This is a genomic window from Citrobacter sp. Cf087 (genome assembly GCF_030334285.1).
In the GTDB taxonomy this organism is placed as follows: Bacteria; Pseudomonadota; Gammaproteobacteria; order Enterobacterales; family Enterobacteriaceae; genus Citrobacter; species Citrobacter freundii.
The window spans coordinates 1-57,671 of sequence record NZ_JAOWED010000028.1; the positions used below are offsets into that span (position 1 = coordinate 1).

A 57,671-nucleotide genomic window follows, 5' to 3' on the forward strand; every position below is an offset into this window, starting at 1 on the left:
CTCAGAAGTGAAACGCCGTAGCGCCGATGGTAGTGTGGGGTCTCCCCATGCGAGAGTAGGGAACTGCCAGGCATCAAATTTAGTGTGCTGATATGGCTCAGTTGGTAGAGCGCACCCTTGGTAAGGGTGAGGTCCCCAGTTCGACTCTGGGTATCAGCACCAGTTTTTCGGTTAAAGTTCGGCACTTAGAAAAGAATTTGTCTGGCGGCTGTAGCGCGGTGGTCCCACCTGACCCCATGCCGAACTCAGAAGTGAAACGCCGTAGCGCCGATGGTAGTGTGGGGTCTCCCCATGCGAGAGTAGGGAACTGCCAGACATCAAATAAAAGCAAAAGGCCATCCGAAAGGATGGCCTTTTGCTTTTATACGCGGAAATAAGCCGGAACTGTATCCGGCATATGGCTTTAATGAATAACCTGCGATAAAAACGCACGAGTGCGTTCAGATTTGGGGTGAGCAAAAAACTCATCCGGTGGTGCCTGTTCCACAATCTCGCCAAGATCCATAAAGATCACCCGGTCAGCTACTGTGCGGGCAAAGCCCATTTCATGGGTTACACATAGCATGGTCATGCCCGATTGTGCCAGACCTATCATGGTATCCAGCACTTCTTTTACCATTTCAGGATCCAACGCTGATGTGGGTTCATCAAATAACATGATTTTGGGTTTCATACACAGCGAGCGTGCAATGGCCACGCGCTGTTGTTGTCCACCAGAGATTTGCCCGGGATATTTATGCGCATGTTCGGCAATGCGGACCCGCTCGAGGTAGTGCATTGCCAGTACTTCAGCCTCTTTTTTCGGCATCTTTTGCACCCAGATAGGCGCCAGTGTGCAGTTTTGTAGGACAGTTAAATGAGGAAAGAGATTAAAGTGCTGAAAGACCATGCCAACTTCTTGTCGGACGCGTTCAATATTGCGGATGTCTTCATTGAGTTCAATCCCATCCACCACAATGCGTCCTTGCTGATGCTCTTCCAGATGGTTAATACAGCGGATAGTTGTCGATTTACCCGAACCGGAAGGCCCGCATAATACGATGCGCTCTCCCTGTTTTACCTTCAGGTTGATGTTTTTCAGGACGTGAAACTGTCCGTACCATTTGTTGACGTTTTCCAGCGTAATCATCGCGTCGGTAGACGGCATTAATAATTGGCTCATAAATTCCTCAGTGCGGTGTACGCCCGGTGTTAAAACGTTTTTCCAGATGTTGGCTGTAACGCGACATACTGAAACAGAAGATCCAGTAAATCAGTGCAGCGAAAACATATCCTTCTGTCGACATACCCAGCCACGCAGGGTCCACAGTTGCTTGCTGCACGCTACTGAAGAGATCAAACAGACCGATGATAATGACCAGACTGGTATCCTTGAACAGGGCGATAATCGTGTTAACCAGGCCAGGGATAACCAGCTTGAGGGCTTGCGGAAGAATGACCAGCCCCTGAGTTTTCCAGTATCCTAACGCCAGTGATTCAGCGGCTTCATACTGACCTTTTGGTAGGGCTTGTAATCCTCCGCGAACCACTTCTGCTACATAGGCCGACTGGAAAAGAATAACGCCGACCAGGGCCCGGATAAGCTTGTCGATACTGGTTCCTTCGGACATAAACAGAGGAAGCATGACCGAGGACATAAACAGAACGGTAATCAACGGCACACCGCGCCAGAACTCAATGAAAATGACGGATAAAACCCGCACGACTGGCATATGGGAACGACGTCCCAGCGCCAGTAAAATGCCCCATGGAAGCGCGCCTGCAATCCCCACGGATGCGATAATTAGCGTCAGTGTTAATCCACCCCACTGCCGGGTTTCTACGCGCTCCAGCCCGAAAAAACCCCCGTACATCAGCCACCAAACCACCACTGGATAAACGACGGCCCAGACGGCGATATAGCGGCCACGATGCGGGATTGTTTTCAAGAACATGGGAACGATAGACAGCAAACCAATTATCAGGGCCAGATTTACACGCCAGCGCTGATCGTGGGGATAAAGTCCATACATGAATTGCCCAAAGCGTTCATGAATGAACACCCAGCAGGCTCCGGCTTTGGTGCAGTCTGCTCGGGTTGAACCTACCCAGTTGGCCTGAAAGAATACCCAGTTCAACAGTGGCGGAAGAAATGACCAAATCAGCCATATGCATAGTAGGGTGAGCAGGCTATTTGACCAACTGGAGAACAGGTTTTTACGCACCCAGAGTAGGCTGCGGTTTGCCGGATTACTGCGCTGGCGTGAGGGGTGAGACAGCAGGGCTTTTGTCATCATGGCTCCTTAGCGCTCAATCAGTGCAATACGGCGGTTATAAATATTCATCAGCAAAGAAATACTCAGACTAATGATCAGGTATACCGACATGGTGATGGCGATCGTTTCAATGGCTTGCCCTGTTTGATTGAGTACCGTGCCGGCAAACAGTGACACCATGTCCGGATAGCCAATGGCGGCCGCAAGAGAAGAGTTCTTGACGATATTCAGGTACTGGCTGGTCAGTGGGGGAATGATGACGCGTAGCGCCTGTGGGATGATTACCTGGCGTAGCGTCACCGGATTTGGCAGACCCAGCGAGCGTGCGGCTTCATGTTGGCCATAAGGAACGGCCTGAATTCCCGCTCGAATAATTTCTGCAATAAATGCCGAGGTGTACACCGAAAGCGCCAGAGTCAGTGCAGCCAGTTCGGGAATAAGCACCATACCGCCACGGAAGTTAAAACCACGAAGCGCGGGAATATCCCAGTGAAGCGCAGCGCCAAACATCCACTGTGAAATCACCGGTAAAAGTACGATCAACGCCAGAGCCGTGGGCCAGGTCCGACGTAGCTGGCCGGTTTTGGTCTGATGCATTCTGTTGAAGCGAAATAATCCGATGGTGACGACGATAGCGATAACGACAGCGGTGCAAAAGGCAAAAAAACCTTCTCCCATTTGTGGGGCCGGTATATAGAGCCCCCGGTTACTCAGGAACATCAAATCCAGTGCGTTAACAGCCTGGCGTGGGCCGGGCAGGTTACGTAATACAGCGAAATACCAGAAGAAGATCTGCAGCAGCGGCGGTATATTGCGGAACGTTTCGATGTAGATCGTCGAGAGTTTTCGCAATAACCAGTTATCTGACAGGCGTGCCAGTCCGAGAAAGAAACCGAGAATTGATGCGAAAACAATACACAATGCAGAAACTAATAGCGTATTGAGCAGGCCGACCACAAAGACACGACCATATGTATCGCCTTGCTCGTAATCAATCAGATGCTGGACAATACCAAATCCGGCACTGCGATCGAGAAAAGAAAACCCCGAGGTAATACCGCTATTGTTCAGGTTATTTATCGTGTTATGAATGAGATAGACCGCAATGCTGATAACCGCAATGACGGCGAGTATTTGAAATAACCAGGCGCGGACCGCAGGGTTAGAAAAGGATAACGATCCTTTTACGGTTGAGCGGCGATGGAACATAAGAAAACCTCAGTAACTATGACTCTGGGCTGAGCGCCGCAGTTGCGGCGCCCGTTACATCACTACGCATTAGCGCACCGGTGGCGCATATTGGATGCCACCGTTATTCCAGAGGTTGTTCTGTCCACGTTTGATCTTCAGCGGACTTTCCGATCCAACGTTACGTTCAAAGATCTCCGAATAGTTACCAACCTGCTTGATAATGTTGTAGGCCCATTTGTTATCAAGTTTCAGATCCTTGCCATAATCCCCTTCTTTACCCAACAGGTGAGCCATATCCGGAGTTGCTGGATTAGCTGCTTTTTCATCGACGTTTTTCGAGTTAACACCCATTTCTTCCGCATTCAACATGGCGAACAGCGTCCAGCGAACAATGGAGAACCACTCATCGTCCCCACGACGTACGACAGGTCCCAGCGGTTCTTTAGAAATAACTTCTGGCAGGACGATCCACTCCGCAGGATTGCTCAGCTTGATGCGTAGGGCATACAACTGAGACTGGTCGGAAGCCAGCGTATCGCAACGTCCAGATTCCAGAGCTTTGGCTGATTCATCCGAGCGGTCAAAGGTGACGGGGGTGTACTTCATATTGTTGGCTTTAAAGTAGTCGGCCACGTTCAGTTCGGTATCGGTTCCCGCCTGAATACAGACCGTTGCGCCATCCAGCTCTTTAGCGCTCTTCAGACCTGCTTTATTGTGGGTAAGAAAACCAATGCCGTCATAATACGTTACGCCAGTGAAGGACATACCCATACCGGCATCACGAGAGGAGGTCCACGTGGTATTACGAGAGAGCATGTCGACTTCACCAGACTGTAATGCAGTAAAGCGTTCCTTGGCGGTGAGCGGGGTATATTTTACTTTGCTATCATCGCCAAATACGGCGGAGGCAACGCCACGACATACATCAACATCAATACCCGAGAACTTGCCGCTTGCATCGGCGTAAGAAAAGCCAGGCAAGCCGTCGCTGATCCCACATTGCACAAACCCTTTTTTCTTTACGGCATCAAGTGTTGCGCCGGCATGCGCCTGATTTGCAACAGCAAGCAGCACGCCGGCCGCAGCCAGGCTGGCGATTATCATCTTTTTCATAGAGCATCCTGTGTGGAGGAATTATTGTTATGGAAACGTTCTGAAAACGTCTTTTACCTGTCTGTGGCTTTGGCCATACTCTTTTAAGCAAAGGTAGTGCCAGTTTTTTGCGCCTGATTATTCGACGCAATATGCAGAGTGTAGACAGGAAAAAATAAATGCAGCGCCCTGAAGTGGTGCAAAATTGAAACGTAAGCCACATTTCAGCGCAAAAAATTTAAAAATCAGACAGGACGCGTGATAACGATTTCTGGCGTTAATATTAATGGCGTGAGAATAATGAAAAGAAACTGTGGTGTAACGAAAAACAGAAAAAATGCTAATTTTAAATCGTGGATGTGTGAGGGAAATCTATAATAATTTTATTATATGTCAGTCGCTATTAAGCAACGTTTTGTCTTATATGTAGATTTTATGCTTAGTGCTCAAAGCGCGGTAATAACCGCGCTTTTGAGATGATTTATTTGGTCAGGGCGACAATCCCAAGTGTCAGTCCGGCAACGGCTGCAGCACCACCGGCGATGGCTCCGGCTGTTTCCCAGTTATCCTGGGTAGTGCCTTTCATACAGGTATTGGTATGAACCAGGCGCCCCTGATCGTCGTATACAGGTACGCAAGGAGAATCGTGTGCACAGCCAGCCAGGAATGCGGTAAGCAATGCAACGGATATTAATCTTTTCATGGTGTTACCTCAAAATAAGCGTTTCGCTAATTAAGCAAAGACAAACGCTAAGCCATCTGCGAACTCGGTGATTATTTTACCACTTCTTAAAAAAGGACTGACATGAGGAATAATCTCAATTCATGTGGATTGTAAAAATAATGGATAAAAAGAAAGGTCGTAGGCGAGTTTAGAGGGATAGTTTAAATGAAATAAATGGCTATCTTACTAATAAATAAAGAGGAGCATCGTAGGTAAAAAAGGCGTCCGTAGACGCCTTTATTTTACAAATTAATCGTTGTGCCGACTAAAACGCCGTCTCACGACAACAAAGAAGACGGGGACGAAGAAGATAGCCAACAATGTTGCGGTCAGCATTCCTCCCATAACACCTGTACCGACCGCATTCTGTGCACCACTACCTGCTCCGTGACTGATAACCAGAGGCATAACCCCCAGAATAAAGGCCAGGGACGTCATCAGGATAGGACGAAGACGCATACGTGATGCCTCCAGCGTCGCTTCAATCAACCCCTTGCCTTCTTTATCCATCAGGTCTTTGGCAAACTCGACGATCAGGATGGCGTTCTTAGCCGAGAGGCCGATAGTGGTTAGTAAGCCAACCTGGAAATACACATCGTTATTCATCCCGCGCAGTGATGCTGCTAACAATGCGCCTACAACACCGAGCGGTACAACCAGCATCACCGAGAAAGGAATAGACCAGCTTTCATACAATGCGGCAAGGCAAAGGAATACTACGATTAACGAGATGGCATACAGCGCAGGCGCCTGGTTACCCGACAGCCTTTCCTGATAAGACATACCCGTCCAGTCATGACCAATACCATTCGGCAGTTTTTCCGCCAGACTTTCCATCAGCGCCATTGCTTCACCAGTGCTTCGCCCTGGTGCCGCTTCGCCCAGTATTTCCATGGATGGCATACCGTTGTAACGTTCCAGTCGCGGTGAACCATAAATCCAATGTGATGCACTGAACGCAGAGAACGGAACCATTTCGCCATTGGAGCTGCGGATATACAGATTATTGATGTCCGCTGGCAGCATGCGGTATTTTGCATCCCCCTGAACGTACACTTTTTTCACACGACCGCGGTCAATAAAGTCATTGACGTAATAGCCGCCCAGTGATGCGGAGATAGTTTCGTTGATATCCGACAGCGATACCCCCAGTGCCTGTGCTTTCTCCTGATCAACATCCAGCTTAAACTGCGGAGTATCTTCCAGTCCGTTAGGACGAACGCGAACCAACAGATCGGGGTGTTTAGCCACCATTCCCAGTAGTTGGTTACGCGCTTGCGTCAACGCAGTATGCCCCAGACCGCCCTGATCGATCAGCTCAAAATCGAAGCCGGTTGCGGTACCCAGTTCAACAATAGCGGGCATATTGAAGGGGAAGACTAACCCATCGCGGATCTGGCTGAACGCGCGTGTGGCGCGTGCAATGACCGCTTCAACACTATTTTCCTCGCCGCTACGTTCATTCCAGGGCTTGAGGCTAACGAATGCCAGACCTGAGTTTTGCCCCTGACCGCTGAAGCTAAAACCGTTAACCGTGAAGACGCTTTCGACGTTAGCTTTCTCATTGGTCAGGTAGTACTGAGTAACTTGATCCAGTACTTTCTGGGTGCGCTCTTGCGTAGCTCCTGCCGGAAGTTGAATCATTGTCATAAACACACCCTGATCCTCCTCTGGCAGGAAGGAGGTCGGCAGGCGCATAAACAGAACCGCCATTCCGATCACGATGATCAGATAGACGACAAGGTAACGCCCTGTTTTACGCACAATACCGCTGACGCTATTGGTATAGTGATTGACGCTGTGATCGAATTTGGCATTAAACCAGCCAAAGAAACCGCTTTTTTTCTCGTGATGCTCAGCCGATACCGGCTTCAACAACGTTGCACAAAGCGCAGGAGTCAGGATCAGCGCTACCAGTACAGAAAGCGCCATGGCGGAAACGATGGTAATGGAGAACTGCCGATAGATAGCCCCAGTTGAACCGCCAAAGAAGGCCATCGGGATAAATACCGCAGACAGCACCATGGCAATACCAACCAGTGCTCCCTGTATTTGTGACATGGACTTTTCCGTCGCCTCTTTAGGCGGCAGATTATCTTCCATCATCACGCGTTCCACGTTTTCCACCACCACTATCGCATCATCGACCAATAGACCGATGGCGAGCACCATGCCGAACATCGTCAGGGTGTTTATCGAGTAGCCAAACGCGGCAAGTACGGCGAATGTGCCCAACAATACGACAGGGACAGCGATGGTTGGAATGAGCGTTGCCCGGATGTTTTGCAGGAACAAATACATGACCAGGAACACCAGCACGATCGCTTCAAACAGCGTTTTTACCACTTCATGAATGGAGATGGTCACAAACGGCGTCGTGTCGTACGGGTAGACCACCTTCATTCCCTGCGGGAAGAATGGTTGCAGTTCAACCAACTTGGCTTTGATAGCGTTCGCGGTATCCAGCGCGTTTGCCCCGGTTGCCAGCTTGATCCCAAGGCCGGATGCAGGCTTACCGTTAATACGCGCCACGACGTTGTAGTTTTCCCCACCCAACTCGATACGCGCGACGTCTTTCAGGTGAACAACCGAACCATCGCTGTTCACGCGTAAAGTCACTTTCCCGAACTCTTCAGGGTCTTTCAGTCGCGTTTGCGCAATGATCGAGGCGTTCAACTGCTGGTTAGGTAATGCAGGCGTCCCCCCTAACTGACCTGCGGCAATCTGATCGTTCTGTACCTTCAACTGATTGATCACATCAACCGGCGTGAGCTGATATTTGTTCAATAAGTTTGCATCCAGCCAGATGCGCATGGCGTACTGTGCACCAAACAGCTGCACGTCACCCACGCCATTCAGACGGCTGATTGAGTCTTTAACATTCGAAGCGACGTAGTCGGAAATGTCATCCTGTGTGGTTTGTGGGTTGTCAGAAACAAAACCTGCGACCATCAAAAAGCTGCTACTCGATTTCTCGACGCTGATCCCTTGCTGCTGAACTTCTTGCGGCAGTAACGGAGTGGCGAGCTGCAGTTTATTTTGCACCTGTACTTGCGCGATATCGGGATCGGTACCGGACTGGAAAGTCAGCGTAATAGTCACACTCCCGGCCGAGTCGCTGGTGGAGGACATATACATCAGGTTATCGATACCATTCATATTCTGTTCGATAACCTGTGTGACTGTATCCTGAACCGTCTGCGCATCTGCACCAGGATAGGTGGCAGAAATGGCGACTGCAGGAGGCGCAATGGTCGGGTACTGTGCCACGGGCAGTTGCATGATTGCCAGAGCACCCGCCATCATCAGAATGATAGCCAGTACCCAGGCAAAGATAGGACGCCTGATAAAAAAGTTAGCCATGTCCGGTTACCTTATTGGGCTTTCGTGGCAGGAGTTTCGGTATCGGCGGTTGCTTTAACCTGAACGCCTGGACGTGCTTTCTGTAAGCCGCTCACGATAACTTTGTCACCCGGTTGCAGGCCTTCGCTGATAAGCCATTTGTCGCCAATGGCTTGTGCAGCAACGACTGCGCGAGACTCAACCTGACTCTTGTCATTGACGACCATTACGGTGGCCTCGCCGCGAGGCGTACGCGTTACCCCCTGCTGCGGAACGAGAATGGCATTTGGCTGAACACCTTCATCAATGCGTGCGCGCACAAACATGCCCGGCAACAGCGTATGCTCTGGGTTAGGGAACACGGCTCTGAGGGTGATTGATCCGGTGCTTTCATCAACCGTCACATCAGAAAACTGCAAAGAGCCTTTTAGCGGGTATGACTGACCATTTTCCATCACCAGTTCGACTGTACTGCTGGCACTGTCTTTATGCAGACTCCCTTGTTCAACAGACTGTTTGAGGCGCATAAAGTCGTTACTGGACTGTGTTACGTCGACGTAAATGGGATCGAGCTGTTGAACGGTAGCAAGCTCTGTAGCCTGGCCATTCGTGACTAATGCGCCTTCGGTGACGTTAGATTTACCGATGCGTCCGCTAATCGGCGATGTCACTTTTGTGTAGGCCAGATTGATACGCGCGCCTTCGACCGCCGCTTTTGCCGCGATCACGGAGGCATCGGCCTGACGAGCATCAGCAATTGCCTGATCGTACTCTTGCTGGCTGATGTACTTGGTGCCAACCAATGGCACATAGCGTTTTACCGTTAAATGCGCGATTGCAGCCGCCGCTTCACTCTTCGCCAGTTCACCTTTGGCGCTGTCATAGTCGGCCTGGTAAGTCGCGGGATCGATCTGATAAAGCGACTGTCCGGCTTCAATATCGCTTCCCTCAGTGAAATTTCGTTTAAGCACTATCCCGCTGACCTGGGGACGGACTTCTGCAATTCGGAATGCCGTTGTGCGCCCGGGTAATTCGGTCGTTACAGCTAAAGGAGCCTTTTCGACGACATGAACAGTCACCTGCGGTTCTGCGGGATGAGCTTGTGTTTCTCCCTGATCGTTACAACCGGCGAGTAATGCAGCGGAGACGATGATGAATGAGGGCAGGAGTGAAAACCTGGCATTTTTCGTCATTTCAATTCCTTAAAAAACCGAACGCTCGTTATTAACCGGGTAACGCTGGGGCGATAACGCGCACAAGAGAAAATAATAGTTGGCTATCCTACAAATTATTAGCTAGCGATGTAAGCAATACTTATTTATGGGTGCGATTCACGGCACGTAAAAGCAAAAAGAGATTAATCGACTGTTGTTTCATTGAGGTGTTAATAGCAATACTATGATGCGTATAAACACAAATTGAAATAAGCATTTGGTTTATGAATATATTTATTGTTGGTATTTGTTTTGTTTATTTGTGTGCAAAGTCAGTAATAATATTTTTTAGGGCTCGTTTAAATAAATGCTAAGTGATACATTTGTTCCGTACCGCAAATATTAGATAAGAAAGTTAATCATTCTCTACCTTACCCTTACCTCAGACAGCTGAAACCATGGCCAGAAAAACGAAAGCTGATGCCCTCAAAACGCGGCAGCACCTGATAGAAACAGCGATTGTACAGTTTGCCGCACGTGGCGTAAGCAATACGACGCTAAACGACATTGCAGACGCCGCCAGCGTGACGCGGGGGGCGCTGTATTGGCATTTTGAAAACAAGACGCAATTGTTTAATGAACTATGGTTACAACAACCGCCATTGCGCGATCTTATTCAGGACCAGCTTATTGGCCGTTGGGGAGATAATCCTTTACAGCGACTGCGTGAAAAGTTAGTTGTGGGGTTGCAATATATTGCGCAGAGTCCTCGCCAGCAGGCATTAATGCAAATTTTATATCATAAATGTGAATTCCATAACGATATGATATCGGAACAGGCTATTCGTGAAAAAATTGGTATCAATCATCTGGGTATGCGCATTGCCTTGCAAAAATGTATGGACGACGGACTTATCGCAACCAGTCTTGATTTAGACGTTATAATAATTATTCTTCATGGGAGTTTTAGTGGCATTGTTAAAAACTGGCTCATTAATCCAATGAGTTATGATCTTTATAAACAAGCGCCAGTATTAGTTGATAATGTATTAAAAATGTTAAGCCCAGATGGTAGCGTAAGGCAATTAGCGCAGAGTGAGAGTCAGGTGGGGTCGTTTTAGCCGCCAGGCCTGACGGCTGTTGAAGTGGGGTTGGTGGCGCTATTCGAGGTCGACGCAGTTGACCAGCTTAAGGGGATTCACTGAGTTCATATTCCGACACTTATCGTGCTCTGTTGTCATCAGCTCTATCCATTGGATGAGCAGCGCATCAAAAAGAAAAACGAATACTGCAAAAACAACCAGCCACCAATACTTGCGAATCATTACCAAACCCTGTGTATTCATGCCCAAGCGTGCAGGGAATATACACGAAATCTGTAACCTGAAAAGCAGACTTACAATGCCTTTACTTTGTTGAAAGATCGCCGCTCTTTGCCGTCAATCGACTCTTTTTAGACAGGTTTTTTGTCTTACGTTTTTTCACCTTGGCAAGCTCAATTTCTGAAAAATGAGAACCGATACTCAGTCTTCTGAGCCCCATTTTTACGTATTCAACATTGATCTCAATCCCGACAAACTTGCGACCCAATTCCACGGCGGTGGCACCGGTGGTGAAGCTGCCGGCAAACGGATCCAGTACCCTGTCATCTGGGTTCGAGGATGCCAGAATTATACGCTCCAGGAGGGCTTTGGGTTTCTGGGTGGGGTGGTTTTCGTATTCGTCCATCAGATAGCGAACGCGTGGGAACTCCCAGACATTTCCCGGCACTTTTTTCTGATTGTATGGCTGCGGTGGATTTTTTCTGTAGTCTATTAGCGCGCGTTGAGCCCCGGTTTTGGCTTCAACCAGAATATCGTCACGATTAAATGTGTAGTTTTTCTGATCTTTTACCATCATCAGGATCGGTTCATACATCGAACCAAAGTAATTTTTGGCCTGTACCCCTGAGCTATCGTATGACCACACGATACGGCTCTTGATAGTAAAGAGCTGGCGGCATTTGAGGTCAATATACGGCATGTTCTCCGTACTGTTCATGATGTACATGGTGCCGTGCGGTTTGAGAATGCGATGGCACTCGTCAATGCACTCAAACAGCCACGCCAGAAAAGCCTCTTCATCCCAGGACTCCACCATCCCGTCAAAATCTTTACCGATGTTATAAGGTGGATCGGCAAAAATGAGATCGACGCTTTCAGAAGACAGCTTTTTCAGTTCGGTCAGTGCATCACCCAGGATTATCTTTTTAGATTCATCGCCAAAATAGACAGGTTCACATCTTGCGTTCATCGCCAAAGCCTCCCGTGTGAAGTTAATAAAAAAGGCGCTTCCCCATGCCGAGTAGCGCCTTTTAAAACAAACATTTAACTGATTAGTATCAGTTCATGCCGTATTTTTTCAGTTTTTTACGCAGCGTACCACGGTTGATGCCCATCATCAGGGCAGCACGGGTCTGGTTACCGCGGGTGTATTGCATCACCATGTCCAACAGGGGCTGTTCTACTTCAGCCAGTACCAGCTCATAGAGATCGTTAACATCCTGACCATTCAATTGAGCAAAATAGTTCTTCAGTGCCTGTTTAACCGAGTCACGCAGGGGCTTTTGAGTTACCTGGTCCTGAGAGTTAACGGTAGAAACGGTCAGTACGTCAGAATTTACGCGTTGTTCGAACATAGTTCTGTCAGCTCTTTATTTCTGTTTACGCAAAATTTTCGAAGTATGCCTCCAACGCCGCCAGCTGTTCGCTGGAATCTTCAATGGCGTTGAATGTGCGCCGAAACTGGTCATCCGGAGCGTGTTCCTGGAGATACCAGGATACGTGTTTACGCGCAATTCGGTACCCTTTTGCCTGACCATAAAAGTCGTGCAGTTCCCGAACGTGCGCACAAAGCAAGCGCTTCACCTCTGCCAGAGGCAGCGGGGGCAGCAGCTCCCCAGTGTCCAGATAATGCTGGATTTCCCGAAAGATCCAGGGTCTTCCCTGAGCTGCACGTCCTATCATCAGGGCATCCGCCCCCGTATAGTCGAGTACAGCTCTGGCTTTATGCGGGTCAGTAATGTCGCCATTCGCGATAATCGGAATGGAAACTTTCTGCTTAACTGCCCGAATACTGTCGTACTCAGCATCTCCATTGAACAAACAGGCGCGGGTGCGTCCATGAATGGTCAGAGCCTGAATGCCACAATCTTCAGCCAGTTGGGCAATCTCTACGCAGTTACGGTGTTCCGGAGCCCAGCCGGTGCGAATCTTGAGTGTGACAGGAACGTCCACTGCATTGACGACCTCGGTTAGTATCGACTTCACTAAATCCGGGTACTGCAAGAGGGCTGAACCTGCGAGCTTACGATTCACTTTTTTAGCCGGACACCCCATATTGATATCAATAATCTGGGCGCCGCTTTCCACGTTAATACGTGCGGCATCGGCCATCTCAACAGGGTCGCTACCGGCAATTTGCACCGTGCGAATTCCTGGCTCATCAACGTGCACCATTCGTAAACGAGACTTGTCACTTTCCCAAACCTGCGGGTTAGAAGACATCATCTCGGATACCGTCAATCCTGCTCCCATCTCATAGCACAGCGTCCTGAATGGTCTGTCAGTGATGCCAGCCATAGGTGCTGCGATCAGGCGATTTCTGAGCTGGTATTGTCCGATGCGCATGAGTTAAGAAATGACCATACTGTGACTGCAAGGCGGCGTATATTACGCATTTTTCGCACGAGATGAAAGGCCAAACTTTGACCAATCCACTGAGGTGGATCAATGAATTGCCGTAAATGTGAACGCATGAAAATATTTAGTCATATAAATCATTGCATTATAAAAATGTGTCGATTTTATATACACATATAATTTTGCGTAACTTCTCATTTTTTCTTCAGCTGCAGAAGGTACTGACAAGATATTCTGCTGAATTAATCAGCAAATCACCTCGCCATTGTGTGATCGCTACCTCATTTTAGTACAGGATCTCGGTATCCCCAGAATAGCTTGCCGTAATCTTGCGTTCATTCAACGGCTGCAGCGGGCGATTGTTTGCAGGCCCAACAATGTAGTGAAATTTATCCAGCTGTTCGGCTGAAAGAGCAACAGGCGTTTTCAGGACAGCCCAGGTGACGCCTTCGGTGCAGGGTGGCGTTGTTAACGAACCACGGTAGCGCCAGTAGGTTTTATCGTCGGGTAAAAGCTGGTTGATATTGACTGGCGAAAAAATGGGCATGCTATTGTCCTTCATGGTTGGAAAGGATTCCCACAGATTTTGAACCGCCTGGTTAGGTTCGTCGATATCAAACATGACCGCTACGATGGCGATGTCTCCGTGTTGGTTTTTGTGGACTAACTGCAGCTCCAGAGGATAGGTTCTACCGTTGAGGGTATGTTCGCTCGGCGCGTGAAAATCTAATTGTTTCAGGTAATAAATCTTGTCATCAATATTAATATAGTTTGCGGTATAGCGACTCATTGTTGCCTGCAGCGTATGGTTGATGCTACGAAATCTTGTTGGGCCGTCGACGTATTGTATGCTGAGCGCAGGAAGGCCGAGTTTATTGGTGGTGGCGGTCTGGATATCAATGGGTGATTGATTTATTCCGGTCTGGCACGTTGCATACGCTTTGCTGATTTCTCCCCACTGCGCAGGGCCGTTCTCTCCGGTATATCCCCATGATGTGGCCAGCGTTGTCAGAGGCATCAAGCATGCTGTTAGTAAAGTTGTTGTAAAACGATAGAAATGCATACGTACACTCAACGAAAACAATATAAAAATTAACAAAATCAATTAAATATTGTATCCCGAGGAGAGGTATCGCGGTGCTGGTCTATTGTCTGAAAATGGCGTGGTCAGATAACCACGCCGGAAGGAATTATTTTTTCTGACCGGTAATGCGGCACCATTCTTCTTTCTCGATAACCGGATCGAGCGTAAAGAGATCGGCATAGGCTTCACAGACGCTTTCCGCCTGGCTGGCAAGAATACCAGAAAGCCCCAGCAAACCGCCCTCAACGGGCAGTACGCTGATTAACGGCGCCAGTTCACGTAATGGGCCCGCGAGGATGTTGGCGACCACCACGTCGGCTTTCATCGCCTCTGGCTGGTCTTTCGGCAGATAAAGCTCCAGACGCTCAGAAACACCATTACGCTGGGCGTTATCACGGCTGGCCTGAATCGCTTGCGGATCGATATCCACGCCAATGGCTTTCGCCGCACCCAGTTTCAGTGCCGCAATGGCAAGAATGCCGGAGCCGCAGCCAAAGTCGATAACCGTTTTACCGTTAAGATCAAGACCGTCCAGCCATTGCAGGCACAGAGAGGTGGTGGGGTGCGTGCCTGTACCAAACGCCAGACCCGGGTCCAGCATCACGTTGACAGCATTCTCATCCGGGACGTCGCGCCAGCTCGGGCAAATCCACAGACGTTCGCCAAAGCGCATCGGGTGGAAGTTATCCATCCATTCGCGTTCCCAGTCTTTGTCTTCGAGCTGTTCGATTTTATGCACGAAGCCTTCACCCAGCAGCGGATGCTGTTCCAGGATGGCAACAACTTCTTTCATGTCGGTTTCTGCATCGAACAAGCCGATAACGTCGGTATCACCCCACAGGCGAGTCTCGCCCGGCAGAGGTTCAAATACCGGCGTATCATGCGTATCCTGGAAAGTAATGGAAACGGAGCCCGCTTCCATCAGCGCATCGCTCAACTCTTCAGCGTTGGCACCGGTCGTGTTCAGTTTCAGTTGGATCCATGGCATGGCAAAACTCTTTATTTATCAGTAGTCAATATGGCGACTTGCGGGACGGCGGAACCGAAACGGTTGCCGATCAGGAAAGCCAGCAAGCTTATCAGTAACGAGGGCACGATTGGATGGAAGCCCAGGAACTGAACGTTAAAGGTGGCGAGTAAAGCATAAAGCACGCCGCCGACAATCATCGCGCTCAATGCGCCTGACGCGTTTGCCCGCTCCCAGTAGAGGCCCAGCACCAGCGGCCACAGGAAGACGGCTTCCAGCCCGCCAAACGCCAGCAGATTCAGCCAGATAATCATCTCTGGTGGTTTCCAGGCGGCCAGCAACAGTAACGCGCCCAGCAATAGGGTAATCACTGCTGACATGCGCTTCAGCCGGGTTTCATTTTTAAGCTGTTCCGGACGAAGGTTCAGGTACAGATCCTTAATGATCGTAGCGGAACTTTGCAGCAATTGGGCATTGATCGTCGACATGATCGCGGCCATGGGAGCCGCAAGGAAGATCCCGGCAGCGATCGGCGGCAAGACTTTGACCATCAGCGTAGGGATAACCAGGTCTGGTACCGTCAGGTCAGGGATTACCGCCCGTCCCAGAGCACCCGCCAGATGCATACCAAACATCAGGATCGCCACCACTATGGTGCCGATGATAATGCCGCGGTGTACCGCTTTACTGTCTTTATAAGAGATGCAGCGTACCGCCGTATGCGGCAGGCCAATTACGCCAAAACACACCAATACCCAAAATGAGGTCATAAACGTGGGTGACAAAATGTCATCAGCGCCCTGCGGCGAGACCAGTTTAGGATCGATAGTCTGCAGGGTTACCACCGCATTGCTAAGGCCACCGGCAGCATGGACGACGCCGACCAGCAAAACGATAGTTCCAATCAGCATCACCATACCCTGCATGGTATCGTTCAGTACACTGGCGCGAAATCCGCCGAACGCCGTATACAATGCGATACTGACGCCAAAAATCAGCAATCCAGTTTCGTAAGGAATGCCCGCTGCGGTTTCAAGCAGACGTGCGCCGCCAATAAACTGTACGGTCATTGCTCCGACAAACGCGACCAGCAGGCTGAGACTCGCCAGCCACACCAGCAGGCGGCTCTGGTAGCGCGCAAACAGCATATCGTTGAGGGTAACAGCATTATAACGACGCGCCAGAATCGCGAATTTCTTACCAAGAATCCCCAATGAGAGCCAGACGGCAGGCAACTGGATCATCGCCAGCAGCACCCATCCCAGTCCGTATTTGTAAGCAGCGCCAGGACCGCCAATAAACGAGCTGGCGCTAATGTAGGTTGCCGTTAGCGTCATCGCTAACACGACCCCGCCCATGGAACGGCTGCCAAGGAAATATTCATTCAGGAAGGTACCGGTCACTCTCTTACGCATGGCGTAAACAGAAAGACCGAAGACCACCAGAAGATAGGCGACCAGCGGTAAAATAACTTCAAGCTGCATCGTCATCCTCCAACGAAATGTCGCGATAGATAAACTTCACCATCGCCCAGCACAGCACGATGAAAACCAGCGGCGTTAGCAGGCAGGCCATTTCGAACCAGTGCGGTAAGCCGGTAAAACCCAGCGTTGAATCAGGTAAGTAAGCGGTCACTAACCATGTAACCAGATATAAAAGGGTTAGCCACAGCGCCCAGCGCGCCTCTTTATGGGCCTGAACAAAACGAGCGTCCATTTTTTGTCCCTTGTGGATAAAGAAAGCGGGGATTGTACCTTATGGCACGTGCGGGAGGGGAGAAAAACAAAAGGCCGGAATTTCCGGCCTTTTTGGTTAACGCATGCTTACTTTTCCTGAAGTCCGAGTTTTTTCTCCAGATAGTGGATATTGGTTCCACCGTGCTGGAAGTGCTCGTCATTCATGATACGGATCTGCAGGTCAACGTTGGTTTTGATACCGTCGATGATCAGTTCCTGCAAGGCGTTTTTCATACGGGCGATAGCGACGTCGCGGTTTTCGCCATAGCAGATCAGCTTACCGATCATTGAGTCATAGTACGGAGGTACGGTGTAGCCTGCGTAAATATGAGACTCCCAACGCACACCAAAACCACCCGGCGCGTGGAAACGCGTGATTTTACCCGGGCTTGGCAGGAAGGTGTTCGGGTCTTCGGCATTGATACGGCATTCTACCGCATGGCCTTTAACCACAACTTCGTCCTGCTTGATGGACAGCGGTTGACCCGCTGCGATGCGCAGTTGCTCTTTGATCAGGTCAACGCCGGTGATCATTTCGGTTACCGGGTGTTCAACCTGAATACGGGTGTTCATCTCAATGAAGTAGAACTCGCCGTTTTCGAACAGGAACTCGAAAGTACCCGCTCCGCGATAGCCGATATCAACACAGGCTTTGGCGCAACGCTCGCCGATGTAGCGACGCAGTTCCGGAGTAATGCCCGGTGCTGGTGCTTCTTCGACAACTTTCTGGTGACGACGCTGCATGGAGCAGTCACGCTCTGCCAGATAAATTGCGTTACCCTGACCGTCTGCCAGCACCTGAATCTCAATGTGGCGTGGGTTTTCCAGGTACTTCTCCATGTAAACCATGTCGTTGTTGAAAGCCGCTTTCGCTTCCGCTTTGGTCATGGAGATGGATTGTGCCAGTTCGGCATCGCTGCGCACGACGCGCATACCGCGACCGCCGCCGCCGCCGGAGGCTTTGATGATAACCGGATAACCGATGCGTTTAGCATGAGCGCGGTTAGCGTCCATGTCATCACCCAGCGGGCCGTCAGAGCCTGGGACTGTTGGTACACCTGCTTTCTTCATCGCGGTGATTGCGGACACTTTGTCACCCATCAGGCGGATGGTGTCGGCTTTCGGGCCGATGAAGATAAAGCCGGAACGTTCTACCTGTTCAGCAAAGTTGGCGTTCTCAGAGAGGAAGCCATAACCCGGGTGAATTGCCACCGCGCCAGTGATTTCAGCAGCGCTAATGATAGCCGGGATGTTCAGATAGCTTTTTACGGATGCTGCCGGGCCAATACAGACCGTCTCATCCGCCAGCAATACGTGTTTTAAATCGCGATCCGCGCTTGAATGCACCGCGACAGTCTTGATGCCCAGTTCTTTACAGGCACGAAGAATACGCAAGGCAATCTCGCCGCGGTTGGCGATAACAATTTTATCCAACATGTTCGCCTCGTTATTCGATGACGACCAGCGGCTCGTCAAATTCTACCGGTTGACCGCTTTCTACCAGAATCGCTTTAACTACGCCGGATTTGTCGGCTTCGATCTGGTTCATCATTTTCATGGCTTCAACGATGCACAGGGTATCGCCCGCATTCACTTTCTGGCCGATTTCGATGAACGCTTTCGCATCCGGGCTCGGGGTGCGGTAGAACGTACCAACCATTGGGGAGCGTACGATGTGACCACTGATTTCCGCTGCTGCCGGAGCTTCCATACTTGGAGAGGCAGTTTGTGCGACAGCGTTAGACAGAGCTGGCTGCTGCATCACTGGTGCAGCATAAGCCTGTTGCATCATCGGAAAACTTGCAGCTGGCGCTGCACGGCTGATGCGTACAGATTCTTCGCCTTCAGAAATTTCCAGTTCGGAGATGCCTGATTCTTCAACCAGCTCGATCAGTTTTTTAATCTTACGAATATCCATGAGTGGGTTCCGTACTCTTTGTTTAGTGAGATTGTGACAAGCGTTTTACCGCCGTCTGTATAGCATTTTTATAACAGTGAGTGACAAGATGCCACGCATCTCAGGCGCTGCACTGGGTGCTGCTGCCATTAAATGAGATTGCCAGACTTGTTAGTCATTGTGCGGCTATCTTCTGCCATTTTCGGGTAAAAGACAAAATATACCTTCAATATGCGATTGTCACCCTTTCAGCGCTTTAAAAACGCTACCGGGGATAGCAAAGTCGCACATTATAACTATTTCGTAGCAATTGGCAGCTAAATACTGGTCTTATCAGGGAAGATAATCAACCGTTAACATGTAAAGAAAATCGGATCGTCCGTGTTTTGCAACGCACTGCACATAACGTGAAACTACCGCCACCACTGGCGAAACTTCTTGTAACGGCACGCTAACAGCACCGCCGCGAGCGCTGCATAAATAATCGGTTGAGGGGAGATAATTTTTACCGACCACAAATAATGTATGGGTGCCAGGATCGCCACAAGATAGACGAAGTTGTGCAGATACTGCCATTTTTTACCCAGCATTCTCTGTGCAGCTTGCGTAGACGTTAAGGTGAGGGCGAATAATATGACCCAGCTAGCAACGCCCAATGTTAAATAAGGTCGCGTAAGTAATTCCCGCCCTAATAACGCCAGATTATTAATGCCCAGCTCCAGTAGTGCGTAGCTGGTTAAATGCAGCGTTGCCCAAGCGAAACACCATAGCCCTAACAGACGACGTGTGCGTATCAATAATGGCTGTTTAGCGTAGCGCGTGAGTGGAGAGACCAGCAAGGTCGCCAGCAAGAATTTCAGAGCTGTCCTACCGGTAAAGTGCTGGATATCTTTGACCGGATCGGCGCTCAGGCCGCCGTGATTTACCGCCCAAAATAGCCAGACAAACGGCAATAAACCGGCAAGATGCAGGCAAACTTTCAGCCCGATAATGTGCTTTGCGGTCAGACGCACTTAAAAATTCTCCTGCAAATTGAGTCCGCGATACAGTGATGCAACCTCTTCGGCATAGCCGTTAAACATCAGCGTGGGCTGACGCTGTACGTCCAGGATACCGCCTGCGCCAATAAAACGCTCAGTGGCCTGGGACCAGCGGGGGTGATCGACATGCGGATTCACGTTGGCATAAAATCCGTATTCATTGGGCGCGGCCAGATTCCAGGTTGTCGGAGGGCGTTCGCGCGTGAGTTTGATACTCACGATCGACTTAATGCCTTTAAATCCATATTTCCACGGCACAATTAAGCGAATGGGCGCGCCATTTTGTGGCGGAAGGGCCTTACCATAAACCCCCACAGTAAGCAGTGTGAGTGGGTGCATTGCTTCATCCAGACGCAGTCCTTCAACATAGGGATATTTTAGCCCGCCGCCAATAAAGCGATCTTTCTGTCCCGGCATATCATCCGGTGCGTACAGCGTTTCGAACGCGACATACTTTGCGTTGCTGGTGGGTTCAACCTGCGCCAGCAGTTTATGTAACGGAAAGCCGATCCACGGCACGACCATTGACCAGGCTTCCACGCAGCGCATCCGATAAATCCGTTCTTCCAGCGGGAAACGGGCGGTCAGCGAATCGTGATCGAGGGTGAGTGGTTTTGCCACCTCGCCACTGATTTGCAACGTCCACGGATCGGTTTTCAGGCTGCCTGCATTGGCTGCCGGATCCGCTTTATCGAGACCGAACTCGTAGAAGTTGTTGTAGCCAGAAACCTTATCCGCAGGCGTTAAAGGAAGTGAATTTTGCCAGGCGGAGGGCTTACTGAAATCAAGCGGCTTACCTGCAGGTGCGGGCGGGCGATCGTTGCCCTTAAACCAGCTCAGAAGATCGGCCTGTGCAGAGAGGGGCAAAGACAAGGCGGCAGCGCTGATCCCTAATGCTTTTAGTACCTGGCGGCGCTGCATAAAAAAAGCCGACTCATCAGTGACGTCGGCTTCTGTAAATGGACGTAATTTCTTCATAACAGACTCCCGGCTTACGCGTCATAACTGACAGGGGACGCGTAGTTAATATGGCAGGGAGTCTGTAGATGTGCCGCGAAATTTGGTTAATTAAGTGTAAATTTCTGCGCCAGGGCCTGTTACTTCACCTTTACTAGCGTACGGCCTTGCACCTGGTTATTGATGATGGCATCGGCGAACTTCGGCGCATCAGCCAGCGTAATTTCCGTTGCCGCCTGGGCATAGAAAGATTCCGGCAGATCCTTAACCAGACGTGCCCAGGCCTCTGCACGGCGTGCCGGCGGGGTCATCACCGAGTCCACTCCTTGCAAACGAACGTTACGCAGAATGAATGGCATCACCGTGGTCGGCAGAGCGAAACCACCCGCCAGGCCGCAGGCGGCAACGCAGCCACCGTAGTTCATCTGCGCCAGAACTTTTGCCAGAACTTTGTCGCCAACGGTATCCACCGCGCCAGCCCACAGCTGTTTTTCCAGCGGACGAGACTCGGCAAACTCATCGCGGCCAAGAATACGGTTAGCGCCCAGGCTTTTCAGGTAGTCGTGGGTGCTTTCACGGCCCGAAACCGCCGCAACCTGATAACCCAGCTTATGCAGTAACGCAACGGCTGTGCTGCCCACGCCGCCGCTGGCGCCGGTGACGACAATTTCACCGTCTTGCGGGCGAATACCTGCATCTTCAAGCGCCATTACGCACAGCATAGCGGTAAAGCCGGCGGTACCGATGACCATGGCTTTACGCCCATCCAGTCCTTTTGGCAGCGCAACCAGCCAGTCGCCTTTCACGCGTGCGCGCTCTGCCAGTCCACCCCAATGATTTTCACCCACGCCCCAGCCGGTCAGTAACACTTCCTGACCCGCATGAAAACGGGGATCTTCGCTTGCACGCACGGTACCGGCGAAATCGATACCAGGAATCATCGGAAAATTACGAATGATTTTACCCTTGCCAGTGATAGCCAGAGCATCTTTATAGTTCAGGCTTGACCAGTGGATATCCACCGTAACATCGCCTTCAGGTAGCTGATTTTCGTCGAGGGGTTGAACGGATGCGAGGGTTTTTCCGTCCTGCTGTTCTAAGATCAAAGCCTGCATAACCTGTCCTCAATTCGTATAGTGGATTGGAAAATTATTAATGAAGACTATACTCGCTAATCAAAACATGATGCCGATTCTGCGCAATAAATTGCCAGATATACCTGATTTGGTAGTATGCCCACACTGTATGTATAAATGGACGGATTTTGCGTTCAGTTTTGCATTTTTGGGTCGCTTTATCACTTTCAGGCCTGTTTCATAACTGTCGGAGTTAACACAAGGATGCGATTAACGACGAAATTTTCAGCTTTTGTCACGCTGCTTACTGGGTTAACGATCTTCGTGACTCTGATCGGCTGTTCGCTGAGTTTCTATAACGCTATTCAATATAAGTTCACCACGCGCGTGCAGGCGGTCGCGACGGCGATTGATACGCATCTGGTCTCCAGAGATGTCGTTGCGTTAACCCCGCAAATCGATGAGCTGATGGTTTCTGTTGATATCGTGCGCATCGAACTGTTGCAGGGCGAACACGTGGTGTATGACCACTCGCGCACCAGTAGCTACCGACCGGCAGGGACGAACAATCTCTACCGCGAGATCACCGTACCGTTGGTCAAGCATCCGGGCATGTCATTGCGTCTGGTTTATCAGGATCCGATGGGTAACTATTTCCATTCGCTGCTGACCACCGCACCGCTCACGATAGCCATTGCTTTCATTATTCTGATGCTCTTTTTGTCTGTGCGCTGGCTTCAGCGCCAGCTTTCGGGTCAGGAGCTGCTGGAGATTCGTTCCACACGTATTCTGAACGGCGAACGTGGGCCGAACGTGCGGGGAACGGTCTATGAATGGCCTGCGCGCACCAGCAGTGCGCTCGATATGCTGCTGACTGAAATTCAAAATGCTCGCGAGCAACGCAGCCGCCTGGATACGCTGATTCGTTCCTATGTCGCGCAGGACACAAAAACTGGGCTAAGCAACCGCCTGTTCTTTGATAACCAACTGGCCACGCTGCTGGAAGATCAGGAAAAAGTAGGCTCGCATGGCGTCGTGATGATGGTACGCCTGCCGGACTTTACGCTGCTGCGCGATAGCTGGGGAATCACCCTCGCGGAAGAACAAATCTCGACGCTGATCAATTTGTTGTCGACTTTTATGACGCGCTATCCGGGCGCGTTGCTGGCGCGCTACCACCGTAGCGATTTTGCCATCCTGCTGCCACACCGCACGTTGAAAGAGGCGGAAAGTATTGCCGGGCAATTATTAAAAGCGGTAGATGCACTTCCGGCTAATAAAATGATCGATCGTGCCGATATGGTTCATATTGGCATTTGCGTTTGCCGCAGCGGTCAGTCGCCGGAGCAAGTGATGGATCATGCTGAAGCAGCCACGCGGAATTCGGTATTGCAGGGCGGAAATAGCTGGTCGGTCTATGATGACTCGCTGCCGGAAAAAGGTCGGGGCAACGTACGCTGGCGAACGCTGATCGAACAGATGCTCAGCCGGGGCGGGCCGAGAATTTATCAAAAGCCTGCAGTAACCCGTGAAGGGCGGGTGCACCATCGGGAGCTGATGTGCCGTATTTTTGATGGTAACGAAGAGGTCATTTCGGCGGAATATATGCCGATGGTCCTTCAATTTGGCCTGGCTGAAGAGTATGACCGTTTGCAGATAAGCCGTCTGACCCTGCTTTTGGGTTACTGGCCGCAGGAAAATCTGGCGATGCAGATAACGGTTGAATCGCTTATTCGCCCACGTTTTCAGCGCTGGCTGCGTGATACGCTGATGCAGTGCGAAAAATCATTACGCAAACGCATAATTATTGAACTTGCTGAGGCAGATGTCTGTCAACATATCAGCCGGTTACAGCCCGTCATCAGATTGATGAATGCGCTGGGCGTGCGTATTGCCGTTACGCAGGCGGGGTTAACGCTGGTGAGCACCAGTTGGATTAAAGAGCTTAACGTTGAGTTATTGAAGCTGCATCCAAGTCTGGTGAGGAACATTGATAAGCGAACGGAAAATCAGCTTCTGGTTCAAAGCCTGGTGGAGGCCTGTTCGGGAACACCCACGCAGGTTTACGCTACGGGCGTACGTTCGCGTAGTGAGTGGCATACGCTGACAGAACGCGGAGTTGCGGGTGGGCAAGGGGATTTTTTTGCTGCATCACAACCACTTGACACTAACGTGAAAAAATATTCGCAAAGATACTCGGTTTAACCTGCCGTTTAATTTGTTTTCACGTAGAATAACGCGCGCTGTGCCTTCTGGGGGTGTGCTTGCCTGCTCGCCAGGTTGTAACAGCAAACATGCAGGTGAATGACCTTTGACAGGTTGCAAACAAAAGCGAGGAGTGCTGCTGATTTATTCAGCCCTGATGGACTCAGGCCGGTTTTGTAACAAAGGAAACGAACTGCACTAATTTTCACCGTAGCAGATGATTTTTGCGCCTTGTCGCTGCTGCGTGTGGTTGGTAAAGTAAGCGGATTTTGTTTTCCGCCCCAGCTTTCAGGATTATCCCTTAGTATGTTGAAAAAATTTCGTGGCATGTTTTCCAATGACCTGTCCATTGACCTGGGTACCGCGAATACCCTTATTTATGTAAAAGGACAAGGCATCGTATTGAATGAGCCTTCTGTTGTGGCCATTCGTCAGGATCGTGCCGGTTCGCCGAAAAGCGTGGCTGCAGTAGGTCATGATGCGAAGCAGATGCTGGGTCGTACGCCGGGCAATATCGCTGCAATTCGCCCAATGAAAGACGGCGTTATCGCTGACTTCTTCGTGACTGAAAAAATGCTCCAGCACTTTATCAAGCAAGTGCACAGCAATAGCTTCATGCGCCCAAGCCCGCGCGTACTGGTGTGTGTACCGGTTGGAGCAACTCAGGTTGAACGCCGTGCGATCCGTGAATCAGCTCAGGGCGCAGGTGCTCGTGAAGTCTTCCTGATCGAAGAGCCGATGGCGGCTGCGATCGGTGCGGGTCTGCCAGTTTCTGAAGCAACCGGTTCAATGGTTGTTGATATCGGTGGTGGTACCACTGAAGTTGCCGTTATCTCCCTGAACGGCGTGGTTTACTCCTCTTCTGTTCGTATTGGCGGCGACCGCTTTGATGAAGCCATCATTAATTATGTTCGTCGTAACTACGGTTCTCTGATCGGTGAAGCGACCGCAGAACGTATTAAACACGAGATCGGTTCCGCTTATCCGGGCGACGAAGTGCGCGAAATCGAAGTTCGCGGTCGTAACCTGGCTGAAGGCGTTCCGCGCGGCTTTACCCTGAACTCCAACGAGATTCTGGAAGCCCTGCAGGAACCGCTGACCGGTATCGTTAGCGCGGTAATGGTTGCACTGGAACAGTGCCCGCCGGAACTGGCGTCTGACATCTCCGAACGCGGTATGGTGCTGACCGGTGGCGGTGCGCTGCTGCGTAACCTTGACCGTCTGTTAATGGAAGAAACCGGTATTCCAGTTGTTGTTGCTGAAGATCCGCTGACCTGCGTGGCGCGCGGCGGCGGCAAGGCGCTGGAAATGATCGACATGCACGGCGGCGACCTGTTCAGCGAAGAGTAATCGGATGCAGGTTGGGTAGCCCCCGCGGGTTGCCCTTCCGCTCTGATACGAGAATACGCATAGACTATGAAGCCAATTTTTAGCCGTGGCCCTTCGCTACAGATTCGCCTTATTCTGGCGGTGCTGGTGGCGCTCGGCGTTATTATTGCCGACAGCCGCTTGGGTACGTTTAGTCAAATCCGAACGTACATGGATACCGCCGTCAGTCCTTTCTACTTTATCTCAAATGGTCCTCGTGAATTACTTGACGGCGTGTCGCAAACGCTGGCTTCGCGTGACCAACTCGAACTTGAAAACCGGGCATTGCGTCAGGAACTGCTGCTGAAAAATAGCGAACTGCTGATGCTGGGGCAATACAAACAGGAGAACGCGCGTTTGCGCGAGCTGCTGGGATCGCCATTGCGTCAGGACGAACAAAAGATGGTGACGCAAGTCATCTCAACGGTTAATGACCCTTACAGCGATCAGGTGGTGATCGACAAAGGGAGCGTTAACGGCGTCTACGAAGGTCAGCCGGTTATTAGTGACAAAGGCGTTGTGGGTCAGGTCGTGGCGGTGGCTAAACTGACGAGCCGCGTGCTGCTGATTTGCGATGCGACGCATGCGCTGCCCATTCAGGTTCTGCGTAACGATATTCGCGTGATCGCTGCGGGTAACGGCTGCACTGACGATCTTCAGCTCGAACACCTGCCGGCCAATACCGACATTCGCGTTGGCGATGTGCTGGTCACCTCGGGTCTGGGCGGACGTTTCCCTGAAGGTTATCCGGTTGCTGTTGTTTCTTCCGTTAAGCTGGACACTCAGCGCGCTTATACCGTGATTCAGGCTCGCCCGACCGCGGGTCTGCAGCGTTTGCGCTATCTGTTGCTGTTGTGGGGGGCCGATCGTAATGGCGCGAACCCGATGACGCCGGAAGAAGTACACCGCGTTGCCAATGAACGTCTGATGCAAATGATGCCGCAAGTTCTGCCAGCACCAGATGCCATGGGGCCGCCTGCGCCAGTGCCAACTCCTGCAACAGGTGTGACTTCTGCGCCTGTGGATACCACGCCGCCACAACCTGCTCCGCGTAAGCCGGGAGGACAGTAAGTGGCAAGCTATCGTAGCCAGGGACGTTGGGTGATTTGGCTCTCGTTCCTTATTGCACTGTTGCTGCAAGTCATGCCCTGGCCGGATGACATTCTGGTTTTCCGGCCAAACTGGGTACTGCTCATCTTGTTGTATTGGATCCTGGCGCTGCCGCATCGCGTAAATGTGGGCACGGGATTTGTGGTGGGTGCCATACTGGATCTCATCAGCGGCTCCACGCTTGGCGTGCGCGCATTGTCGATGAGTATCATTGCTTATCTGGTCGCGCTGAAATTCCAGCTATTCCGAAACCTCGCGCTCTGGCAACAGGCGCTGGTGGTCATGTTGTTATCACTGGTCGTGGATATTATTGTTTTCTGGGCCGAGTTTTTAGTGATCAACGTCTCTTTCAGACCTGAAGTGTTCTGGAGTAGTGTAGTGAATGGCGTGCTTTGGCCATGGCTATTCTTACTGATGCGTAAAGTCCGTCAGCAGTTTGCGGTGCAATAAGGTTGATATGAATACTCTGTATCTTGCTTCAGGTTCTCCACGTCGTCAGGAGTTGCTCGCTCAGCTTGGTGTTACGTTTGAACGACTGATCCCTGGGATTGAAGAACAGCGGCACCCGCAGGAAAGTGCGCAGCAGTACGTTTCCCGTCTGGCGCGCGAAAAAGCGCAGGCTGGTGTAGCGCTGGCACCGCGCGATTTGCCGGTATTGGGTGCGGATACCATCGTTATCCTTAATGGCGAAGTGCTGGAAAAACCGCACGACGCTGCCCACGCCGCAGCAATGCTGCGCAAACTGTCGGGCAAAACGCATCAAGTTATGACGGCCGTGGCACTGGCCGATTGCCAGCACAGTCTGGACTGCCTGGTAGTGACGGAAGTGACATTCAGAGCACTAACCGATGAGGACATCGCGGGTTATGTTGCCAGCGGTGAACCAATGGATAAAGCAGGTGCATACGGTATTCAAGGGTTGGGTGGCTGTTTTGTCAGGAAGATAAATGGCAGCTATCACGCCGTAGTCGGCTTACCGCTGGTAGAAACGTATGAGTTGCTGACCAATTTTAACGCACTGCGTGAGAAAAGGGATAAACATGACGGCTGAATTGTTGGTAAACGTAACGCCATCGGAAACTCGGGTGGCTTACATTGATGGCGGTATTCTGCAGGAAATTCATATTGAACGTGAGGCGCGACGCGGAATCGTAGGCAATATCTACAAAGGTCGTGTAAGTCGTGTACTTCCGGGTATGCAGGCGGCTTTTGTAGATATTGGACTGGATAAAGCCGCATTTCTTCACGCTTCTGACATCATGCCGCACACCGAATGCGTGGCGGGTGAAGAACAAAAACAGTTCACCGTACGCGACATTTCTGAACTGGTGCGCCAGGGTCAGGATCTGATGGTGCAGGTGGTAAAAGATCCTTTGGGAACGAAGGGCGCACGCCTGACGACGGACATCACGCTTCCTTCCCGTTATCTCGTTTTTATGCCGGGGGCCTCGCACGTTGGCGTATCCCAACGTATCGAAAGCGAAACGGAACGCGAACGTCTGAAAAAAGTGGTGGCGGATTACTGCGATGAGCAGGGTGGTTTCATCATTCGCACGGCGGCAGAAGGCGTATGCGAAGAGGATCTGGCCTCGGATGCTGCCTACCTGAAGCGCGTCTGGACAAAAGTCATGGAGCGTAAAAAGCGCCCGCAAACACGATACCAGATGTACGGTGAACTGGCACTGGCACAGCGCGTGTTGCGTGACTTTGCTGATGCGCAGCTTGACCGCATCCGCGTCGACTCCCGTCTGACCTATGAGGCGTTACTGGAATTTACGGCGGAATATATCCCCGAGATGACCAGCAAGCTGGAACATTACAGCGGGCGCCAGCCTATTTTTGATCTCTTTGACGTAGAGAATGAAATCCAGCGCGCGCTGGAACGCAAAGTTGAGCTGAAGTCCGGCGGTTATCTGATTATCGATCAAACTGAAGCGATGACCACCGTCGACATCAATACCGGCGCGTTTGTTGGGCATCGTAATCTCGACGACACTATCTTTAATACTAATATTGAAGCAACGCAGGCCATTGCTCGTCAGCTGCGTCTGCGTAACCTCGGCGGCATTATCATTATCGATTTTATCGACATGAATAATGAAGATCACCGTCGCCGGGTACTGCACTCCCTGGAGCAGGCTCTGAGCAAGGATCGTGTAAAAACCAGCATTAACGGTTTTTCACAGCTGGGCCTGGTGGAGATGACGCGCAAACGCACACGTGAAAGCGTGGAACATGTATTGTGCAACGAGTGTCCAACCTGCCATGGGCGTGGTACGGTGAAAACGGTGGAAACCGTATGTTATGAAATCATGCGCGAAATCGTGCGGGTACACCATGCATATGACTCCGATCGTTTCCTGGTTTATGCCTCTCCGGCAGTGGCTGAAACCCTGAAAGGTGAAGAGTCACATGCGCTGGCGGAGGTTGAGATCTTTGTCGGCAAACAGGTCAAAGTACAAATCGAACCGCTGTATAACCAGGAGCAGTTCGACGTCGTCATGATGTAAATCGTGTAGTGGCACCCGCGCATGTAGGCCGGATAAGGCGCAAGCGCCGTCATCCGGCAATATTCACTCAAGGGGTGTGAGTCATATTTTTTGGTAGACAAGGAGAGGTGCGTGAGGCGATTGCCGGGGATATTACTGCTCACTGGAGCCGCATTCGTTGTCATCGCAGCGCTGCTGGTCAGTGGACTGCGCCTTGCGTTACCTCATCTTGATAGCTGGCGTCCAGCCATTCTTGGCAAGATTGAATCCGCTACAGGTCTACCTGTTTCCGCCAGTCAGCTTTCTGCCAGCTGGCAAAATTTCGGTCCTACGCTTGAAGCGCGTAATATCCATGCGCAGCTAAAAGATGGGGGAGAATTTTCGGTAAAACGCGTCACGCTGGCGCTGGATGTCTGGCAAAGTTTGCTGCACATGCGTTGGCAGTTTCGCGATCTCACCTTTTGGCAACTGCAGTTGCGCACCAATACTCCTATCCAGCGTAGTGAAGGCGGAGATGGCATTGAAACCGACCATCTCAGCAATCTCTTCCTGCGTCAGTTTGATCATTTCGATCTACGCGACAGTCATATCAGCTTTATAACCCTCTCAGGTCAACGTGCTGAACTGGCGATCCCACAGCTTACCTGGCTGAATGGTAAAAATCGGCATCGCGCCGAAGGTCAGGTCAGCCTCTCCAGCCTGACCGGACAGCACGGCGTTATGCAGGTGCGTATGGATCTGCGTGATGACGAAGGGCTGTTGAATAATGGTCGAGTCTGGCTGCAGGCAGACGACATCGACGTCAAACCATGGCTGGGCAAATGGATGCAGGATAATGTCGCGCTACAAACCGCGCGTTTTAGCCTGGAAGCATGGATGACGATCAGCAAAGGCGTCGTTTCTGGTGGCGATGTCTGGCTGAAAAAAGGTGGAGCAAGTTGGCTGGGTGAAAATCGTACGCACACGCTCTCCGTCGATAATCTGACGGCGCACATCAGCCGTGAAGAGGCGGGCTGGCAATTCTCTATTCCCGATACTCGTATTACCATGGATGATAAACCCTGGCCGAGCGGCGCATTAACGCTGGCCTGGATCCCTGAGCAGGAAGTCGGTGGTGAGAATAACAAGCGCAGCGACGAGCTTCGCATTCGTGCCAGCAATCTGGATCTGGCCGGATTAGAAGGTCTGCGCCCGATGGCGTCCCGGTTATCGCCTGCGCTGGGTGATATTTGGCGCGCCACGCAGCCGAGCGGCAAAATAGATGTGCTGGCGCTGGATATCCCGTTACAGGCGACAGAAAAAACCCGCATCCTGTCATCGTGGACCAATCTGGCCTGGAAACAGTGGAAGTTGTTACCGGGGGCTGAGCATTTCTCCGGTACGCTTGCGGGCAGTGTTGAAAATGGGGCGCTCACCGCCTCCATGAAGCAAGCCAAAATGCCGTATGAAACTGTCTTCCGCGCGCCGCTGGAAATAGAGAACGGCGTGGCGACGCTAAGCTGGCTGAAAAATGATAAAGGTTTTCAGTTAGATGGGCGCAACATCGATGTTAAAGCGAAAGCGGTACGCGCGCGCGGTGGTTTTCGCTATCTGCAGCCCACTGGAGATGAACCGTGGTTAGGCATTCTGGCTGGCATTAGCACCGACGACGGCTCTCAGGCCTGGCGCTATTTCCCGGAAAACTTGATGGGCAAAGAGCTGGTTGACTACCTCAGCGGCGCTATTCAGGGCGGCGAAGCGGATAACGCCACGCTGGTGTATGGCGGTAACCCGCATCTGTTCCCGTATCTGCACAACGAAGGGCAATTTCAGGTTCTGGTGCCGCTACGTAACGCGAAATTTGCTTTCCAGCCCGACTGGCCTGCGCTAACCGATCTCAATATTGAACTGAACTTCATTAACGATGGTCTGTGGATGAAGACGGATAGCGTCAATTTAGGCGGCGTGAAGGCCAGTAACCTGACGGCTAATATTCCCGACTATGCTAAAGAAAAACTGCTGATTGACGCCGATATCAACGGGCCGGGCAAGGCGGTCGGACCTTATTTTGATGAGACGCCGCTTAAGGACTCCCTCGGCGCCACGCTTGAGCAGTTGCAGATTGACGGCGATGTGAATGCTCGCTTACATCTGGATATTCCGCTAGACGGCTCGCTGGTTACCGCCAAAGGCGATGTCAACCTGCGTAATAACAGCCTGTTTATTAAACCGCTCGACAGCACGCTGAAGAATTTGAATGGTAAATTCAGCTTTATCAACGGCGATCTGAAGAGCGAGCCGATGACGGCGAACTGGTTTAATCAGCCGCTGAACGTCGACTTCTCCACCACCGAAGGGGCGAAAGCCTATCAGGTAGCCGTGAACCTGCAAGGCGACTGGCAGCCAACCCGCATGGGGATTTTACCAGCGCAGGTCAACGATGCCTTAAGCGGCAACATGGCGTGGAATGGCAAGGTGGGTATCGATCTTCCGTATCATGCCGGACCGACCTACGACATTGAGCTAAAAGGCGACCTGAAGAATGTAAGTAGTCACTTACCTGCTCCGCTGAATAAGGCAGCCGGTGAGGCGTTACCGGTGAACGTTAAGGCCAACGGCAATCTGCGCAGTTTTGAACTGACCGGCAACGCGGGCAGTAAGAACCACTTTAACAGCCGCTGGCTGCTGAATCAGAAACTGACGCTTGACCGCGCAATCTGGACGTCGGAAAGCCGCACCGTGCCCGCGTTACCCGATCAGCAAGGTATTGAGCTTAACCTTCCCCCTATGGATGGCGCGCAATGGCTGGCGTTGTTCCAGAAAGGCGCAGCAGATAACGTTGGCACCAACGCCAACTTCCCGCAGCGCATCACGGTGCGTACGCCATCGTTATCCCTGGGCGGTCAGCAGTGGAATAACTTGAGTATCGTGTCTGAGCCTGCGAGCAATGGCTCCATCGTGCAGGCGCAGGGACGTGAAATAAATGCCACGCTGGCTATGCGCAATAATGCGCCGTGGCTGGCCAATATTAAGTATCTTTATTACAACCCCAGCGCGGCGAAAGCGTCGCCGACGAAAGCACCACTGAATAGTACTCCAGCCTCGCCGTTTTCCGCCGTGGACAACGTCAGCTTCCGCGGCTGGCCGGATGTTCAGTTACGCTGTGCCGAGTGCTGGATGTGGGGACAGAAATATGGGCGTATTGATGCCGATGTGGCGATTAAAGGCGACACGCTAACGCTGAGTAACGGTCTGTTGGATACAGGCTTTGCCAGACTGACCACCGATGGTGTGTGGGTGAACGCGCCGGGCAAAGAACGAACGTCACTGAAGGGTAAACTGAGCGGCAGTAAAATTGACTCCGCTGCCAGTTTCTTTGGCGTATCGACCCCGATTCGTAACTCTTCGTTCAACGTGGAGTATGACCTGCACTGGCGTAACCCGCCATGGGATCCAGATGAAGCTTCGCTGAATGGGATTTTGCGTACCCGGTTGGGCAAAGGTGAGCTTACTGAACTCAGCACTGGACATGCGGGGCAACTCTTGCGACTGCTGAGCTTTGATGCGTTGCTGCGTAAACTGCGTTTTGATTTTAGCGATACTTTCAGCGAAGGTTTCTATTTCGACTCGATTCGCAGCACGGCCTGGATCAAAGATGGCGTGATGCATACCGATGACACGCTGGTGGACGGTCTGGAGGCAGACATTGCGATGAAAGGCTCGGTGAACCTGGTACGCCGGGAGCTGGATATGGAAGCCATTGTCGCGCCGGAAATTTCTGCCACCGTAGGCGTTGCCGCTGCGTTTGCTGTCAATCCGATTGTCGGCGCGGCGGTGTTTGCTGCCAGTAAGGTTCTGGGACCATTGTGGAGCAAAGTGTCGATTCTGCGCTATCGCATCACCGGTCCGGTCGATAAGCCGCAGATTAACGAAGTTCTGCGTCAGCCGCGCAAAGAAAGCCAGCAATAATTTGACGGGGGCGAGTAATTGCCCCAATCTCAACATAGATCCTCTACCGCAGTCCGTAGGCCGGATAAGGCGTTCACGCCGCCATCCGGCATTGAAGTGCCTGATGGCGACGCTGGCGCGTTTTATCAGGCCTACAACAGTAACTAATGAGTAGCAAAACGATGAGTCTGAACCTGGTAAGTGAACAATTGCTAGCGGCAAATGGCCTGAAACATCAGGATCTGTTTGCCATCCTGGGCCAACTGGCCGAACGCCGTCTTGATTACGGCGATCTCTATTTTCAGTCGAGCTATCACGAATCCTGGGTTTTAGAAGACCGCATCATTAAAGATGGTTCTTACAATATCGATCAGGGCGTTGGCGTGCGCGCCATCAGCGGCGAAAAAACAGGGTTTGCCTATGCAGACCAGATTAGCCTGCTGGCGCTGGAGCAGAGTGCTCATGCTGCCCGTACTATCGTGCGTGACAGCGGTGACGGCAAAGTAAAAACGCTGGGAGCTGTGGAGCATCAGGCGCTTTACACCTCGGTTGATCCCCTGCAGAGCATGAGCCGCGAAGAGAAACTGGATATTCTGCGCCGCGTAGACAGCGTGGCGCGTGCCGCCGACAAGCGCGTCCAGGAAGTAACCGCCAGCCTGACCGGTGTTTATGAACTGATCCTGGTAGCAGCGACCGACGGTACGCTGGCCGCTGACGTTCGCCCGCTGGTACGCCTGTCCGTAAGCGTACAGGTGGAAGAGGACGGTAAGCGCGAGCGCGGCGCCAGCGGTGGCGGCGGTCGTTTTGGCTATGACTATTTCCTGGGCGACCTTGATGGTGAAGTTCGTGCTGACGCATGGGCGAAAGAAGCCGTACGCATGGCGCTGGTTAATCTCTCTGCGGTAGCTGCGCCTGCTGGTACGCTGCCAGTAGTACTCGGCGCTGGCTGGCCTGGCGTTCTGCTGCATGAAGCGGTCGGTCATGGTCTGGAAGGCGACTTTAACCGCCGTGGTACCTCGGTATTCAGCGGTCACATGGGGGAGCTGGTAGCGTCAGAACTGTGCACCGTGGTGGATGACGGCACAATGGCGGACCGTCGTGGCTCTGTGGCTATTGATGATGAAGGCACGCCGGGTCAGTACAACGTGCTGATCGAAAACGGTATTCTGAAAGGCTACATGCAGGACAAACTGAATGCGCGCCTGATGGGCGTTGCGCCAACGGGTAACGGTCGCCGCGAATCTTACGCGCACCTGCCGATGCCACGTATGACCAACACCTATATGCTGCCGGGGAAATCTACGCCGCAGGAAATCATCGAATCCGTTGAATACGGTATTTATGCGCCTAACTTCGGCGGCGGCCAGGTGGATATCACCTCCGGGAAATTTGTGTTCTCTACGTCTGAAGCATATCTGATTGAAAACGGTAAAGTCACCAAACCGGTGAAAGGCGCGACGCTGATTGGGTCTGGTATCGAAGCGATGCAGCAGATTTCGATGGTGGGTAACGACCTGAAACTGGATAACGGGGTGGGCGTGTGCGGTAAAGAAGGGCAGAGCCTGCCGGTGGGCGTGGGCCAGCCGACGCTGAAGGTGGATAACCTGACCGTGGGTGGCACCGCATAACATCATGATGTATGCCCGATAAGCACCAGTGCCATCGGGCATCTTTCCGGATGCGGCGTCAATGCCTTATCCGGCCTACACTTTTTTTATTTCTCTTTTCCCCGACCGTACATTCCCTGAAACAGCTGCGCTACATCGACAAAATAGTCTGTCAGATAGTTAATCACCACCTGCACCTTGAGCGGCAATTTGTCTTTTTCGGTATACAGCGCGTAGACCGGACGCGGATCCGACTGGTAGCGGGGAAGCAGAATCTCCACTTCGCCACGATTGATCTCATTGATCACCCACATCAGCGGTACATAGGCAATGCCCGCGCCTGCGGCCAGCCAGCGTACCAATGTCATCGGATCGTTAGTCACAAAACGACCCTCTGGGATCAGGCGGGTGGAAATTCCTTCCGGAGCGATAAGCTCGAATTCATTATCCGGGCGCACGCTGTATTCCAGCCACGAGTGGTTGCTGAGATCGGCAGGTTTCTCCGGGGTGCCAAACTGTGCGAGATAGCTTTTCGCCGCGCAGACCACCATCGGCATAGCCCCCAAACGGCGTGAAAACAGGCTGGAGTCCTGCAACGCGCCGACGCGGATAACCACGTCCAGACCATCAGCGATTAAATCCGGGGCCGGGATGCCGGTCACCAGATTTACCGTCAATCCCGGATACTCTTTCAGCATCGTGGCGGTTAATCCGGCGAGGACATTTTGTGCCATAGTTGAAGAACAGCCAATGCGCAGAGTGCCGATGGGCGTGTTGTTAAAGGCATAGAGTTGCTCGTGAACATCCTGCGCTTCGTGCAGCATTCTCCGGCAGCCCTGATAATAAATTTTACCGGCTTCAGTTAGCCCAATGCTACGCGTGCTGCGGTTTAGCAGCTTGACCTGTAGCTCATCTTCCAGTTTTGAGACCGTCTGGCTTATCGATGAAACGCTCATTTGTAGCTGTCTTGCGGCGGCGGTGAAGGAGCCCATTTCGACAACTTTGGCGAACACCGACATACGTTTTAATCGTTCCATTGTTCACTCTGGCTTAAAAGTGATTTAGATCACATAATATAGATAACAGCATAACAGTTACGTTAATATATTATTATTCAAATAACGGCTATGTCGCTCTCGCCTGGCTCATCCTTGCCCTTCTCTGCGGTGACATACGCTAGAAAATCTATCATCTGCACTCTCTTACGTTACCAAGGTCAAAATGAGTCTGTTTCCCGTTATCGTGGTGTTTGGTCTGTCCTTCCCACCGATTTTTTTCGAATTACTTTTGTCACTGGCGATTTTCTGGCTGGTGCGCCGGGTGCTTGTTCCGACTGGCATCTATGATTTTGTCTGGCATCCGGCTCTGTTTAACACCGCGCTGTATTGCTGTCTGTTCTATTTAATAACGCGCCTGTTCGTTTGAGGTTGAAGTGAAAACACTAACAAGAAAACTCTCCCGCACGGCCATTACCGTGATACTGGTCATTCTGGCCTTCATCGCTATTTTTCGCGCATGGGTGTTCTACACCGAGTCGCCGTGGACGCGTGATGCGCGTTTCAGCGCCGATGTCGTCGCGATTGCGCCGGATGTTGCGGGCCTTATTACCAACGTTAACATCCATGATAACCAACTGGTGAAAAAGGATCAGATCCTGTTCACTATCGACCAGCCACGCTATAAGAAAGCCCTCGAGCAGGCCGAAGCTGACGTGGCCTATTATCAGGTACTGGCGCAGGAAAAACGCCAGGAGGCCGGTCGTCGTAACCGACTGGGCGTGCAGGCTATGTCTCGTGAAGAGATTGACCAATCAAACAACGTCCTGCAAACCGTATTACACCAGCTTGCGAAGGCACAAGCGACCCGCGACCTGGCGAAATTAGATCTGGAACGTACCGTTATCCGCGCGCCAGCAGACGGCTGGGTGACTAACCTGAACGTCTATAGCGGCGAATTTATCACGCGCGGTTCCACGGCGGTGGCGTTGGTCAAACAGCATTCTTTCTATGTGCTGGCGTATATGGAAGAAACCAAACTGGAAGGCGTCCGCCCTGGGTATCGCGCTGAAATCACCCCGCTTGGCAGTAATAATGTGCTGAAGGGCACGGTTGATAGTGTGGCGGCTGGCGTAACGAATGCCAGCAGCACGCGGGACGCCAAGGGTATGGCGACCATTGATTCCAATCTTGAATGGGTGCGTCTGGCGCAGCGTGTGCCGGTGCGAATTCGTCTTGATGAGCAGCAGGGAACCTTGTGGCCTGCCGGGACGACGGCGACCGTCGTCATTACCGGCAAGCAGGATCGCGATGCCAGCCAGGAATCTTTCTTCCGTAAAATGGCGCACCGCCTGCGCGAATTTGGTTAATCGCGATGGGTATTTTCTCCATTGCCAACCAGCATATCCGCTTTGCGGTAAAACTGGCCTGCGCGATTGTACTGGCGCTGTTCGTTGGCTTTCACTTCCAGCTTGAGACCCCGCGCTGGGCGGTGCTGACCGCGGCCATTGTGGCGGCAGGTCCAGCCTTTGCCGCTGGCGGAGAACCTTATTCAGGTGCTATCCGCTATCGAGGCATGTTGCGTATTGTCGGGACATTTATCGGCTGTATTGCCGCCCTGATCATTATCATCAGCATGATCCGCGCCCCGCTATTGATGATCCTGGTGTGTTGTATCTGGGCCGGTTTTTGTACCTGGATCTCGTCGTTAGTGAAGATCGAAAACTCTTATGCCTGGGGGCTTTCAGGCTATACGGCGCTGATCATCGTCATTACTATCCAGGCTGAACCGCTGCTGACGCCGCAATTTGCGCTCGAACGCTGTAGTGAAATTGTGATGGGTATTGTCTGTGCCATTGTTGCCGACCTGCTCTTTTCGCCCCGTTCGGTGAAACAGGAGATTGATGTCGAACTGGATAGCCTGCTGGTGGCGCAATATCAGCTTATGCAGCTGTGCATTAAGCATGGCGACAGTGAGGAAGTGGACAAAGCCTGGGGAGATTTAGTCCGGCGTACGGCGGCGCTGGAAGGCATGCGTAGTAACCTGAATATGGAGTCCTCGCGCTGGGTGCGGGCTAACCGCAGACTCAAGGCATTGAATACGCTGTCGCTTACGCTTATCACACAATCCTGCGAAACCTATCTTATTCAGAATACCCGACCAGAACTGATCACCGATACCTTCCGCGAGTTATTCGATACGCCGGTTGAAACGGTACAGGATGTCCATAAACAGCTGAAGCGGATGCGTCGGGTGATTGCATGGACCGGTGAACGTGACACACCTGTCACAATTTACACCTGGGCCGGGGCGGCAACGCGCTATCTGTTACTTAAACGTGGAGTTGTCAGCAACACCAAAATTAGCGCTATCGAAGAAGAGATCCTGCAAGGTGAACCGGTGGTGAAAGTGGAATCTGCCGAGCGTCACCATGCGATGGTTAACTTTTGGCGCACCACGCTTTCTTGTGTGCTGGGAACCTTATTCTGGCTGTGGACCGGCTGGACATCCGGCAGCGGCGCAATGGTGATGATTGCGGTCGTCACCTCGCTGGCAATGCGTTTGCCCAACCCGCGCATGGTGGCGATAGACTTTATCTACGGTACGTTGGCGGCGTTACCGCTCGGGGCACTCTATTTCCTGGTGATTATCCCTAATACGCAGCAAAGCATGTTGTTGCTGTGCCTGAGCCTGGCAGTGCTGGGATTCTTTCTGGGGATTGAAGTACAGAAACGACGGCTGGGTTCGATGGGGGCGCTGGCCAGCACCATTAATATCATCGTGCTGGATAACCCGATGACCTTCCACTTTAGCCAGTTCCTTGACAGTGCGCTGGGGCAGATTGTTGGCTGCATGTTGGCGTTTATCGTCATTATGTTGGTGCGTGATAACTCTCGTGACAGAACGGGTCGTGTGTTGCTCAACCAGTTTGTCTCGGCGGCGGTTTCAGCGATGACCACCAACGTGGTTCGTCGCAAAGAAAACCATCTCCCGGCGCTTTATCAGCAGCTGTTTTTGCTGATGAACAAATTTCCGGGCGACCTGGCGAAGTTTCGCCTGGCGCTGACAATGATCATCGCGCATCAGCGCCTGCGCGATGCGCCGGTGCCGGTAAACGAAGATCTCTCCGCATTCCATCGCCAGCTTCGACGCACTGCCGATCGCGTGATTTCCGCAGGAAATGACGACAAGCGCCGACGCTACTTTAGCCAGTTGCTGGAAGAGCTTGAGATCTATCAGGAGAAATTAATCATCTGGCAAGCACCACCACAGGTGACCGAGCCGGTAAAACGACTCAGTGGGATGTTGCACAAATATCAGCATGCGCTGGTCAGTAATTAAGAGTTGAAAACCGACGCTAAAAGCGTCGGTTTTTTTATGGCTATACTTACCTGAAAATGCGAGAGACCCCCACATATTGGCGGTCTGTCGAGTGGCTGGCGTTGGGATGGTGGCTATAGATGAATATCTATACATTTGATTTTGACGAGATAGAAGACCAGGGTGATTTCTATCGCGAGTTTACGCGCACGTTCGGTCTCGCCAGGGAAAAGGTGGTTGATTTAGATTCTCTGTGGGAGGTGGTTATCGGGGAAGTTTTACCGTTGCCGCTGGAGATTGAATTTGTCCATTTACCGGACAAGCTGCGCAGGCGATACGGCGCGCTGATTTTACTGTTCGATGAAGCGGAAGAAGAGCTGGAAGGGCAGTTGCGTTTTAACGTTCGTCACTCAATGTAAGACATAAAAAAGCCCCCGGCAGGCGGGGGCAAGTCGTCGGACTTAGACGACGAGGGTTTATTTGTAGAGTTCTGCAGTAGCGTGCCAGTGAGCACCTTCACGGAGTTCGGTGACGCGATAGCTGCTGGCGCCTGCTTTTTCAGCCTTAGCGGCGATGGCTTGACGCATGTCCATTGGTGAACTACCGATTTGAGATACGGAGATGCTACCCATAGATTGCAGATTCTGTGCTTCTTGTGAGTTCACCTGAGTAACCGCGGCGCTTGCACCGAAGGAGAGAACAGAAAGAAGGCTTAAGGTTGCAATAGTAGTTTTGATTTTCATGATATTTACCTCGTCGAATTCTTTTATAGGGGTCTACGTTTCGTGACCCTCATCACAAAATCAAGTATACACTAATAACCTAATAAATTAATACCACGCTAATTGTTTCCATGGGTAGTAAGTGTTAAGAAAAATATTTTTTATAACCAAATGGAATTAAAAAGAGCGTTTCGAACATTTTAAAAGAAATAAATTAAATAAAATCAATTGGATATGATTTTTTGCAAAATGTGCGTTTTTAAGCCTTCATATTCACTATGTGAATGGTTTTTGACGGTTAAACGCACCATTTGTTAAATGCATAGCAGTTAAAAATAGACGGAAGGGGGTAGAAAGAGAGTGTTTTCCCCCGCCGCGAGGCGACGGGGAGGCGGTATTACAGTTCTTGTTCAAACAGTTCCAGAATGGCTTCGTACAGATCTTTTACCGTAAAACCCTTAGCTGGGGTGGTGAAGATGGTATCGTCACCGGCAATCGTACCCAGGATACCTTCCGCTTTCCCCAATGAGTCCAGCAGACGTGCAATCAACTGAGCAGCGCCAGGACTGGTATGAATAACCACGACCGCATCGTTATAGTCGATATCCAGCACCAGATTTTTCAGCGGACTGGAGGTCGTAGGCACGCCCAGCTCCGCCGGAAGGCAGTACACCATTTCCATTTTCGCATTGCGGGTACGCACGGCGCCAAATTTGGTCAGCATGCGTGAAACCTTGGACTGATTGATATTATCAAAGCCCTGATCCTGCAACGCGAGGACGATTTCGCCTTGAGAGCTGAACTTTTCTTCTTTAAGCAGCGCTTTAAACGCCTTTACTAATTCTTCTTGTTTTGCCGAGCTTCGCATAAGTCACCCGTAATATGGCGGTAGAAACAACATTATTGTGCATACAGATGAATTTTTATGCAAACAGTCTGCCTTGTTCAAGGCTGAAATAATGTTATGAAAGAGCGGAATTTTATCAAATTTCGTTATCAAGAAACATGCCTGTGTCACGGCTCGCAAATAAGGTTAAAAGTAAATTAAATGTTATCAAATTGATGTTGTTTTGAGAGGTGGGTAGGGTATATTGTCAGCACCTGTTGGAAAGTTGCTCTACTGTGCGGGTGGTTTTGAATTACGTAACTTAGGTTTTATTTTACGTAAGTTAAATGCATAAAAGCCAAATTTGCGTGACTACGCATTCTTGACGCGTGGTTGTTGTATTCGTTGGATTTGTGAATTAAGGTCGCCGCCGCGGAGCAATAGACACTTTGCTTATCAATATAATAAGGAGTTTAGGATGAAAGTTGCAGTCCTCGGCGCTGCTGGTGGTATCGGTCAGGCGCTAGCATTACTGTTAAAAACCCAACTGCCTTCAGGTTCAGAACTCTCCCTGTACGACATCGCTCCAGTAACGCCTGGTGTGGCCGTTGATTTGAGCCATATCCCTACTGCTGTGAAAATCAAAGGCTTCAGTGGCGAAGACGCTACCCCTGCACTGGAAGGTGCTGATGTAGTACTGATCTCCGCGGGCGTCGCACGTAAACCGGGTATGGATCGTTCCGACCTGTTCAACGTTAACGCCGGTATCGTGAAGAATCTGGTGCAGCAGGTTGCTAAAACCTGTCCGAAAGCATGTATCGGTATCATCACCAACCCGGTGAACACGACAGTTGCTATCGCTGCAGAAGTCCTGAAAAAAGCAGGCGTATACGATAAGAACAAACTGTTTGGCGTGACCACGCTGGACATCATCCGCTCCAACACCTTTGTTGCGGAACTGAAAGGCAAGCAGCCTGGCGACGTTGAAGTCCCGGTTATTGGCGGCCACTCTGGCGTGACCATTCTGCCGCTGCTGTCACAAATTCCTGGCGTAAGCTTCACCGAGCAAGAAGCAGCTGACCTGACCAAACGTATCCAGAATGCGGGTACTGAAGTTGTGGAAGCTAAAGCCGGTGGCGGATCTGCAACCCTGTCTATGGGTCAGGCCGCAGCACGTTTCGGACTGTCACTGGTTCGCGCACTGAGCGGCGAAAAAGGTGTGGTTGAATGTGCTTACGTTGAAGGCGATGGCCAGTATGCTCGCTTCTTCTCTCAGCCGCTGCTGCTAGGCAAAAACGGCGTAGAAGAGCGTCAGTCTATCGGCAAGCTGAGCGCGTTTGAACAAGCTGCGCTGGAAGGTATGCTGGATACGCTGAAGAAAGATATCACTCTGGGCGAAGAGTTCGTTAAGTAACTCTTTTCGGTAGGCCTGATAAGACGTTTTGCGTCGCCATCAGGCATACAGATGCCGGATGCGGTGTAAACACCTTATCCGGCCTACAAGCCCATTGAAATGTAAAAAAAACCGGATGATTTCCGGTTTTTTTATATCCGTATTAGTTGGTCGCCGGATATTCCTGAATCGTGACCTGCAGCGTCAACTGCTTGTCATCTCGCATCACGACCACGGAGATAACTGAACCTGGTCGAATCTCTGCCACCTGGTCCATCGTTTCCAGTGCAGATACCGCCGGTTTGTTATTGACCGAGATAATCAGATCGTTAACCTGAATACCTGCCTGCGCTGCCGGACCGTCCGGGGCTACTTCGTTAACCACAATCCCCTGAATTTGATCCATCCCGCCGCCCTGGGCGTGCAGTGGCGCAATTTCTCGGCCGCTGATGCCGATATAGCCGCGAATCACGCGCCCGTCACGAATCAGCTTATCCATGATTTTGGTTGCCAGTTGAAAAGGAATAGCAAAGCCGATCCCTTCCGGGGTTTCGCCATCGTTGCTCTTATCAAATGACAGGGTATTAATACCCATCAACTCGCCCAGCGAGTTGACCAGCGCGCCGCCGGAGTTACCGTGGTTGATGGAGGCATCGGTTTGCAGGAAGTTTTGCCGCCCCGTCGGGTTCAGGCCAATACGACCGGTGGCACTGATAATCCCCTGGGTGATGGTTTGCCCGAGGTTGTACGGGTTCCCGATGGCGAGAACCACATCGCCAATGTGCGGTACGCGTTTGTTATTAATCGGAATTGTCGGCAGTCCACCAGTGGCGTTGATTTTCAGCACCGCAAGGTCGGTTAACGTATCAGACCCCACAAGCAGCGCTTCAAATACGCGACCGTCCTGCAATGCGACGATGATTTGGTCTGCATCGTTAATGACGTGCTTATTGGTAATGATATAGCCGCGCTGATCCATGATAACGCCTGAGCCGAGCGTGCGGATCTCAAGCTGGTTATGCGCTGTGCTGTTCATACTGCGGTTATAAACGTTAACGACGGCAGGTGCTGCACGGCGAACCGCCGGGTTATAGCTGGCGGGCGTTTCATCTGCACTGTCGAACTGCGGTGCGGTAAGCGTATTAATTTTGCGCAGCGAGGGCATCGCGGCCAGCAGAATAGCGCCGACGATTAAACCAATCGCGACCGAACGTAAAAGCTTCACAAACATGATGGCGGCGTCATTAATAAAGGGAACGGCTGCAGCATATCACGAGTTTACCGGACATCACACGAGGGGCTGATGTCCGGTTGCATGCGTTAACGCAGGAGCAGGTAAATACTCTCGTTACCGCGCACCACCTGCAGGGCAATGATCGACGGTTTCGCTTCCAGCACTTTACGCATTTCAGCGATCGAGTTTACGCGATCGCGGTTAACGCCAATAATAACGTCATCTTTATGCAGTCCGGCCTGTGCGGCAGGGCTGCTTTTTTCTACGTTATCAATTCTGATGCCTTTGGTACCGTCTTTTAACTGACCGTCGCTGAGCGTGGCCCCTTGCAACGCAGGCGCAATCATCTCTGCGCTGGCGGACGATGATGTGCTGGTATCGAGGGTGACTTCAACCTCCAGCGGTTTACCGTTACGTAGCAGGCCCAGTTTGACTTTGGTCCCTGGTTCGGTTGTCGCAATACGTGAACGAAGTTCGGCGAAGCTGTTAAGCGGTTTACCGTTGAGACTGGTAATGACGTCACCTGATTTCACCCCCGCTTTTGCGGAGCCGGAGTTAGGCAGAACCTCACTGACAAACGCGCCACGCTGTACGTCCAGTTTGAACGCTTTGGCGATATCGGAAGTCATCTCGGTGCCTTTGATGCCCAACAGACCGCGTTTGATTTCACCAAACTGCATCAACTGCTGTGCCAGCGTGCGCGCCATGTTGCTCGGGATTGCAAAACCAATACCGATGCTGCCGCCACCGGGGGCCAGAATCGCGGTGTTAATACCGATCAGCTCACCGTTGAGGTTAAGCAATGCGCCGCCGGAGTTACCGCGGTTGATAGAGGCGTCAGTCTGAATAAAGTTTTCCAGACCTTCCAGGTTCAACCCACTGCGACCCAAAGCCGATACAATGCCGGAGGTGGCTGTTTGACCCAAACCGAACGGGTTACCCACAGCCACCGCGAAATCACCCACGCGGAGTTTATCAGAGTCAGCAATGGCAATTTGCGTCAGGTTGCTGGGGTGTTGAATTTGTAGCAGTGCGATATCGCTCTGATCGTCGCTGCCAATAAGCTTTGCGTCGAACTCACGACCATCATTAAGCTGAACGCTGATTTTTTGCGCCTGATTAATAACGTGGTTATTGGTCAGGACGTAGCCTTTGGCGGCATCAATAATGACACCTGAACCCAGTCCTTCAAAAGGTTGTGAAGGTTGATCGGGAAGTTCATCACCAAAAAACTTTTTGAACTCTTCCGGGACTTTCTGCCCCTGAGTGGCGGTGCCTTCGACCCTTACACTCACCACGGCTGGCAACACTTTCTCCAGCATCGGGGCGAGGCTGGGGAGCGCAGCCTGACCGGGAACCTGGCCGGGAATCGACGCAACGGCCGGGAATGGCGCCGAGAGAGTTAACCCGACACTTAACGCTAATGCACTCAACAGCTGGGTTTGTTTTTTCATGGATCCTGCTCTCGTACCTTGAGTAAACGGAAGATGATTCAAAACAGTTTGATGTTATTGAATTTTCGGTTTGGTCACAATGAGGCTAACGACTAAATAATAGCTGGGACGGGAAGAGAAGCGGAGGGCGCAATTGCTGCGCCCAATAAATTTCTTAACGATGTGCGGTTAGTCGCGCTTTGCACCACTACGCAGCAGGCCAGATGCCCCTTCAGAATAGTCACGTGGCATCTGAACCGGCGCCTGATCGTTGCCTGCTTCAGACTCTGCCAGACGATTACGGAACGGGTTGTTTTCCGGCGACATACCCGGCAGCAGGTTGCTGGAGCTTTTCGCCATATGCTGGTAAATCTGACGATAATCGTCCGCCATGTTATCCAGCAATTCAGCGCTGCGGGCAAAGTGGCTCACCAGTTCTTCACGGTACTCTTCCAGCTCAGCTTTATTTTTTTCCAGTTCGTACTGCAATGCCTGCTGTTGGCGTAATTTCCGATTACCAAAACGCATGGCTACAGCACCAATAATGATACCGACGACTAACCCAATTAGCGCATATTCCCAGGTCATGAACATCTCCCGTTGTCTTGTGTTTCCGTAGGGTGTTGGCTTTAGGCTCCATGCCTGCGCCTGATTATGCCACTATAACCGCTAATCCCGTAGAAGTGGAATCCCGTGTTTATATCACGTAATGTAGAACGGCCTTTTTTTCGTCAACCGTGAGCGACGGCACATCGATTCTCAAGGAATAACAATAACATCATGCAAAGCCTTTCCCCGACATCGCGTTACCAGCAAGCCCTCAACGACGGCAGTCATCAGCCCGACAATGTACAACAAGAAGCCGTGAATCGACTGGAAACAATTTTCCAGGCACTTACGACACCAGCGCGACCTGCGCCGCAGGAGAGCGGACTGATGGCGCGTTTTGGCAAATTGCTGGGCAAGCGTGAGTCGCCGATCAACACACCGGTGCGTGGTTTATATATGTGGGGCGGAGTTGGGCGCGGAAAAACCTGGCTGATGGATCTGTTCTACCATAGTCTGCCGGGCGAACGTAAACAGCGTTTGCACTTTCACCGTTTTATGCTGCGTGTGCATGAAGAGCTTACTGCCTTACAGGGGCAGAGCGATCCGCTGGAAATCATCGCCGATCGCTTTAAGGCCGAAACGGACGTGCTGTGCTTTGACGAATTTTTTGTTTCTGATATTACCGACGCCATGCTACTCGGCGGCCTGATGAAGGCACTGTTTGCCCGTGGCATTACGCTGGTGGCGACCTCCAATATTCCGCCAGACGAGCTGTATCGCAACGGTTTACAACGCGCGCGTTTTCTTCCTGCCATTGATGCTATCAAACAGCATTGCGACATCATGAATGTTGATGCTGGCGTCGATTATCGTCTGCGCACCTTAACGCAGGCGCATTTGTGGCTGTCGCCACTGAATGAGGAAACCCGCCAACAGATGGATAAACTCTGGCTGGCATTAGCGGGAACCAAAGGTGAACATGCGCCGACGCTGGAGATCAATCATCGTCCGATGCAGACGCTGGCCGTCGAAAACCAAACGCTGGCGGTGTCATTTACCACACTCTGTGTCGATGCGCGTAGCCAGCATGACTACATTGCGCTGTCGCGTTTGTTTCACACGGTACTGTTGTCTGATGTGCCGGTCATGACTCCGCTGATGGAGAGTGAAGCGCGGCGCTTTATCGCATTGGTGGATGAGTTCTACGAACGCCACGTCAAGCTGGTGGTCAGCGCGGCATCGCCACTCTATGAAATTTATCAGGGCGAGCGTCTGAAGTTTGAATTTCAGCGCTGTTTGTCGCGTTTGCAGGAGATGCAAAGCGAAGAGTATCTGAAGCGGGAACATTTAGCCGGTTAAACCTGCCGCAAATCACATAAAGGGGTCGATCTTTGACCCTGACTTCTCTATAATCTTGCGACCCCACGTTACGAGAGAGTTTTTTTCCCAAAACTTTCTATGCGCCGGCATAGGCTATTCGAAGGGGTAGGTTTGCTGGACAATGTCGTGTGAACCTCAACTGACAAAACGTTTGGGTGTTCACCAACGTGTAACTTATTTATTTGGGTAAGCTTTTAATGAAAACTTTTACAGCTAAACCAGAAACCGTAAAACGCGACTGGTATGTTGTTGACGCGACCGGTAAAACTCTGGGCCGTCTGGCTTCCGAACTGGCTCTGCGCCTGCGCGGTAAGCACAAAGCGGAATACACTCCGCACGTAGATACCGGTGATTACATCATCGTTCTGAACGCTGACAAAGTTGCTGTAACCGGCAACAAGCGTACTGACAAAGTGTACTATCACCACACCGGCCACATCGGTGGTATCAAACAAGCGACCTTTGAAGAGATGATTGCTCGCCGTCCTGAGCGTGTGCTTGAAATCGCGGTTAAAGGCATGCTGCCAAAAGGCCCGCTGGGTCGTGCTATGTTCCGTAAACTGAAAGTTTACGCTGGCAACGAGCACAACCACGCGGCACAGCAACCGCAAGTTCTTGACATCTAATCGGGATTATAGGCAATGGCTGAAAATCAATACTACGGCACTGGTCGCCGCAAAAGTTCCGCAGCTCGCGTTTTCATCAAACCGGGCAGTGGTAAAATCGTAATCAACCAACGTTCTCTGGAACAGTACTTCGGTCGTGAAACTGCCCGCATGGTAGTTCGTCAGCCGCTGGAACTGGTCGACATGGTTGAGAAACTGGATCTGTACATCACTGTTAAAGGTGGTGGTATCTCTGGTCAGGCTGGTGCGATCCGTCACGGTATCACCCGCGCTCTGATGGAGTACGACGAGTCCCTGCGTGGCGAACTGCGTAAAGCTGGCTTCGTTACCCGTGATGCTCGTCAGGTTGAACGTAAGAAAGTCGGTCTGCGTAAAGCACGTCGTCGTCCTCAGTTCTCCAAACGTTAATTGTACTCTGCTTCGGCAGACGACAATTTGCGAAAAAACCCGCTTTGGCGGGTTTTTTTATCGTTATTTCTCGCCTCAGATCCACGGTAATCCGCTGATTGCCACCTCTTTTTCCCCATTTCAAGAATCGACTCACCACAAAGGTCACAAAATCTGGTAAACTATCATCCAATTTTCTGCCCAAATGTCCGGTATCGTTCATTTTTTGTTTGTATTTTGAACAGCAATGACTTTCCCGAGTCTGGGTGACATCACTTCTGGCTGGCCACTGAGTGGCTGGTAGCAGTAAAAATTCTGAATATACCTGGAGGTTTTCATGGCTGTCGCTGCCAACAAACGTTCGGTAATGACGCTGTTTTCTGGTCCTACTGACATCTATAGCCATCAGGTCCGCATTGTGCTGGCTGAGAAAGGTGTTAGTTTCGAGATTGAGCACGTGGAGAAGGACAATCCACCTCAGGATCTGATCGACCTCAACCCGAATCAGAGCGTACCGACACTGGTGGATCGTGAGCTGACCCTGTGGGAATCTCGCATCATTATGGAATACCTGGATGAGCGCTTCCCGCATCCGCCGCTGATGCCGGTTTACCCGGTTGCGCGTGGTGAAAGCCGCCTGTACATGCAGCGTATTGAAAAAGACTGGTACACGCTGATGAATGTCATCGTGAACGGTTCTGCATCTGAAGCTGAAGTCGCGCGTAAGCGTCTGCGCGAAGAACTGCTGGCAATTGCGCCAGTATTTGGCCAGAAACCTTACTTCCTGAGCGATGAGTTCAGCCTGGTAGACTGCTACCTGGCGCCGCTGCTGTGGCGTTTACCGCAGCTGGGTATTGAATTCAACGGTGCAGGTTCGAAAGAACTGAAAGGGTACATGACTCGCGTCTTCGAACGTGACTCTTTCCTGGCTTCTCTGACTGAGCCTGAACGTGAAATGCGTCTGGGCCGGGGTTAACCTGTATGGATTTGCCACAGCTAACACCACGCCGTCCGTATCTGCTGCGCGCGTTCTATGAGTGGCTGCTAGACAACCAGCTCACGCCGCATCTGGTGGTGGATGTGACGCTCCAGGACGTGCAGGTTCCAATGGAATATGCGCGTGACGGGCAAATTGTTCTGAATATTGCACCGCGTGCGGTGGGCAACCTGGAACTGGCTAACGATGAAGTGCGCTTTAACGCGCGCTTCGGTGGTGTGCCGCGTCAGGTGTCTGTGCCGTTGGCTGCTGTTCTGGCAATTTATGCACGTGAAAATGGCGCCGGTACGATGTTCGAACCGGAAGCCGCCTACGACGAAGATGTCGCCAGCTTAAATGATGACGACAACGACGCGTCTGGTTTTGAGAGTGAAACAGTCATGTCGGTCATTGATGGCGATAAGCCTGACAATGGCGACGACAACGATCCTGATGACACTCCGCCGCCACCTCGCGGTGGGCGTCCGGCGCTGCGCGTAGTGAAATAAATAGTGAAATAAAAAAACAGGCCCTTTCGGGCCTGTTCTGTTTTCTGGCTTCGGGATCAGTAAAACAGCGCGATGGTGGCTACCATATTCACCACAAATCCTACTGCCATCGGGATTGCTGTACGTTTTACTACTTCAAAGGGCGATACGCCGGCAATACCTGATGTCACGACAATTACAGCGGTTATGGGTGACACCGCGCGGGCAAGCGTAGTGGCAAAATGCATCGGCATAATCATCACTACTGCAGGAATATGCAGCCCGGCGGCAATATCCGGAATGAGGCTGGCAAAAGACATAAACGGTGCGTTGCCTGACCCCATGACAATCGCACAGGCGGCGATGACCACCGCCATGATGATCATCACACCGATGCCGCCAAGACCGGAATGCTCTGCGCCTTTTATTACGGCGTCGACAGTCCCGATAGTCGTCAACCCTTTCGCAAAGATTTCACCGGCGACCACCAGCGTGACAACGTTGGCAAACTGCGTCCCCATGCCGTCAAAAAAAGCCTGCACATCATCCATCGTTTCGCGCAGATTATGTTTATGCAGGAATTCAACAAACATAGTCAGCGTCATGCTCATCAACATCACCACCACCAGATTCAACTCTGCTTTCATTAGTCCCATTTGCGCAAGGGCAAGCGAGCCCAGCATCAGGATCAGCGGCATGACGGGTAGAATGGCGTAATAGAGCGGAGGTACGTTTTCCAGCATCTTTTGTTCAGCAAATCCGTTGCTTTCCGGTGCGGCTTTTTTATCAAACTGACGCTGAACGAAAAAATGCGCAATGGCGACGGCGACAATGACACACGATGCGACGGGCAACTGATATTGAAAGAAATAAGTGGCGATTTTCATACCCGCGACCTGCGCGGCAAAAATAGAATTGGTTTCCAGAATGCCCCATTCAATCGACATCGAAGTGGCAATGACCGCCACTGCAGATAAACGGCTCACGCCAAGACTGACCAGCGTTGGGAACAGCGTCACCATCAGCAACATACCTAACCCGGATGCGCTGGTAATGAACTGCGCCATGATCTGACCAATAACATAGGTGGCGGCAAGCACAACATAGGGTGAGCGGATTAGCTTGAGCGGGCGGCTTAACAGGCTAACCATCGCTCTGCTGGCTCCCATTCTGTCCATATAACGGGCATAACCACCCACCGCCATGATTGATAACCCCAGTCCGGCCGCGCGGTTGGAGAGCATACGCAAAATTTCGTTGTAAATATCGACCAGTAGATAGCCACTGCTCTTATCGTCAGCGACCAACACGCCGTAGCCCAGCCAGACACCGCAGGTCATCAGGAAGATCCCGGCGGCGGCCAGCACGACCTGCGGTTTGTAGTTTTTGAGGATCAGGTAACCCATCGTTAATAAAACGATGACAGAGATAATGATGCCGAACATTGTTTCACTCCATGCCAGAGAAGAAGATAAATCCGGTAATAACGCTGTTATCCCAACGGATGTTATATTTTTCTGGGCATTTTTTATGGAGTGAATATCTTATTTTTAATTCGAGGATTTAATTATTTATCGTTATAAAATAGATGGTTATGATAAATTATCATGTTGATGTTCATAAATTTCATGAAGATGATATAACTTTATTAAATTAAAAATAGGCGGAAGATACTCGCTTAAAATAATATTGCTGTTACGTATGTTATCAATAAGCCAGCGGGGGCGGATCGACCATCATTTCACCCTGCTTTCGATCCTGTGTTAGGATAAACCCGCTGTTGTTTGTCACCACGACTTAGCTGAATGGACCCTATGAACGCATTTGATTCGCAAGCTGAAGACTCTCCATCCACCATTGGCCGTAGCTTACGCAATCGCCCGCTTGCGCGTAAAAAACTGTCTGAAATGGTTGAGGAAGAACTGGAGCAGATGATTCGTCGTCGGGAATTTGGCGAGGGCGAACAGTTGCCGTCTGAGCGGGAGCTGATGACCTTCTTTAACGTGGGCCGTCCTTCTGTACGAGAAGCGCTGGCCGCGTTAAAACGCAAAGGTCTGGTACAAATCAACAACGGCGAGCGCGCCCGCGTTTCGCGTCCTTCAGCTGATACCATCATCAGCGAGCTGTCTGGTATGGCGAAAGATTTCCTCGCACATCCCGGCGGCATTGCCCACTTCGAGCAGTTGCGACTGTTCTTTGAATCAAGCCTGGTTCGATACGCCGCCGAACATGCGACGGATGAGCAAATCGACAGGCTGGCGAAAGCGCTGGAGATCAACAGCCAGTCGCTCGATGACAATACGTTGTTCATCCGTTCGGACGTTGATTTTCACCGCGTACTGGCGGAGATCCCGGGCAATCCCATCTTTATGGCGATCCATGTTGCGCTGTTAGACTGGTTAATTGCTGCCCGTCCGGCCGTTGCCGATCAAGAATTGTATGAACACAATAACGTGAGTTATCAGCAGCATATCGCTATTGTCGATGCGATTCGTCAGCGCGATCCTGAAGAAGCAGACCGTGCACTGCAAGAACATCTCAATAGCGTTTCCGCAACCTGGCACGCCTTCAGCAAAAGTAAAAAATTGCGTAAGTAATCGCGATCCTGACGATCTTTTAAACCCAAAATCATTCAAGTTGCATCAAGGCGGCAAGAGAGCGAGTCCCCTGGAGCATAGATAACTATGTGACAGGGGTGAGCGAACGCAGCCAACGCAGAGGCGGCTCGAAGGATGAAGTGTTTAGTGAGGTAGATCGCACTATAAGCGTTCTCTATTGTATTGCTGCTTATTTGATCTGGTATAACAGGTATAAAGGTATGCAGTCAGATAACACTAATCATCGTCAGAGGTCGTTATGGCAAGAAATTTAAAAGGCGTAATGCCAGCGTTGTTAACTCCATTCGATAACCAACAGAAACTGGACATCGAGAGCCTGCGCCGTCTGGTGCGTTTCAACATTGGGCAGGGGATCGATGGGCTCTACGTTGGTGGCTCAACGGGTGAGGCCTTTGTCCAAAACCGCGCTGAAAGAGAGCAGGTGCTGGAAATCGTTGCTGAAGAAGCGAAAGGCAAAGTGACGTTAATTGCCCATGTTGGCACGGTCAGTACGGAAGAAAGCCAGCAACTGGCGAGCGCCGCGCATCGTTACGGCTTTGATGCTGTCTCCGCTGTCACGCCGTTTTACTATCCGTTCAGCTTTGAAGAGCACTGCGATCACTACCGCGCAATTATTGATTCAGCGAATGGATTGCCGATGGTGGTCTATAACATCCCGGCGCTGAGCGGCGTAAAACTGACGCTGGATCAGATCAACACGCTGGTGACGTTGCCGGGCGTTGGCGCACTGAAGCAAACTTCGGGCGATCTCTATCAGATGGAACAGATCCGCCGCGCTCATCCCGATCTGGTGCTTTATAACGGTTATGACGAGATCTTCGCTTCTGGACTGCTAGCAGGCGCAGATGGAGGTATCGGTAGCACTTACAACATCATGGGATGGCGTTATCAGGGAATTGTGAAAGCGCTCAAAGAAGGTGACATTCGCACGGCGCAAAAGCTGCAAACCGAGTGCAATAAGGTTATCGATCTGCTTATTAAGGTTGGCGTGTTCCGCGGCCTGAAAACAGTACTGCACTATATGGATGTGGTTTCTGTTCCACTGTGCCGTAAACCCTTTGCTCCGGTAGATGAACGCTATCTGCCGGAACTGAAAGCGCTGGCAAACCAACTGCTGGCGGAAAAGGCGTAATCGCGGGTCGCCGGGGGCGCTTCGCTTGCCCGGCCTGGATTTTTCGACCGTAAGCCGGGTAAGGCAAAGCCACCACCCGGCACAACAACAAAGATCGTCGGGAGAGTAAAATGAGTACTTCTACCCAGAGCATCCCGTGGTATCGCCATCTCAATCGGGCACAATGGCGGGCATTCTCCGCCGCCTGGCTGGGATATTTGCTTGATGGTTTTGATTTTGTGTTAATCGCCCTGGTGCTGACAGAAGTGCAGGGCGAATTCGGACTGACGACGGTGCAGGCCGCCAGCCTGATCTCGGCCGCCTTTATCTCCCGTTGGTTTGGCGGGTTAATGCTGGGGGCGATGGGCGACCGTTACGGACGCCGTCTGGCAATGGTCACCAGCATCATTCTGTTCTCCGTGGGGACGCTGGCCTGCGGCTTCGCACCGGGGTACACCACCATGTTTATCGCCCGTCTGGTTATCGGTATGGGAATGGCGGGTGAGTACGGCTCCAGTGCAACCTATGTTATTGAAAGTTGGCCTAAACACCTGCGAAATAAAGCCAGTGGCTTCCTGATTTCCGGTTTCTCTGTTGGCGCGGTGATCGCCGCGCAGGTCTATAGCCTGGTGGTTCCGATCTGGGGGTGGCGCGCGCTGTTCTTCATCGGCATTCTGCCAATTATCTTCGCCCTCTGGCTGCGTAAAAATATTCCGGAAGCGGAAGACTGGAAAGAGAAACACGAAGGCAAAGCGCCAGTGCGCACGATGGTGGATATTCTCTACCGGGGCGAGCATCGGGTAATTAATATTCTGATGACGATCGCCGCTGCAACCGCGCTGTGGTTCTGCTTTGCTGGCGACCTGCAAAATGCGGCTATCGTGGCGGTCCTCGGCCTGATATGTGCGTTTATTTTCATTAGCTTTATGGTGCAAAGCAGCGGGAAGCGCTGGCCGACGGGCGTCATGCTGATGGTGGTCGTACTATTCGCCTTCCTGTACTCGTGGCCGATTCAGGCACTGTTGCCAACCTATCTGAAAACCGAACTGCTGTACGATCCTTCCACGGTGGCCAGAGTGCTCTTCTTTAGCGGTTTTGGTGCGGCGGTCGGTTGTTGCGTCGGCGGTTTTCTTGGCGACTGGCTGGGCACGCGTAAAGCCTATGTCTGCAGTTTGCTGGCCTCGCAGTTGCTGATTATTCCGGTGTTTGCGATAGGCGGTTCAAACGTCTGGGTACTGGGTTTGCTGCTGTTTTTCCAGCAAATGCTCGGCCAGGGGATCTCCGGGATCTTACCAAAATTGATTGGCGGCTATTTCGATACCGACCAGCGTGCGGCGGGCCTGGGCTTCACCTATAACGTGGGCGCACTGGGTGGGGCTCTGGCACCGATTATCGGCGCGCTGATTGCCCAACGTCTGGATCTGGGCACCGCGCTGGGATCGCTCTCTTTCGGTCTGACATTTGTGGTGATCCTGCTGATTGGCCTCGATATGCCGTCCCGCGTACAGCGCTGGCTGCGTCCTGAAGCGTTGCGTACGCATGATGCCATTGATGGTCGACCGTTTAGCGGGGCTGTACCGTTCGGCGGTGACAAAAGCACCATGGTGAAATCCAAAAGTTAATCCCATTGCCCGGTGTTGAACCGGGCAATTAGCGTAAGGGAAGAAGTATGTCGTTACTTGAGCAACGGGATAAAAAGCGTATCACCGCGATGCAGAAGGCGGTGTCATGACCACATTGGCAATTGATATCGGCGGTACCAAACTGGCTGCCGCGCTGTTAGACAGTAATCTGCAAATTCGCGAGCGGCGTGAATTGCCGACGCCCGCCAGCAAAACGCCGGAGGCGCTGCGCGCTGCGCTGCAAGCACTGGTTGCACCGCTACAGGGGCGTGCTAATCGGGTGGCGATTGCCTCGACGGGGATTATCCGTGAGGGGGCTTTACTGGCGCTGAATCCGCATAACCTTGGCGGGTTGATGCATTTTCCGCTGACACAAACGCTGGAACAAATCACCGGCCTGCCGACGCTGGCAGTCAATGACGCACAGGCTGCGGCCTGGGCGGAATACCACGCTATGGCGGATGAGATAAGCGACATGGTGTTTATCACCGTGTCGACAGGCGTCGGCGGCGGCGTGATCAGCAACGGCAAATTACTCACCGGGTCTGGTGGTCTGGCTGGACACTTAGGACATACGCTGGCGGATCTCAATGGACCGGCCTGCGGCTGCGGGCGTGTGGGCTGCGTCGAGGCGATTGCTTCCGGTCGAGGGATCGCGGCTGCAGCCGAAGGTACACTTGCTGGATGCGATGCCAAAACCATTTTTAGCCGCGCCGGGCAAGGAGATGAGCAGGCAAGCAGGTTGATCCATCGCTCGGCGCGTACTTTGGCAAGGCTTGTCGCCGATGTGAAGGCCACGACCGATTGCCAGATTGTGGTGATCGGCGGCAGCGTTGGGCTGGCTGAAGGGTATCTGGCGCTGGTGGAACATTATCTGGCACAAGAGCCTTTGGTCTATCACGTGGAATTACTGGCAGCGCATTACCGCCATGACGCTGGATTACTGGGGGCCGCGTTGTTGGCCCAGGGAGAATGATGATGATATCAGATGAGTTGCGTTCACTGCCCTCTGCCGGATTACATCCGGTCTTGCAGCAGGCATTAACGCTTGCCATTGCGGCGAATCCTCAGGAGAAGACCCCAGGGCGCTACGCGTTGCAGGGCGATACTATTTTTATGAATGTCATGCAGTTTGCGACGCAGAGCCCAGAGCAAAAGAAAGCGGAACTGCATCAGCAGTACATTGATATTCAGGTGCTGTTGTCCGGCGAAGAACGTATTCTGTTCGGGATGACCGATTCTGCTCGCCAGTGCGATGAGATGCATGTTGAGGACGACTATCAGCTGTGCAGCGAGATTGCCGATGAGCAGGCGATCGTACTGAAGCCGGGAAGATTTGCGATTTTTATGCCGGGCGAGCCGCATAAACCGGGCTGTATGGTGGGAGGGCCGGGGGAAATCAAAAAGGTCGTGATCAAGGTGCGCGCCAGCTTATTACAAGCCTGACGATGAGAGACCGTGTCGGATGGCAAGGCTTGCGCCATCCGACACTGGATAGAACAACTTAGCGCTTAAACGTCACTGCTTCCGGCTGCGTCAGATGCAGCGTGGTCTGGCTTGGCACTGTCTCAGCAATGACTCGCCCGTGACGAATGGAATAACGGGCAGGCGTCTGGCGACGAACCGCGTCAAACCCATTTTCTGCCGCTAAAATCACCAGATTTCCGGAGTTTCCCACGTTCAGACCGTAATCCTGCAGGTGCAAGGTTTTCGCACTGTGGGTGGTAACCAGGTTCAGCCCATCGTTGATCTGTCCGTATCCCATCAACTGACACACATGTAATCCCATATGCAGTACCTGCAGCATATTGGCGGTGCCCAGCGGATACCACGGGTCGAAGACGTCATCATGGCCGAAGCAGACGTTGATCTCTGCTTCCAGCATCTCTTTGACGCGCGTTACGCCGCGACGTTTAGGATACGTATCAAAGCGCCCTTGCAGGTGAATATTTACCAGTGGGTTCGCGACAAAGTTAATGCCGGACATTTTCAACAGGCGAAAGAGGCGGGAAGCATACGCGCCGTTATAGGAATGCATTGCCGTGGTATGGCTGGCGGTCACGCGTTCGCCCATATTGTCACGATGCGCCAGCGCCGCGACGGTTTCAACAAAGCGTGACTGCTCATCGTCAATTTCGTCGCAGTGCACATCGATAAGCCGATCGTATTTCTGCGCCAGAGCGAAAATTTTGTGCAGCGACTCAACGCCATATTCACGCGTAAATTCAAAGTGGGGGATCGCGCCAATGACGTCTGCGCCCAAACGCACGGCTTCCTCTAATAGCGCTTCACCGTTGGGGTAAGAAAGAATGCCCTCTTGCGGGAAGGCGACAATTTGCAGCTCTACCCACGGCGCGACTTCTTGCTTCACCTCCAGCATGGCTTTCAGTGCAGTCAGCGTTGGATCGGAAACGTCAACGTGCGTGCGGACATACTGGATGCCGTTGGCCATCTGCCACTTCAGCGTCTGCATGGCGCGCGCTTTGACGTCTTCGTGCGTGAGCATTGCCTTACGTTCGGCCCAACGCTCAATGCCTTCAAATAACGTTCCAGACTGGTTCCAGCTCGGCTCGCCTGCAGTTTGCGTGGTGTCCAGATGGATATGTGGCTCAACGAACGGTGGAATGGCCAGGCCGCCTTCGGCATCAAGCACTTCGCCCTGCGGTAACGTGGCGGTGTCCTGTGGCTCAATCCGGCTGAAGCGCCCGTTTTCAATCGTGAGCTGCCACAATCCTTCGCGTCCCTGTAAACGTGCCTGACGAAGGGTGATGTTATTATTCTGCATGGCTGACCTCTGGTGATTTAGCAAGGCTGCGATTGAAAAGTGGATTCAGCAGGATATAGCTGAATACGCCGCCAAGTACGGCGTTGACGGGCACAATACCGGGAATATAGTGACCTGCGGCAATGCCCAATGCAACGGACAGGATCGCTATCCAGTTTACGGAAATAAATTGCGCTTTGCTGAAGTCGGCATAGCGACGATGGTTCAGCAGATAGTCGGCGATGATCACCCCGCCAATCGGGGGAATTGCTGCCGACAGAAAAGTCAGCCAACCGACAAAGTTATTGTAAAGCCATAGCGCGC

53 protein-coding genes, 1 tRNA gene and 1 rRNA gene (1 of these 55 running past the window's edge) are annotated in these 57,671 nt (G+C 51.8%); 26 read left to right on the forward strand and 29 right to left on the reverse strand.

Going from position 1 to position 57,671, the window contains the following annotated elements; translation table 11 throughout:
* Positions 1–86: 86 nt before the first annotated feature.
* Both OGV57_RS08435 and rrf read left to right on the forward strand, forming a co-directional pair.
* Positions 87–162, forward strand: a tRNA-Thr gene (locus tag OGV57_RS08435).
* Positions 163–200: 38 nt separating this feature from the next.
* Positions 201–316 (forward strand): 5S ribosomal RNA (gene rrf, locus OGV57_RS08440).
* A gap of 87 nt (positions 317–403) precedes the next feature.
* Here the strand turns inward: rrf and OGV57_RS08445 are convergent.
* From OGV57_RS08445 to OGV57_RS08475, 7 genes are all read right to left on the reverse strand, one after another.
* Positions 404–1,162: an amino acid ABC transporter ATP-binding protein gene (locus OGV57_RS08445; protein ID WP_003025300.1), complete on the reverse strand. Its 759-nt coding sequence runs from the start codon at positions 1,160–1,162 to the stop codon at positions 404–406.
* 7 nt (positions 1,163–1,169) lie between these two features.
* Complete coding sequence (locus OGV57_RS08450; protein WP_003844800.1) at positions 1,170–2,273, reverse strand: amino acid ABC transporter permease; 1,104 nt, start codon at positions 2,271–2,273, stop codon at positions 1,170–1,172.
* Positions 2,274–2,282: 9 nt separating this feature from the next.
* Entirely contained in the window at positions 2,283–3,464 is a 1,182-nt protein-coding gene (locus tag OGV57_RS08455) for an amino acid ABC transporter permease (protein ID WP_003844801.1), read from the reverse strand.
* A gap of 69 nt (positions 3,465–3,533) precedes the next feature.
* Positions 3,534–4,559: an amino acid ABC transporter substrate-binding protein gene (locus OGV57_RS08460; RefSeq protein WP_003025295.1), complete on the reverse strand. Its 1,026-nt coding sequence runs from the start codon at positions 4,557–4,559 to the stop codon at positions 3,534–3,536.
* Positions 4,560–5,019: 460 nt separating this feature from the next.
* A complete protein-coding gene (locus OGV57_RS08465) occupies positions 5,020–5,241 on the reverse strand; it encodes a lipoprotein (RefSeq protein WP_003025292.1) in 222 nt (73 codons plus the stop codon).
* A 270-nt stretch (positions 5,242–5,511) separates the two neighbouring features.
* Entirely contained in the window at positions 5,512–8,625 is a 3,114-nt protein-coding gene (locus OGV57_RS08470; RefSeq protein ID WP_003839869.1) for an efflux RND transporter permease subunit, read from the reverse strand.
* A gap of 11 nt (positions 8,626–8,636) precedes the next feature.
* The gene (locus OGV57_RS08475; RefSeq protein ID WP_054528839.1) at positions 8,637–9,797 is read right to left on the reverse strand and encodes an efflux RND transporter periplasmic adaptor subunit; all 1,161 of its coding nucleotides are present in this window, start codon (positions 9,795–9,797) and stop codon (positions 8,637–8,639) included.
* Positions 9,798–10,216: 419 nt separating this feature from the next.
* Between OGV57_RS08475 and envR the strand changes: the two genes are divergently transcribed.
* Entirely contained in the window at positions 10,217–10,879 is a 663-nt protein-coding gene (gene envR / locus OGV57_RS08480; RefSeq protein WP_054528838.1) for an acrEF/envCD operon transcriptional regulator, read from the forward strand.
* 39 nt (positions 10,880–10,918) lie between these two features.
* On the opposite strand, the gene OGV57_RS08485 is transcribed toward envR, so the two are convergent.
* The 13 genes from OGV57_RS08485 to acuI all read right to left on the reverse strand — a co-directional run bounded on the left by OGV57_RS08485 (position 10,919) and on the right by acuI (position 22,234).
* The gene (locus OGV57_RS08485; protein WP_003025279.1) at positions 10,919–11,083 is read right to left on the reverse strand and encodes a DUF2556 family protein; all 165 of its coding nucleotides are present in this window, start codon (positions 11,081–11,083) and stop codon (positions 10,919–10,921) included.
* A gap of 82 nt (positions 11,084–11,165) precedes the next feature.
* Positions 11,166–12,050 (reverse strand): adenine-specific DNA-methyltransferase, encoded by an 885-nt coding sequence (gene yhdJ / locus OGV57_RS08490; protein ID WP_003839873.1) that lies wholly within the window; start codon positions 12,048–12,050, stop codon positions 11,166–11,168.
* 88 nt (positions 12,051–12,138) lie between these two features.
* The gene (gene fis / locus OGV57_RS08495; protein ID WP_000462905.1) at positions 12,139–12,435 is read right to left on the reverse strand and encodes a DNA-binding transcriptional regulator Fis; all 297 of its coding nucleotides are present in this window, start codon (positions 12,433–12,435) and stop codon (positions 12,139–12,141) included.
* Positions 12,436–12,460: 25 nt separating this feature from the next.
* On the reverse strand, positions 12,461–13,426 hold the full coding sequence (dusB, locus tag OGV57_RS08500) for a tRNA dihydrouridine synthase DusB (protein ID WP_003025224.1): 966 nt from the start codon (positions 13,424–13,426) through the stop codon (positions 12,461–12,463).
* Positions 13,427–13,724: 298 nt separating this feature from the next.
* Positions 13,725–14,456 carry a carbonic anhydrase gene (locus OGV57_RS08505; RefSeq protein WP_230131627.1) on the reverse strand — a complete coding sequence of 244 codons (732 nt, stop codon included), beginning with the start codon at positions 14,454–14,456 and terminating at the stop codon, positions 13,725–13,727.
* 172 nt (positions 14,457–14,628) lie between these two features.
* Complete coding sequence (prmA, locus tag OGV57_RS08510) at positions 14,629–15,510, reverse strand: 50S ribosomal protein L11 methyltransferase (RefSeq protein WP_003839878.1); 882 nt, start codon at positions 15,508–15,510, stop codon at positions 14,629–14,631.
* A gap of 11 nt (positions 15,511–15,521) precedes the next feature.
* A complete protein-coding gene (gene panF, locus OGV57_RS08515; protein WP_003839880.1) occupies positions 15,522–16,973 on the reverse strand; it encodes a sodium/pantothenate symporter in 1,452 nt (483 codons plus the stop codon).
* Complete coding sequence (locus tag OGV57_RS08520; protein WP_003025216.1) at positions 16,963–17,205, reverse strand: YhdT family protein; 243 nt, start codon at positions 17,203–17,205, stop codon at positions 16,963–16,965. Before OGV57_RS08520 ends, panF begins: the two co-directional genes overlap by 11 nt.
* Positions 17,206–17,312: 107 nt before the next feature.
* A complete protein-coding gene (gene accC / locus OGV57_RS08525) occupies positions 17,313–18,662 on the reverse strand; it encodes an acetyl-CoA carboxylase biotin carboxylase subunit (protein WP_003025213.1) in 1,350 nt (449 codons plus the stop codon).
* 10 nt (positions 18,663–18,672) lie between these two features.
* Entirely contained in the window at positions 18,673–19,143 is a 471-nt protein-coding gene (accB, locus tag OGV57_RS08530) for an acetyl-CoA carboxylase biotin carboxyl carrier protein (RefSeq protein ID WP_003025210.1), read from the reverse strand.
* A gap of 392 nt (positions 19,144–19,535) precedes the next feature.
* Entirely contained in the window at positions 19,536–20,135 is a 600-nt protein-coding gene (gene msrQ, locus OGV57_RS08535) for a protein-methionine-sulfoxide reductase heme-binding subunit MsrQ (RefSeq protein WP_003839882.1), read from the reverse strand.
* The gene (gene msrP / locus OGV57_RS08540) at positions 20,136–21,140 is read right to left on the reverse strand and encodes a protein-methionine-sulfoxide reductase catalytic subunit MsrP (protein ID WP_044701347.1); all 1,005 of its coding nucleotides are present in this window, start codon (positions 21,138–21,140) and stop codon (positions 20,136–20,138) included.
* Between the two features lie 119 nt (positions 21,141–21,259).
* Positions 21,260–22,234 carry an acrylyl-CoA reductase (NADPH) gene (acuI, locus tag OGV57_RS08545; protein WP_016151069.1) on the reverse strand — a complete coding sequence of 325 codons (975 nt, stop codon included), beginning with the start codon at positions 22,232–22,234 and terminating at the stop codon, positions 21,260–21,262.
* Positions 22,235–22,459: 225 nt separating this feature from the next.
* Between acuI and csrD the strand changes: the two genes are divergently transcribed.
* The 8 genes from csrD to tldD all read left to right on the forward strand — a co-directional run bounded on the left by csrD (position 22,460) and on the right by tldD (position 34,922).
* The gene (gene csrD / locus OGV57_RS08550) at positions 22,460–24,400 is read left to right on the forward strand and encodes an RNase E specificity factor CsrD (protein WP_016151068.1); all 1,941 of its coding nucleotides are present in this window, start codon (positions 22,460–22,462) and stop codon (positions 24,398–24,400) included.
* Between the two features lie 306 nt (positions 24,401–24,706).
* Positions 24,707–25,750, forward strand: a complete 1,044-nt coding sequence (mreB, locus tag OGV57_RS08555; protein ID WP_000913396.1) for a rod shape-determining protein MreB — start codon at positions 24,707–24,709, stop codon at positions 25,748–25,750.
* 66 nt (positions 25,751–25,816) lie between these two features.
* Complete coding sequence (gene mreC, locus OGV57_RS08560) at positions 25,817–26,839, forward strand: rod shape-determining protein MreC (RefSeq protein ID WP_003844819.1); 1,023 nt, start codon at positions 25,817–25,819, stop codon at positions 26,837–26,839.
* On the forward strand, positions 26,840–27,328 hold the full coding sequence (gene mreD, locus OGV57_RS08565) for a rod shape-determining protein MreD (RefSeq protein ID WP_003025196.1): 489 nt from the start codon (positions 26,840–26,842) through the stop codon (positions 27,326–27,328). It begins immediately after the preceding gene.
* 7 nt (positions 27,329–27,335) lie between these two features.
* Positions 27,336–27,929 carry a Maf family protein gene (locus OGV57_RS08570; protein WP_003839891.1) on the forward strand — a complete coding sequence of 198 codons (594 nt, stop codon included), beginning with the start codon at positions 27,336–27,338 and terminating at the stop codon, positions 27,927–27,929.
* A complete protein-coding gene (gene rng / locus OGV57_RS08575) occupies positions 27,919–29,388 on the forward strand; it encodes a ribonuclease G (RefSeq protein ID WP_003025190.1) in 1,470 nt (489 codons plus the stop codon). The genes OGV57_RS08570 and rng overlap by 11 nt, the downstream gene beginning before the upstream one ends.
* Before the next feature lie 111 nt (positions 29,389–29,499).
* Positions 29,500–33,315, forward strand: coding sequence for an AsmA2 domain-containing protein YhdP (gene yhdP, locus OGV57_RS08580; RefSeq protein ID WP_054528835.1), 3,816 nt, complete (start codon positions 29,500–29,502; stop codon positions 33,313–33,315).
* A 161-nt stretch (positions 33,316–33,476) separates the two neighbouring features.
* Positions 33,477–34,922 (forward strand): metalloprotease TldD, encoded by a 1,446-nt coding sequence (tldD, locus tag OGV57_RS08585; protein ID WP_003025183.1) that lies wholly within the window; start codon positions 33,477–33,479, stop codon positions 34,920–34,922.
* Between the two features lie 86 nt (positions 34,923–35,008).
* On the opposite strand, the gene aaeR is transcribed toward tldD, so the two are convergent.
* Complete coding sequence (gene aaeR / locus OGV57_RS08590) at positions 35,009–35,938, reverse strand: HTH-type transcriptional activator AaeR (protein WP_003839896.1); 930 nt, start codon at positions 35,936–35,938, stop codon at positions 35,009–35,011.
* Between the two features lie 184 nt (positions 35,939–36,122).
* Here aaeR and aaeX point away from each other — a divergent pair, with 184 nt between their 5' ends.
* The 4 genes from aaeX (at position 36,123) to OGV57_RS08610 (ending at position 39,637) form a co-directional block, all read left to right on the forward strand.
* On the forward strand, positions 36,123–36,326 hold the full coding sequence (gene aaeX / locus OGV57_RS08595; RefSeq protein WP_003025177.1) for a p-hydroxybenzoic acid efflux pump operon protein AaeX: 204 nt from the start codon (positions 36,123–36,125) through the stop codon (positions 36,324–36,326).
* A gap of 7 nt (positions 36,327–36,333) precedes the next feature.
* Positions 36,334–37,266: a p-hydroxybenzoic acid efflux pump subunit AaeA gene (gene aaeA, locus OGV57_RS08600; protein ID WP_003025174.1), complete on the forward strand. Its 933-nt coding sequence runs from the start codon at positions 36,334–36,336 to the stop codon at positions 37,264–37,266.
* Positions 37,267–37,271: 5 nt separating this feature from the next.
* Complete coding sequence (gene aaeB, locus OGV57_RS08605; RefSeq protein ID WP_054528833.1) at positions 37,272–39,239, forward strand: p-hydroxybenzoic acid efflux pump subunit AaeB; 1,968 nt, start codon at positions 37,272–37,274, stop codon at positions 39,237–39,239.
* Between the two features lie 119 nt (positions 39,240–39,358).
* A complete protein-coding gene (locus OGV57_RS08610; RefSeq protein WP_003025168.1) occupies positions 39,359–39,637 on the forward strand; it encodes a barstar family protein in 279 nt (92 codons plus the stop codon).
* A gap of 57 nt (positions 39,638–39,694) precedes the next feature.
* Here the strand turns inward: OGV57_RS08610 and yhcN are convergent, their stop codons facing one another.
* Both yhcN and argR read right to left on the reverse strand, forming a co-directional pair.
* Positions 39,695–39,961, reverse strand: a complete 267-nt coding sequence (gene yhcN, locus OGV57_RS08615; protein ID WP_003025165.1) for a peroxide/acid stress response protein YhcN — start codon at positions 39,959–39,961, stop codon at positions 39,695–39,697.
* Positions 39,962–40,337: 376 nt separating this feature from the next.
* Positions 40,338–40,808 (reverse strand): transcriptional regulator ArgR, encoded by a 471-nt coding sequence (gene argR / locus OGV57_RS08620; protein WP_003025162.1) that lies wholly within the window; start codon positions 40,806–40,808, stop codon positions 40,338–40,340.
* Positions 40,809–41,244: 436 nt separating this feature from the next.
* Here argR and mdh point away from each other — a divergent pair, with 436 nt between their 5' ends.
* Complete coding sequence (gene mdh / locus OGV57_RS08625) at positions 41,245–42,180, forward strand: malate dehydrogenase (RefSeq protein WP_003025158.1); 936 nt, start codon at positions 41,245–41,247, stop codon at positions 42,178–42,180.
* A gap of 142 nt (positions 42,181–42,322) precedes the next feature.
* Here the strand turns inward: mdh and degS are convergent, their stop codons facing one another.
* The 3 genes from degS to zapG all read right to left on the reverse strand — a co-directional run bounded on the left by degS (position 42,323) and on the right by zapG (position 45,414).
* Positions 42,323–43,390, reverse strand: a complete 1,068-nt coding sequence (degS, locus tag OGV57_RS08630; protein WP_003025154.1) for an outer membrane-stress sensor serine endopeptidase DegS — start codon at positions 43,388–43,390, stop codon at positions 42,323–42,325.
* Between the two features lie 89 nt (positions 43,391–43,479).
* Complete coding sequence (degQ, locus tag OGV57_RS08635; RefSeq protein WP_003025151.1) at positions 43,480–44,847, reverse strand: serine endoprotease DegQ; 1,368 nt, start codon at positions 44,845–44,847, stop codon at positions 43,480–43,482.
* Positions 44,848–45,015: 168 nt separating this feature from the next.
* Positions 45,016–45,414: a Z-ring associated protein ZapG gene (gene zapG / locus OGV57_RS08640; RefSeq protein WP_003025147.1), complete on the reverse strand. Its 399-nt coding sequence runs from the start codon at positions 45,412–45,414 to the stop codon at positions 45,016–45,018.
* Positions 45,415–45,606: 192 nt separating this feature from the next.
* On the opposite strand from zapG, the gene zapE reads away from it, so the two are divergent.
* The 5 genes from zapE to sspB all read left to right on the forward strand — a co-directional run bounded on the left by zapE (position 45,607) and on the right by sspB (position 49,253).
* The gene (gene zapE / locus OGV57_RS08645) at positions 45,607–46,734 is read left to right on the forward strand and encodes a cell division protein ZapE (protein WP_003839902.1); all 1,128 of its coding nucleotides are present in this window, start codon (positions 45,607–45,609) and stop codon (positions 46,732–46,734) included.
* Positions 46,735–46,952: 218 nt separating this feature from the next.
* Positions 46,953–47,381: a 50S ribosomal protein L13 gene (gene rplM / locus OGV57_RS08650; RefSeq protein ID WP_003025141.1), complete on the forward strand. Its 429-nt coding sequence runs from the start codon at positions 46,953–46,955 to the stop codon at positions 47,379–47,381.
* Between the two features lie 15 nt (positions 47,382–47,396).
* Positions 47,397–47,789: a 30S ribosomal protein S9 gene (rpsI, locus tag OGV57_RS08655; protein ID WP_003025138.1), complete on the forward strand. Its 393-nt coding sequence runs from the start codon at positions 47,397–47,399 to the stop codon at positions 47,787–47,789.
* A 316-nt stretch (positions 47,790–48,105) separates the two neighbouring features.
* Complete coding sequence (gene sspA / locus OGV57_RS08660) at positions 48,106–48,744, forward strand: stringent starvation protein SspA (protein ID WP_003025132.1); 639 nt, start codon at positions 48,106–48,108, stop codon at positions 48,742–48,744.
* A gap of 5 nt (positions 48,745–48,749) precedes the next feature.
* Positions 48,750–49,253, forward strand: a complete 504-nt coding sequence (gene sspB, locus OGV57_RS08665; protein WP_003025130.1) for a ClpXP protease specificity-enhancing factor — start codon at positions 48,750–48,752, stop codon at positions 49,251–49,253.
* Between the two features lie 56 nt (positions 49,254–49,309).
* Here the strand turns inward: sspB and dcuC are convergent, their stop codons facing one another.
* Positions 49,310–50,677 (reverse strand): anaerobic C4-dicarboxylate transporter DcuC, encoded by a 1,368-nt coding sequence (dcuC, locus tag OGV57_RS08670; RefSeq protein ID WP_054528832.1) that lies wholly within the window; start codon positions 50,675–50,677, stop codon positions 49,310–49,312.
* Between the two features lie 360 nt (positions 50,678–51,037).
* On the opposite strand from dcuC, the gene nanR reads away from it, so the two are divergent.
* From nanR to nanQ, 5 genes are all read left to right on the forward strand, one after another.
* Positions 51,038–51,829, forward strand: a complete 792-nt coding sequence (gene nanR / locus OGV57_RS08675) for a transcriptional regulator NanR (protein WP_054528831.1) — start codon at positions 51,038–51,040, stop codon at positions 51,827–51,829.
* Between the two features lie 259 nt (positions 51,830–52,088).
* Positions 52,089–52,982 carry an N-acetylneuraminate lyase gene (gene nanA / locus OGV57_RS08680; protein ID WP_016151064.1) on the forward strand — a complete coding sequence of 298 codons (894 nt, stop codon included), beginning with the start codon at positions 52,089–52,091 and terminating at the stop codon, positions 52,980–52,982.
* 110 nt (positions 52,983–53,092) lie between these two features.
* Positions 53,093–54,583, forward strand: a complete 1,491-nt coding sequence (locus tag OGV57_RS08685) for an MFS transporter (RefSeq protein ID WP_054528830.1) — start codon at positions 53,093–53,095, stop codon at positions 54,581–54,583.
* 106 nt (positions 54,584–54,689) lie between these two features.
* Positions 54,690–55,559: an N-acetylmannosamine kinase gene (gene nanK / locus OGV57_RS08690; RefSeq protein ID WP_054528829.1), complete on the forward strand. Its 870-nt coding sequence runs from the start codon at positions 54,690–54,692 to the stop codon at positions 55,557–55,559.
* 2 nt (positions 55,560–55,561) lie between these two features.
* Positions 55,562–56,029 (forward strand): N-acetylneuraminate anomerase, encoded by a 468-nt coding sequence (nanQ, locus tag OGV57_RS08695; protein ID WP_003025108.1) that lies wholly within the window; start codon positions 55,562–55,564, stop codon positions 56,027–56,029.
* A gap of 58 nt (positions 56,030–56,087) precedes the next feature.
* Here nanQ and OGV57_RS08700 read toward each other — a convergent pair whose 3' ends face one another.
* Both OGV57_RS08700 and codB read right to left on the reverse strand, forming a co-directional pair.
* Positions 56,088–57,368: a cytosine deaminase gene (locus OGV57_RS08700; RefSeq protein WP_003839918.1), complete on the reverse strand. Its 1,281-nt coding sequence runs from the start codon at positions 57,366–57,368 to the stop codon at positions 56,088–56,090.
* A protein-coding gene (codB, locus tag OGV57_RS08705) for a cytosine permease (protein WP_003844832.1) crosses the window boundary here: on the reverse strand, positions 57,358–57,671 show its 3' end. Its footprint extends 937 nt past the window's final position; the window shows 314 of its 1,251 coding nt (coding positions 938–1,251); the start codon falls outside the window, past its right edge — the gene reads right to left on this strand; the stop codon is at positions 57,358–57,360. Before codB ends, OGV57_RS08700 begins: the two co-directional genes overlap by 11 nt.

What these genes read in the sequence shown, in the direction of transcription:
- dcuC (WP_054528832.1), bottom strand. Translation starts at nt 50,677, where the DNA reads ATGTTCGGCATCATTATCTCTGTCATCGTTTTATTAACGATGGGTTAC.
- mdh (WP_003025158.1), top strand. Translation starts at nt 41,245, where the DNA reads ATGAAAGTTGCAGTCCTCGGCGCTGCTGGTGGTATCGGTCAGGCGCTA.
- OGV57_RS08610 (WP_003025168.1), top strand. Translation starts at nt 39,359, where the DNA reads ATGAATATCTATACATTTGATTTTGACGAGATAGAAGACCAGGGTGAT.
- argR (WP_003025162.1), bottom strand. Translation starts at nt 40,808, where the DNA reads ATGCGAAGCTCGGCAAAACAAGAAGAATTAGTAAAGGCGTTTAAAGCG.
- aaeX (WP_003025177.1), top strand. Translation starts at nt 36,123, where the DNA reads ATGAGTCTGTTTCCCGTTATCGTGGTGTTTGGTCTGTCCTTCCCACCG.
- degS (WP_003025154.1), bottom strand. Translation starts at nt 43,390, where the DNA reads ATGTTTGTGAAGCTTTTACGTTCGGTCGCGATTGGTTTAATCGTCGGC.
- aaeB (WP_054528833.1), top strand. Translation starts at nt 37,272, where the DNA reads ATGGGTATTTTCTCCATTGCCAACCAGCATATCCGCTTTGCGGTAAAA.
- yhdJ (WP_003839873.1), bottom strand. Translation starts at nt 12,050, where the DNA reads ATGAACGCAAGATGTGAACCTGTCTATTTTGGCGATGAATCTAAAAAG.
- fis (WP_000462905.1), bottom strand. Translation starts at nt 12,435, where the DNA reads ATGTTCGAACAACGCGTAAATTCTGACGTACTGACCGTTTCTACCGTT.
- OGV57_RS08475 (WP_054528839.1), bottom strand. Translation starts at nt 9,797, where the DNA reads ATGACGAAAAATGCCAGGTTTTCACTCCTGCCCTCATTCATCATCGTC.
- OGV57_RS08445 (WP_003025300.1), bottom strand. Translation starts at nt 1,162, where the DNA reads ATGAGCCAATTATTAATGCCGTCTACCGACGCGATGATTACGCTGGAA.
- OGV57_RS08685 (WP_054528830.1), top strand. Translation starts at nt 53,093, where the DNA reads ATGAGTACTTCTACCCAGAGCATCCCGTGGTATCGCCATCTCAATCGG.
- OGV57_RS08570 (WP_003839891.1), top strand. Translation starts at nt 27,336, where the DNA reads ATGAATACTCTGTATCTTGCTTCAGGTTCTCCACGTCGTCAGGAGTTG.
- OGV57_RS08450 (WP_003844800.1), bottom strand. Translation starts at nt 2,273, where the DNA reads ATGACAAAAGCCCTGCTGTCTCACCCCTCACGCCAGCGCAGTAATCCG.
- prmA (WP_003839878.1), bottom strand. Translation starts at nt 15,510, where the DNA reads ATGCCATGGATCCAACTGAAACTGAACACGACCGGTGCCAACGCTGAA.
- sspA (WP_003025132.1), top strand. Translation starts at nt 48,106, where the DNA reads ATGGCTGTCGCTGCCAACAAACGTTCGGTAATGACGCTGTTTTCTGGT.
- OGV57_RS08455 (WP_003844801.1), bottom strand. Translation starts at nt 3,464, where the DNA reads ATGTTCCATCGCCGCTCAACCGTAAAAGGATCGTTATCCTTTTCTAAC.
- OGV57_RS08700 (WP_003839918.1), bottom strand. Translation starts at nt 57,368, where the DNA reads ATGCAGAATAATAACATCACCCTTCGTCAGGCACGTTTACAGGGACGC.
- csrD (WP_016151068.1), top strand. Translation starts at nt 22,460, where the DNA reads ATGCGATTAACGACGAAATTTTCAGCTTTTGTCACGCTGCTTACTGGG.
- panF (WP_003839880.1), bottom strand. Translation starts at nt 16,973, where the DNA reads ATGCAGCTTGAAGTTATTTTACCGCTGGTCGCCTATCTTCTGGTGGTC.
- OGV57_RS08520 (WP_003025216.1), bottom strand. Translation starts at nt 17,205, where the DNA reads ATGGACGCTCGTTTTGTTCAGGCCCATAAAGAGGCGCGCTGGGCGCTG.
- msrP (WP_044701347.1), bottom strand. Translation starts at nt 21,140, where the DNA reads ATGAAGAAATTACGTCCATTTACAGAAGCCGACGTCACTGATGAGTCG.
- nanA (WP_016151064.1), top strand. Translation starts at nt 52,089, where the DNA reads ATGGCAAGAAATTTAAAAGGCGTAATGCCAGCGTTGTTAACTCCATTC.
- sspB (WP_003025130.1), top strand. Translation starts at nt 48,750, where the DNA reads ATGGATTTGCCACAGCTAACACCACGCCGTCCGTATCTGCTGCGCGCG.
- mreB (WP_000913396.1), top strand. Translation starts at nt 24,707, where the DNA reads ATGTTGAAAAAATTTCGTGGCATGTTTTCCAATGACCTGTCCATTGAC.
- nanK (WP_054528829.1), top strand. Translation starts at nt 54,690, where the DNA reads ATGACCACATTGGCAATTGATATCGGCGGTACCAAACTGGCTGCCGCG.
- OGV57_RS08470 (WP_003839869.1), bottom strand. Translation starts at nt 8,625, where the DNA reads ATGGCTAACTTTTTTATCAGGCGTCCTATCTTTGCCTGGGTACTGGCT.
- nanQ (WP_003025108.1), top strand. Translation starts at nt 55,562, where the DNA reads ATGATATCAGATGAGTTGCGTTCACTGCCCTCTGCCGGATTACATCCG.
- envR (WP_054528838.1), top strand. Translation starts at nt 10,217, where the DNA reads ATGGCCAGAAAAACGAAAGCTGATGCCCTCAAAACGCGGCAGCACCTG.
- rplM (WP_003025141.1), top strand. Translation starts at nt 46,953, where the DNA reads ATGAAAACTTTTACAGCTAAACCAGAAACCGTAAAACGCGACTGGTAT.
- accB (WP_003025210.1), bottom strand. Translation starts at nt 19,143, where the DNA reads ATGGATATTCGTAAGATTAAAAAACTGATCGAGCTGGTTGAAGAATCA.
- dusB (WP_003025224.1), bottom strand. Translation starts at nt 13,426, where the DNA reads ATGCGCATCGGACAATACCAGCTCAGAAATCGCCTGATCGCAGCACCT.
- mreC (WP_003844819.1), top strand. Translation starts at nt 25,817, where the DNA reads ATGAAGCCAATTTTTAGCCGTGGCCCTTCGCTACAGATTCGCCTTATT.
- OGV57_RS08460 (WP_003025295.1), bottom strand. Translation starts at nt 4,559, where the DNA reads ATGAAAAAGATGATAATCGCCAGCCTGGCTGCGGCCGGCGTGCTGCTT.
- yhcN (WP_003025165.1), bottom strand. Translation starts at nt 39,961, where the DNA reads ATGAAAATCAAAACTACTATTGCAACCTTAAGCCTTCTTTCTGTTCTC.
- degQ (WP_003025151.1), bottom strand. Translation starts at nt 44,847, where the DNA reads ATGAAAAAACAAACCCAGCTGTTGAGTGCATTAGCGTTAAGTGTCGGG.
- rpsI (WP_003025138.1), top strand. Translation starts at nt 47,397, where the DNA reads ATGGCTGAAAATCAATACTACGGCACTGGTCGCCGCAAAAGTTCCGCA.
- zapE (WP_003839902.1), top strand. Translation starts at nt 45,607, where the DNA reads ATGCAAAGCCTTTCCCCGACATCGCGTTACCAGCAAGCCCTCAACGAC.
- tldD (WP_003025183.1), top strand. Translation starts at nt 33,477, where the DNA reads ATGAGTCTGAACCTGGTAAGTGAACAATTGCTAGCGGCAAATGGCCTG.
- accC (WP_003025213.1), bottom strand. Translation starts at nt 18,662, where the DNA reads ATGTTGGATAAAATTGTTATCGCCAACCGCGGCGAGATTGCCTTGCGT.
- aaeR (WP_003839896.1), bottom strand. Translation starts at nt 35,938, where the DNA reads ATGGAACGATTAAAACGTATGTCGGTGTTCGCCAAAGTTGTCGAAATG.
- zapG (WP_003025147.1), bottom strand. Translation starts at nt 45,414, where the DNA reads ATGACCTGGGAATATGCGCTAATTGGGTTAGTCGTCGGTATCATTATT.
- nanR (WP_054528831.1), top strand. Translation starts at nt 51,038, where the DNA reads ATGGACCCTATGAACGCATTTGATTCGCAAGCTGAAGACTCTCCATCC.
- OGV57_RS08485 (WP_003025279.1), bottom strand. Translation starts at nt 11,083, where the DNA reads ATGATTCGCAAGTATTGGTGGCTGGTTGTTTTTGCAGTATTCGTTTTT.
- OGV57_RS08505 (WP_230131627.1), bottom strand. Translation starts at nt 14,456, where the DNA reads ATGCCTCTGACAACGCTGGCCACATCATGGGGATATACCGGAGAGAAC.
- OGV57_RS08465 (WP_003025292.1), bottom strand. Translation starts at nt 5,241, where the DNA reads ATGAAAAGATTAATATCCGTTGCATTGCTTACCGCATTCCTGGCTGGC.
- rng (WP_003025190.1), top strand. Translation starts at nt 27,919, where the DNA reads ATGACGGCTGAATTGTTGGTAAACGTAACGCCATCGGAAACTCGGGTG.
- acuI (WP_016151069.1), bottom strand. Translation starts at nt 22,234, where the DNA reads ATGCAGGCTTTGATCTTAGAACAGCAGGACGGAAAAACCCTCGCATCC.